The organism is Mesorhizobium sp. LEGMi-168a (assembly GCF_058312955.1).
Genome location: NZ_JBZEGV010000009.1, coordinates 111749 through 169419, shown reverse-complemented (window position 1 = coordinate 169419; position 57671 = coordinate 111749). Strand labels below are relative to the sequence as shown.

Annotated in this window: 49 protein-coding genes, 1 tRNA gene and 1 other RNA gene (2 of these 51 running past the window's edge); 24 read left to right on the top strand and 27 right to left on the bottom strand. The window is 64.4% G+C overall.

Going from position 1 to position 57671, the window contains the following annotated elements; all coding sequences use genetic code 11:
- The 7 genes from AC4FWB_RS15220 to AC4FWB_RS15190 form a co-directional block, all read right to left on the bottom strand.
- Nucleotides 1–236, bottom strand: the 5' end (the start) of a protein-coding gene (locus AC4FWB_RS15220) for a VOC family protein (RefSeq protein WP_491026965.1). Its footprint begins 364 nt before the window's first position; only the first 236 of its 600 coding nucleotides appear in the window; the start codon lies at nt 234–236; its stop codon lies off the left edge, out of view.
- A gap of 79 nt (nt 237–315) precedes the next feature.
- A complete protein-coding gene (locus AC4FWB_RS15215) occupies nt 316–1146 on the bottom strand; it encodes an ATP-binding cassette domain-containing protein (RefSeq protein ID WP_491026964.1) in 831 nt (276 codons plus the stop codon).
- Nucleotides 1139–2017 (bottom strand): ABC transporter ATP-binding protein, encoded by an 879-nt coding sequence (locus tag AC4FWB_RS15210; protein WP_491026963.1) that lies wholly within the window; start codon nt 2015–2017, stop codon nt 1139–1141. Before AC4FWB_RS15210 ends, AC4FWB_RS15215 begins: the two co-directional genes overlap by 8 nt.
- The gene (locus AC4FWB_RS15205; RefSeq protein ID WP_491026961.1) at nt 2014–2862 is read right to left on the bottom strand and encodes an ABC transporter permease; all 849 of its coding nucleotides are present in this window, start codon (nt 2860–2862) and stop codon (nt 2014–2016) included. Before AC4FWB_RS15205 ends, AC4FWB_RS15210 begins: the two co-directional genes overlap by 4 nt.
- The gene (locus AC4FWB_RS15200) at nt 2855–3862 is read right to left on the bottom strand and encodes an ABC transporter permease (RefSeq protein WP_491026960.1); all 1008 of its coding nucleotides are present in this window, start codon (nt 3860–3862) and stop codon (nt 2855–2857) included. Before AC4FWB_RS15200 ends, AC4FWB_RS15205 begins: the two co-directional genes overlap by 8 nt.
- A 70-nt stretch (nt 3863–3932) precedes the next feature.
- Nucleotides 3933–5462: an ABC transporter substrate-binding protein gene (locus AC4FWB_RS15195; protein WP_491026958.1), complete on the bottom strand. Its 1530-nt coding sequence runs from the start codon at nt 5460–5462 to the stop codon at nt 3933–3935.
- Between the two features lie 134 nt (nt 5463–5596).
- Nucleotides 5597–7171 (bottom strand): phytoene desaturase family protein, encoded by a 1575-nt coding sequence (locus tag AC4FWB_RS15190; RefSeq protein WP_491026957.1) that lies wholly within the window; start codon nt 7169–7171, stop codon nt 5597–5599.
- A 118-nt stretch (nt 7172–7289) separates the two neighbouring features.
- On the opposite strand from AC4FWB_RS15190, the gene AC4FWB_RS15185 reads away from it, so the two are divergent.
- From AC4FWB_RS15185 to AC4FWB_RS15165, 5 genes are all read left to right on the top strand, one after another.
- Nucleotides 7290–8081, top strand: coding sequence for a cyclase family protein (locus tag AC4FWB_RS15185; protein WP_491026956.1), 792 nt, complete (start codon nt 7290–7292; stop codon nt 8079–8081).
- Nucleotides 8082–8387: 306 nt separating this feature from the next.
- Nucleotides 8388–9959, top strand: coding sequence for a phytoene desaturase family protein (locus AC4FWB_RS15180; RefSeq protein ID WP_491026955.1), 1572 nt, complete (start codon nt 8388–8390; stop codon nt 9957–9959).
- The gene (locus AC4FWB_RS15175; RefSeq protein WP_491026954.1) at nt 9959–10441 is read left to right on the top strand and encodes a MarR family winged helix-turn-helix transcriptional regulator; all 483 of its coding nucleotides are present in this window, start codon (nt 9959–9961) and stop codon (nt 10439–10441) included. Before AC4FWB_RS15180 ends, AC4FWB_RS15175 begins: the two co-directional genes overlap by 1 nt.
- Before the next feature lie 46 nt (nt 10442–10487).
- Nucleotides 10488–12641, top strand: coding sequence for a thiamine pyrophosphate-dependent enzyme (locus tag AC4FWB_RS15170; RefSeq protein ID WP_491026953.1), 2154 nt, complete (start codon nt 10488–10490; stop codon nt 12639–12641).
- Entirely contained in the window at nt 12634–14217 is a 1584-nt protein-coding gene (locus AC4FWB_RS15165; protein WP_491026952.1) for an indolepyruvate oxidoreductase subunit beta family protein, read from the top strand. Before AC4FWB_RS15170 ends, AC4FWB_RS15165 begins: the two co-directional genes overlap by 8 nt.
- A 19-nt stretch (nt 14218–14236) precedes the next feature.
- Here the strand turns inward: AC4FWB_RS15165 and AC4FWB_RS15160 are convergent, their stop codons facing one another.
- The 4 genes from AC4FWB_RS15160 to AC4FWB_RS15145 form a co-directional block, all read right to left on the bottom strand.
- The gene (locus AC4FWB_RS15160) at nt 14237–14683 is read right to left on the bottom strand and encodes a pyridoxamine 5'-phosphate oxidase family protein (RefSeq protein ID WP_491026951.1); all 447 of its coding nucleotides are present in this window, start codon (nt 14681–14683) and stop codon (nt 14237–14239) included.
- A gap of 26 nt (nt 14684–14709) precedes the next feature.
- Complete coding sequence (locus AC4FWB_RS15155; protein WP_491026950.1) at nt 14710–15168, bottom strand: EF-hand domain-containing protein; 459 nt, start codon at nt 15166–15168, stop codon at nt 14710–14712.
- A 281-nt stretch (nt 15169–15449) separates the two neighbouring features.
- Complete coding sequence (locus tag AC4FWB_RS15150; protein ID WP_491026949.1) at nt 15450–15638, bottom strand: YodC family protein; 189 nt, start codon at nt 15636–15638, stop codon at nt 15450–15452.
- 211 nt (nt 15639–15849) lie between these two features.
- On the bottom strand, nt 15850–17595 hold the full coding sequence (locus tag AC4FWB_RS15145; protein ID WP_491026948.1) for an adenylate/guanylate cyclase domain-containing protein: 1746 nt from the start codon (nt 17593–17595) through the stop codon (nt 15850–15852).
- 1243 nt (nt 17596–18838) lie between these two features.
- Here AC4FWB_RS15145 and AC4FWB_RS15140 point away from each other — a divergent pair.
- Nucleotides 18839–19579 (top strand): RES family NAD+ phosphorylase, encoded by a 741-nt coding sequence (locus tag AC4FWB_RS15140; protein ID WP_491027003.1) that lies wholly within the window; start codon nt 18839–18841, stop codon nt 19577–19579.
- 161 nt (nt 19580–19740) lie between these two features.
- Here the strand turns inward: AC4FWB_RS15140 and AC4FWB_RS15135 are convergent.
- Nucleotides 19741–19816, bottom strand: a tRNA-Thr gene (locus AC4FWB_RS15135).
- 347 nt (nt 19817–20163) lie between these two features.
- Between AC4FWB_RS15135 and AC4FWB_RS15130 the strand changes: the two genes are divergently transcribed.
- A complete protein-coding gene (locus tag AC4FWB_RS15130) occupies nt 20164–21372 on the top strand; it encodes a hypothetical protein (protein WP_491026946.1) in 1209 nt (402 codons plus the stop codon).
- Nucleotides 21373–21375: 3 nt separating this feature from the next.
- On the opposite strand, the gene AC4FWB_RS15125 is transcribed toward AC4FWB_RS15130, so the two are convergent.
- Together AC4FWB_RS15125 and AC4FWB_RS15120 are read right to left on the bottom strand one after the other, a co-directional pair.
- Nucleotides 21376–22977, bottom strand: coding sequence for a cisplatin damage response ATP-dependent DNA ligase (locus AC4FWB_RS15125; RefSeq protein ID WP_491026944.1), 1602 nt, complete (start codon nt 22975–22977; stop codon nt 21376–21378).
- A 283-nt stretch (nt 22978–23260) separates the two neighbouring features.
- Nucleotides 23261–24271 (bottom strand): ligase-associated DNA damage response exonuclease, encoded by a 1011-nt coding sequence (locus AC4FWB_RS15120; protein ID WP_491027001.1) that lies wholly within the window; start codon nt 24269–24271, stop codon nt 23261–23263.
- A gap of 100 nt (nt 24272–24371) precedes the next feature.
- Here AC4FWB_RS15120 and AC4FWB_RS15115 point away from each other — a divergent pair, with 100 nt between their 5' ends.
- Both AC4FWB_RS15115 and AC4FWB_RS15110 read left to right on the top strand, forming a co-directional pair.
- Nucleotides 24372–25289 (top strand): methyltransferase, encoded by a 918-nt coding sequence (locus AC4FWB_RS15115; protein ID WP_491026943.1) that lies wholly within the window; start codon nt 24372–24374, stop codon nt 25287–25289.
- Between the two features lie 122 nt (nt 25290–25411).
- Nucleotides 25412–25798 (top strand): hypothetical protein, encoded by a 387-nt coding sequence (locus AC4FWB_RS15110; protein WP_491026942.1) that lies wholly within the window; start codon nt 25412–25414, stop codon nt 25796–25798.
- Here the strand turns inward: AC4FWB_RS15110 and AC4FWB_RS15105 are convergent.
- The 7 genes from AC4FWB_RS15105 to AC4FWB_RS15075 form a co-directional block, all read right to left on the bottom strand.
- Nucleotides 25792–26733, bottom strand: a complete 942-nt coding sequence (locus AC4FWB_RS15105; protein ID WP_491026941.1) for a 2-hydroxyacid dehydrogenase — start codon at nt 26731–26733, stop codon at nt 25792–25794. The genes AC4FWB_RS15110 and AC4FWB_RS15105 overlap by 7 nt on opposite strands.
- 37 nt (nt 26734–26770) lie before the next feature.
- Complete coding sequence (locus tag AC4FWB_RS15100; protein ID WP_491026940.1) at nt 26771–28399, bottom strand: ABC transporter ATP-binding protein; 1629 nt, start codon at nt 28397–28399, stop codon at nt 26771–26773.
- Nucleotides 28396–29535, bottom strand: a complete 1140-nt coding sequence (locus AC4FWB_RS15095; protein WP_491026939.1) for an ABC transporter permease — start codon at nt 29533–29535, stop codon at nt 28396–28398. Before AC4FWB_RS15095 ends, AC4FWB_RS15100 begins: the two co-directional genes overlap by 4 nt.
- Complete coding sequence (locus AC4FWB_RS15090; protein ID WP_059189787.1) at nt 29535–30629, bottom strand: microcin C ABC transporter permease YejB; 1095 nt, start codon at nt 30627–30629, stop codon at nt 29535–29537. The genes AC4FWB_RS15095 and AC4FWB_RS15090 overlap by 1 nt, the downstream gene beginning before the upstream one ends.
- Before the next feature lie 30 nt (nt 30630–30659).
- The gene (locus AC4FWB_RS15085) at nt 30660–32531 is read right to left on the bottom strand and encodes an extracellular solute-binding protein (RefSeq protein ID WP_491026999.1); all 1872 of its coding nucleotides are present in this window, start codon (nt 32529–32531) and stop codon (nt 30660–30662) included.
- Entirely contained in the window at nt 32531–34429 is a 1899-nt protein-coding gene (locus AC4FWB_RS15080) for an extracellular solute-binding protein (RefSeq protein ID WP_491026938.1), read from the bottom strand. Before AC4FWB_RS15080 ends, AC4FWB_RS15085 begins: the two co-directional genes overlap by 1 nt.
- A gap of 157 nt (nt 34430–34586) precedes the next feature.
- Nucleotides 34587–35252 (bottom strand): c-type cytochrome, encoded by a 666-nt coding sequence (locus AC4FWB_RS15075; RefSeq protein WP_491026937.1) that lies wholly within the window; start codon nt 35250–35252, stop codon nt 34587–34589.
- Between the two features lie 194 nt (nt 35253–35446).
- Between AC4FWB_RS15075 and AC4FWB_RS15070 the strand changes: the two genes are divergently transcribed.
- Together AC4FWB_RS15070 and AC4FWB_RS15065 are read left to right on the top strand one after the other, a co-directional pair.
- Nucleotides 35447–36175 (top strand): 3-deoxy-manno-octulosonate cytidylyltransferase, encoded by a 729-nt coding sequence (locus AC4FWB_RS15070; protein ID WP_491026936.1) that lies wholly within the window; start codon nt 35447–35449, stop codon nt 36173–36175.
- A 9-nt stretch (nt 36176–36184) separates the two neighbouring features.
- Complete coding sequence (locus AC4FWB_RS15065; RefSeq protein WP_491026935.1) at nt 36185–37048, top strand: prephenate dehydratase; 864 nt, start codon at nt 36185–36187, stop codon at nt 37046–37048.
- Between the two features lie 329 nt (nt 37049–37377).
- On the opposite strand, the gene AC4FWB_RS15060 is transcribed toward AC4FWB_RS15065, so the two are convergent.
- The 3 genes from AC4FWB_RS15060 to AC4FWB_RS15050 are packed head-to-tail and all read right to left on the bottom strand — an operon-like array spanning nt 37378 to nt 39088.
- Nucleotides 37378–37680, bottom strand: coding sequence for a Dabb family protein (locus AC4FWB_RS15060; protein ID WP_491026934.1), 303 nt, complete (start codon nt 37678–37680; stop codon nt 37378–37380).
- A 12-nt stretch (nt 37681–37692) separates the two neighbouring features.
- Complete coding sequence (gene nudC, locus AC4FWB_RS15055) at nt 37693–38634, bottom strand: NAD(+) diphosphatase (protein WP_491026933.1); 942 nt, start codon at nt 38632–38634, stop codon at nt 37693–37695.
- A gap of 34 nt (nt 38635–38668) precedes the next feature.
- Nucleotides 38669–39088, bottom strand: coding sequence for an HIT domain-containing protein (locus tag AC4FWB_RS15050; protein ID WP_491026932.1), 420 nt, complete (start codon nt 39086–39088; stop codon nt 38669–38671).
- Between the two features lie 180 nt (nt 39089–39268).
- Here AC4FWB_RS15050 and ffs point away from each other — a divergent pair.
- From ffs to AC4FWB_RS14995, 11 genes are all read left to right on the top strand, one after another.
- Nucleotides 39269–39365: signal recognition particle sRNA small type (gene ffs, locus AC4FWB_RS15045), an RNA gene on the top strand.
- Between the two features lie 100 nt (nt 39366–39465).
- Nucleotides 39466–41277 (top strand): DNA polymerase III subunit gamma/tau, encoded by a 1812-nt coding sequence (locus AC4FWB_RS15040; protein WP_491026931.1) that lies wholly within the window; start codon nt 39466–39468, stop codon nt 41275–41277.
- Nucleotides 41278–41298: 21 nt separating this feature from the next.
- Nucleotides 41299–41622 carry a YbaB/EbfC family nucleoid-associated protein gene (locus AC4FWB_RS15035; RefSeq protein ID WP_071101772.1) on the top strand — a complete coding sequence of 108 codons (324 nt, stop codon included), beginning with the start codon at nt 41299–41301 and terminating at the stop codon, nt 41620–41622.
- 217 nt (nt 41623–41839) lie between these two features.
- Entirely contained in the window at nt 41840–42805 is a 966-nt protein-coding gene (locus AC4FWB_RS15030; RefSeq protein ID WP_491026930.1) for a cell wall hydrolase, read from the top strand.
- Between the two features lie 204 nt (nt 42806–43009).
- Complete coding sequence (gene recR / locus AC4FWB_RS15025) at nt 43010–43615, top strand: recombination mediator RecR (RefSeq protein ID WP_491026929.1); 606 nt, start codon at nt 43010–43012, stop codon at nt 43613–43615.
- 176 nt (nt 43616–43791) lie between these two features.
- Complete coding sequence (locus AC4FWB_RS15020; protein ID WP_491026928.1) at nt 43792–45069, top strand: lytic murein transglycosylase; 1278 nt, start codon at nt 43792–43794, stop codon at nt 45067–45069.
- Nucleotides 45070–45336: 267 nt separating this feature from the next.
- Nucleotides 45337–46968, top strand: a complete 1632-nt coding sequence (locus AC4FWB_RS15015) for an ABC transporter substrate-binding protein (RefSeq protein WP_491026927.1) — start codon at nt 45337–45339, stop codon at nt 46966–46968.
- A gap of 18 nt (nt 46969–46986) precedes the next feature.
- Nucleotides 46987–48054, top strand: coding sequence for an ABC transporter permease (locus tag AC4FWB_RS15010; protein WP_491026926.1), 1068 nt, complete (start codon nt 46987–46989; stop codon nt 48052–48054).
- A gap of 196 nt (nt 48055–48250) precedes the next feature.
- Nucleotides 48251–49177: a nickel transporter permease gene (gene nikC / locus AC4FWB_RS15005; RefSeq protein ID WP_491026924.1), complete on the top strand. Its 927-nt coding sequence runs from the start codon at nt 48251–48253 to the stop codon at nt 49175–49177.
- Nucleotides 49174–50019: an ABC transporter ATP-binding protein gene (locus AC4FWB_RS15000; protein WP_491026923.1), complete on the top strand. Its 846-nt coding sequence runs from the start codon at nt 49174–49176 to the stop codon at nt 50017–50019. Before nikC ends, AC4FWB_RS15000 begins: the two co-directional genes overlap by 4 nt.
- Nucleotides 50016–50762, top strand: coding sequence for an ABC transporter ATP-binding protein (locus AC4FWB_RS14995; RefSeq protein WP_491026922.1), 747 nt, complete (start codon nt 50016–50018; stop codon nt 50760–50762). The genes AC4FWB_RS15000 and AC4FWB_RS14995 overlap by 4 nt, the downstream gene beginning before the upstream one ends.
- A gap of 205 nt (nt 50763–50967) precedes the next feature.
- Here the strand turns inward: AC4FWB_RS14995 and AC4FWB_RS14990 are convergent, their stop codons facing one another.
- Genes AC4FWB_RS14990 through AC4FWB_RS14980 form a run of 3 tightly spaced genes read right to left on the bottom strand, consistent with a single transcriptional unit; the run spans nt 50968 to nt 56185 of the window.
- Complete coding sequence (locus AC4FWB_RS14990; protein WP_491026921.1) at nt 50968–54060, bottom strand: efflux RND transporter permease subunit; 3093 nt, start codon at nt 54058–54060, stop codon at nt 50968–50970.
- Complete coding sequence (locus AC4FWB_RS14985) at nt 54060–55133, bottom strand: efflux RND transporter periplasmic adaptor subunit (RefSeq protein WP_491026920.1); 1074 nt, start codon at nt 55131–55133, stop codon at nt 54060–54062. The genes AC4FWB_RS14990 and AC4FWB_RS14985 overlap by 1 nt, the downstream gene beginning before the upstream one ends.
- The gene (locus tag AC4FWB_RS14980; protein WP_491026998.1) at nt 55130–56185 is read right to left on the bottom strand and encodes an efflux RND transporter periplasmic adaptor subunit; all 1056 of its coding nucleotides are present in this window, start codon (nt 56183–56185) and stop codon (nt 55130–55132) included. The genes AC4FWB_RS14985 and AC4FWB_RS14980 overlap by 4 nt, the downstream gene beginning before the upstream one ends.
- Between AC4FWB_RS14980 and AC4FWB_RS14975 the strand changes: the two genes are divergently transcribed.
- Both AC4FWB_RS14975 and AC4FWB_RS14970 read left to right on the top strand, forming a co-directional pair.
- Complete coding sequence (locus AC4FWB_RS14975) at nt 56106–56393, top strand: hypothetical protein (protein WP_491027007.1); 288 nt, start codon at nt 56106–56108, stop codon at nt 56391–56393. The genes AC4FWB_RS14980 and AC4FWB_RS14975 overlap by 80 nt on opposite strands.
- 95 nt (nt 56394–56488) lie before the next feature.
- Nucleotides 56489–57671, top strand: partial view of a 4-aminobutyrate--2-oxoglutarate transaminase gene (locus AC4FWB_RS14970; protein WP_491026919.1) — the 5' portion only. Its footprint extends 95 nt past the window's final position; the window shows 1183 of its 1278 coding nt (coding positions 1–1183); it begins with the start codon at nt 56489–56491; the stop codon falls past the right edge of the window.

The window sequence follows — 57671 nt, the reverse complement described above, 5'->3', positions numbered from 1 at the left end:
TCGACGCCCAGCAGGTCCTGCATAAAGGTGCCCTTGTCATCGGCGAACGGACCGAAGGACATCGCCTTCTTGCAGCCGACGACGTTGGTGAAGAAATCGACGGCCTGCTTCATGTCGGGCACGGTGATGCCGGTATGGTCGTGCCCGCGCATGCCGGGGATCGAGTCGGCTGAGGCCGCTCCCATCGAGCCGAACAAGATTGCGGCAAGCATCGTGCCGCACAGTGCGTATTTCATGTCACCCTCCATTGGCGGGCTGACTTGTCATCGCGCACGTCCGAGGCCCGCTGGTCGGCATGCGGATATCAAGCTCAATTCATGCCGGCGCCTTCGCCGGCGGCCGCAGCCAGTCCGCGTCGATCTCGGGCAGCGGAATGGCGGCGAGCAGGTCGCGCGTGTAGGCCTCTTTGGGGTTGTCGAACAGCGCGTCGGCGGCGCTGGATTCCACGATCCTGCCTTCGCGCATGACGATGACCTGTTGGCAGAGCCGCCTAATCACCGACAAATCGTGGCTGATGAAGGCGACCGTCAGCCCCATCTCGGTGGCCAGCTTCTCAAGCAGAGTGAGGATCTGCGCCTGCGTCGAGACGTCGAGGCCGGAGACGATCTCGTCGGCCAGCACGAATTTCGGCGACAAGGCCAAGGCCCTTGCGATGCCGACGCGCTGCCTTTGTCCGCCTGACAGCTCGTGCCGGTAGCGGCTGGCGAAATTCTGCGGCAGGCCGACGCGCTGCAAAGCCTCCGCCACGCGCTCCTTGAGCCTGTCGCCAAGCCCGTTTTGTCTCAAGGGTGCTGCGATGATGTTGAAGATCGTGTGCCGCGGATTGAGGGAGGACATCGGGTCCTGGAAGATCATCTGCAGGTCGCGGCGCAGCGGCCTGAGCTCGGCTTCCGAAAGGTGGCTGATGTCGCGCCCTTCGAAGCTGATCGCGCCCGCGCTCGGCTCGATCAGCCGCACCAGCGCGCGGCCGAGCGTCGACTTGCCCGAGCCTGATTCGCCGACGATGCCGGTCACCGACCCCTTCGGCAGGTCGAAGTCCAGTCCTTTGAGAATCTCGGCCAGCGGCGCGCGGCCGATCAGCGGCTTGCGCGTCATGTCGGGCAGCGCCACCTTCAGCCCGCGCACGGAAAACAGCGGCTCAGCCATGGCTGGGCCTCCAGTCCTTGTCGGCGACGGCGATCTCGGCGGTGAGCCCGGCGAGCACGGTCTCGTCCACCGGCTTCAGCGATGCGTATGGATCGGTGTAGCGCGGCGTCGCCGCGATCAGCGCCCGCGTGTAAGCGTGCTGCGGCGCCGCGAAGAGCTGAGCGGTTTCGGCTTCTTCGACCACCTTGCCGGCATAGAGCACCGACACTTTCTGGCTGATCTTGGCGACGACGCCGAGGTCGTGGGTGACGAACAGGATCGCCGTGCCGTGGTCGCGCTGCAGTTGCGCGATCAGCCGCAGGATCTGCTTCTGCACGGTGACGTCGAGCGCCGTTGTCGGCTCGTCGGCGACGATCAGCCTGGGTTCCGCCGCGAACGCCGCTGCGATCAGCACGCGCTGGCGCATCCCGCCGGAAAGCTCATGCGGATAGCATTTCAGCACGCGCTCAGGGTCGCGGATCTGCACCTCGTCGAGCAACTGGCGGATACGGCTGTCCGCCCTCTCGCCGCTCCAGCCGAGGATGCTGACCAATCGATCGGTCATCTGCGCGCCGAGGCGGCGCGACGGGTTGAGCGCGGTGAGCGGATCCTGCGGGATCAGCGCCGTGCGGGCGCCGATCAGATTGCGCCGCGCCTTTGCGTCGAGCCGGCCGAGATCCTCGCCTTCGATCAGCATCTCGCCTTCGACGATGCGCACGCTTTTCGGCAGGACGCCGAGCACCGCCTTGCCGATCATCGTCTTGCCGGCGCCGCTCTCGCCGACCAGCGCCCGCACTTCGCCCGGCCGGACGGCAAGCGAGACCGAGCGCAGCACGCGCTGACCGTTGGGCAGCACGGCGCTCAGCGAGCGGATTTCGAGGCACGCGCTCATCGCAGCACCGGGTCGAAGCGCGCCTTCAATCCCTCGCCGAACTGGCTGAAGGAGAGCACGGTGAGGATCAGCGTGACCAGAGGAAACACCAGCACCCACCAGGCCTGGTGGATCGACAGCCGTCCCTCGGCGATGATCCCGCCCCAGGTCGGATCGTCGGTCGAGATCGACAGATTGACGAAGGACAGGATCGCCTCGACGATGACGGCGATGCCCATTTCGAGCGACAGCAGCGCGACCACCGAAGGCAGCACATTGGGCAGCACCTCGCGCAGCATGATGCCGATGCGGCCGTAGCCGGCGATGCGCGCGCTCTCGACATAGTCCATGCGCGCCTGGCTCATCGCCTCGGCGCGGATCACGCGGCAGAAGCGCGTCCAGTCGATGACGGCGATGGCGATGATGACGGAGCTCAGGCCGGTGCCCAGCACCGCGACCAGAAGGATGGCGAACAGCACCGGCGGGAACGCCATCCAGACATCGACGACGCGCGAGATGATGCGGTCGGCCCAGCCGCCAAAATAGCCGGCGATCAGCCCGAGCGCCGAGCCGATGAGGCACGCTGAAGTCGCCGCGGCGAAGGCGACGATGAAGGCGATGCGGCCGCCGAAGATCAGGCGCGACAAGAGATCGCGGCCGAGACTGTCGGTGCCCAGCCAATAGCCGGGCTCGGCGCCGTCCAGCCAGAAGGGCGGCAGGCGCTCCAGCATCAGGTCCTGCGCCAGCGGGTCTTGCGGCGCGATCAGCGGCGCGAAGATCGCCGCAAGCAGCGCTAGCAGGAGCCAGCCGCCGGCCAGCCACAGCCGCGGGCTCAGGCCACGTCGCGAGGTGCGTGCTTCATCCATGGCGCAGCCTCGGATTGAGCAGCGTATACATCATGTCGACCGCAAGGTTGATCAGCACGAAAAGCAGCGCGAAGACCAGCACGATGCCCTGGATCAGCGGCAGGTCGCGGTTGATGACGGCGTCGATCGCCATGTTGCCGAGGCCCTCATAGGAGAACAGCCGTTCGACGATCACCGTGCCGCCGATGAGGAAGGTGAACTGCACGCCGACCAGTGTCAGCGTCGGCAGCGCCGCGTTCTTCAGCGCCTCGCGCAGGATGACTTGGGTCTCGGAGAAACCCTTCACCCTGGCCAGCACGACATAGTCGAGGTCGAGCACTTCCTTCAGCGACTGTTTCAAGAGCTGCGCGATGATCGCCGCCAGCGGCAGCGCCAGGGCGACGGCCGGCATCAGCATATGCTTGAGCAGGTCCCAGGTGAGGTCGAAGCGCAGCCGCAGAATGCTCTCGGCGAGATAGAACTGGGTAGCGAAGGGCAGGTCGAGTTGCGGCGACACCCGGCCGGAAATGTCGAACACCGGCACCAGCACGCCGAACAACAGGATGAGCACCAGTCCCCACAGGAAGTCGGGAATGGAAAGCGTCGCGCCGCTGGCGATGTCGATGCCGGCCTCGACCGCGGTGCCGCGTGAGCGCGCGCCGAAGATCGCGGTCGTACCGCCGATCGCCACTGCCATCAGCAGCGCCACCGTTGCCAGCTCCAGCGTCGCCGGCAGCCGGTTGAAGACCAGGCCAAGCACATCCTGGCGCAGCGAGATCGAGGTGCCGAAATCGCCATGCAGCACGCCGCCGAGCCAGATGAAGAACTGCTGCACGATGCTTTTGTCGAGCCCATAGAGCGCCCGCAACCGCTCGATGTCGTCATCGCTGGCGCCGGGCGGCAGCATCATCGCGATCGGGTCGCCGGGCGCGACGCGGATGACGACGAAGACGACGACGGCGACGCCGAACAGCGTCACCAGCATCGTCAGGAGACGAACGAGGAATCTTTGCAGCAGCATGCGCCCATATGTCCGGATGAAAATGCGCGCCGTCTTGCGGACGGCGCGCGTGGCAATCCAGGACCGACGATCAGGCGGCCGGGGTCATCAGCGCCGGCAGCAGTGCGCCGGACACGTGCTGCACGACATTGACCTTCTTCGAGTGCACGATCGGCTGCGCATACTGGATCAGCGGCAGCACATAGGCCTGCTCGGCGATGTATTTGTCGACCGCCTTCCAGCCGGCGATGCGTTTGGCCTCGTCCTTTTCGCCCCAGAGCGGGTTGATCATGTCGATCAGGTCCTGGCTGTCCCATACCGAATGCGGGCTCGGGCCGTACATGGCAAAGCCGGTCGAGGTGGTCGGGTCGCCGATCGAGTTGCCCCAATTGTAGAAGGCGGCCGGGGCCAGCTTGTCGGCGGCGCGCAGCTCGTAATGCTTGGCGATCTCGTAGACCTCGATATTGGCCTCGATGCCGACCTTGCGCCACATGCCGACGATCGCCTGGATCATCTCGTAGTCCTTGGGCTTGAAGCCCTTGGTCGTCTGTATCGTGAACTTCACCGGCTTCTCCGGCGAATAGCCGGAGGCGGCGAGCAACTCCTTTGCCTTTTCCGGATTGTGCTCGAGCTTGATTGATGGATCGAAGGCCGCGTATTCCGGCGTCTCCAGCGTCGCGATCGGCTGGCCGTAGCCGCGCAGCAGCCGCTTGACCAGCAGCTCCTTGTCCACCGCCATCACGGCCGCCTGGCGGACGTTCTTGTCCAGCATCGCCTCGATGTCGTTGAAGAAGATCATGCCGATGTCGGAAACGTTCTTGATCGAGCCGGCGAGCCCGTCCTTGGCGATCAGCCGGTCATATTCCTCATAGGGAATTTCGAGCGTCACCTGCGAGGAGCCGGATTCGATCTCCGCGACGCGGCTCGCCGCGTCGGTGACGAACTTGATGGTCACGTTCTCGAAGGCCGGCTTGGTGCCCCAGTAATTCGGATTGGCCTTCAGCCGCAGGAAGGCGTTGCGCTCGAATTTGTCGACCATATAGGGACCGGTGCCGATCGGCGCCTTCTCGAAGCCTTCGGCGCCGACCTTCTCGTAATAGGCCTTCGGCAGGATGTAGCCGGTCAGGAACGACATCCATTTGAAATAGACCGGGTCGAACTGGACGACGTCGCCGGTGATCTTGTTGCCGTCGATCTTGAAGTTGTTCACGTTCTTCCAGACGAACTGGATCGGATTGCCGGTCTTCTCGTCGCCTGCACGCTGCAGCGACCAAACCACGTCCTCGGCCGTGAAGGGCGAGCCGTCGTGCCATTTCACGCCGTCGCGCACCGTCATCATCACCTTGGTGCGGTCGTCGTTCCAGCCCCATTCGGTGAGCAGGCCGGGCGTGAAGGAGAGATCCGGCTTCTGGCCGATGATCTGGTCGAACACCGACTGGTAGAGGCCCTGAATGGTCGGGTTCACCGCCGAAGGTCCGGTCGTCGGGTCCCAGGAGGGCAGGTTGACGTTGTAGGCGATGGTGAGCTCATCCGCCGCCTTCGCTGCCCTCGGCAGGCCGAGTGTCGCCGCGCCGATCGCCGCCGCGCCGTACCCAAGCAAATCGCGTCTGTTGATGGTCATGGTCGTTCCCCTTTGTTGGTTGTCCCAATGCTGGTTGTCATTGTTCCGCGCGGCGTTCTTCGTTCGGTCGGTTCAGGTTGGTGGGCAACCGCGCCTTGCCCACTTTCAAACTGAGAGTCCCTGGAATTTTTAGCTCAGTGTCCTCCCAGCTGTTGCGCGAGCATGAAGCCCGATCCGGCACCCGTGCCGGCGCCGGGCCATGTCGCGGCGCCGGTGAGGTAGAGGTTTGCGACCGGCGTGTTCCAGCGCGCGAATGAGCGTGCCGGGCGGAAGAGAAAATTCTGCGCCAGATGATGGCTGCCGCAGATCTGGTCGCCGCCGACGAGGTTCGGATTCTCGCGCTCAAGGTCGATCGGCGAGAAGATCGCGCGGCCAAGAATCTTGCTGCGCAATCCCGGCGCGTAGCTCTCGATGATGTCGAGCACGCGCTCGGCATAGGCGTCCTTGACCGCGTCCCAGTGACCCGGCGCGATCTTGCCGGCGGCATCGCCGGTGATTTCGGCCGACAGCATGCGCACCTGTGCCCACAGCACATGCTTGCCTTCCGGCGCCCTAGATGGATCGACGGCCGTCGGCTGGCCGACGACGAGCACCGGCTGTTCAGGCAACATGCCTGCCATCGCTTGCTGGTAGGTGCGCGACATGGCGTCGAGCGACGGGGCCAGGTGCACATAGGCGAACTGGCGAAGCTCGGCGCCGGCATTCCAGTCCGGCAGGTCGTCCAGCGCCAGATGGATCATCATCGTCCCTGGCGCATGGCGGAACTTTTTCATCGCCGTATCGAAGGCGGCGTCACCGGAGCCATTGGGCAGAAGCTTGCCCGGAAGCGCTCCCGGCGCGACGCCGGCAATGACGGCCTTGCTGGCGACATGGAAATCGCCTGACGCCAGCCGCACGCCGCTCGCCCGGCCGCCGGCAACCGTGATCTCGGCCACGTCCGCGCCGGTGAAGATCTTGCCGCCGGCCGTTTTGACCATGCCGGCGAGCGCGCGGATGATGGTGTCGGCGCCGCCCTTGCCGAGCACCATGCCGAAGCTCTGGTTGGCCATCGATTCGAGGTACGGGAACACGGCGCCGCCGGCGATGTCGGGGGCGAAGTCGAGATGCATGCCCCAGGCGGCGAGCGTCGTTCGCACATGTGGCGTTTCGAAATTTTCCTCCAGCCACGCGCGCGGTGACGACAGCAACAACCGACCCGTATCGAGCGCGCCGGCAATGCCCTTCTTGCGCCAGAGATTCCAGGCCGTGCCGGCCAGCGCCCGTGCGCTCATCGGCGACCCCAGCAGACGAAACAGATGCTCGGCTTCGCCCGGAAAGGCGCCGACCAGCCGGCGCCATGTGGCGGCGTCGGCGGCGGAAAAGGCGGCCAGCCGCGACGCGGTCTTTTCGAGATCGTTGCTGACGCCAAACCATTTCCCGTCCGGAAAGGCGCTGGCGAAACAGTCGGCGACGGGCGCGAATTCCAACCCGTGGCTTTTCAATTCATTTGCATATTTCCGGTGGAAGGCCGAGCCGGCGAACAGGCTCAGATTCATCGCGCCGAAATCGTGCCGGAAGCCGGGAAGCGTGTATTCGGCGGTCCGGGCCGCGCCGCCGATTGCTGCGCTGCGTTCGAAAACCCCGATTTTCCAGCCTTTGAGCGCCAGATGCGCGGCGCAGGCCAGACTGTTGTGGCCCGCTCCGACAAAGATGGCGTCGAACTCGCTCACGCCCTGCCCCAAAATGCTTTATGCTTAAAGATAATTGCAGATGCATATGTTTTCGTCTAGTAGGATATTAAGGGCCGCAACGAGCCTTGATCGTCACGAACAAGAGGGAACAAAGACCATGGACACGCAAAAACTCCTCGGCGAGGTCGCCGGCCAGCTGCTTTCGGGCGCTATCAAGGTGGTCGACCTGTCGGCGCCACTTGGGCCGGACACGCCGCTGATCAAGCTGCCGCCGGAGCTCGCCGTCGACACGCCGAAGGTCGAGATCCATTCCATCTCCAAGTACGACAAGAACGGCCCGTGGTGGGCCTGGAACTGGCTGAAGCTCGGCGAGCATTCGGGCACGCATTTCGACGCGCCGCAGCACTGGATCACCGGCAAGGACTATCCGGACGGCGCCACCGACACCATTCCGGCGCAGAATTTCGTCGGCCCGGTCAACGTCATCGACTGCTCGAAGGAAGCCGCCGCCGATCACGACTTCCTGCTCACCGTCGACCACATCAAGGCCTGGGAAGCCAAGCATGGCGCCATCAATCCCGGCGAATGGGTGGTGATGCGCACCGACTGGTACAAGCGCAACGGCTCGGAAGCCGAGTTCCTCAACGCCAACGAGACCGGCCCGCACACGCCGGGCCCGACGGCGGAAGCCATTCAGTTCCTGATAGCCAAGGACATCAAGGGCTGGGGCAGCGAGACGATCGGCACCGATGCCGGCAAGGCCGGCGGCATGGAGCCGCCATTCCCGGCGCACACGCTGATGCACAAGGCCAACCGCTATGGGCTGGCCAGCCTCTGCAACCTCGACCAGCTGCCGCCGAAAGGCGCGATCCTGATCGCTGCTCCGCTCAAGATCGAGCACGGCACCGGCAGCCCGATCCGCGCGCTGGCGCTGGTGCCGGGCAAATAGGCGAGGCGGCGGTCTTCGGGAGAAGATCATGCTTGCGGGCAATGATGCAGTGAAGACGTGGGGGCGGCAGTTCTGCCGGGTCGCCGCTCTACGGCGCCCCCCTCTGTCCTACCGGACATCTCCCCCACAAGGGGGGAGATCGGATGTCGCGACGGCTTTCGCCAATCTACAGCGTCGCAGGAATGAGCGGGGCGCCGAAGCTGCTAATCTCCCCCCTTGTGGGGGAGATGTCCGGCAGGACAGAGGGGGGCGCGAAGGAACACGGCTTAGCCCGATTGGCCTCCCGTCATCCGGGAGCGCCCTCCAATGACCGCCCCCGATCACATCATCGTCGGCAGCGGCATCAACGCCCTGGTCTGCGCGGCGATGCTCGGCGCCAAGGGCGCCAAGGTGGTCGTGCTCGAGCGCAACGACCGCATCGGCGGCTGCATGCGCACCGAGGAGATCACCGCGCCCGGCTTCGTCCATGACGTGATGGCGACGACCTTCGTGCTGTTCATCACCTCCCCGGCCTTTGCTGCGCTGGGCACGGACCTTGCACGGCACGGGCTGGAGTTCTGCCATACCGCCACGCCCACCGGCGTGCTCAGGCCCGACGGCAGCCATGTGGTGCTCACCACCGACCGCGCCGCCAACGTCGCAGCGCTGAATAGAATAGCCTCCGGAGACGGCGACCGCCACGGCGGCGATGTCGGCGGCGTCGAACGCAATGCCGGGCTGCTGTTCGGCCTTCTCGGCGGGGCGCTCTGGTCCTATCCGACGACGAAGCTCATGGCGGGCGAGGCCTGGCGGCGCGGCCCGCGCAACCTTGCCGCTTTCCTCGGCGAGGCGCTGGTGCCCGCGCGGGGTTGGTTGGAAACCGCCTATAAGTCTGACACCGTCCGCGCGCTCTGGGCGCCCTGGGTGCTGCATGCAGGACTCGGGCCGGAGGACGCCTTTTCCGGCCAGATCGCCAAGGTCATCGCCTTCGCGCTGGAAGCCGCCGGCGCGCCGATCGTCAAGGGCGGCGCGAAAAACCTGCTCGCCGCCTTCGAGGCGCTGATCAAGGAGCGCGGCGGAGAAATCCGCGTCAATGCCGACGTCGCCTCGATCGCTCAGAAAGGTGGCCGCGCCATCGGCGTTCAGCTCGCCTCCGGCGAGACGCTGACGGCGGCAAGGAGCGTCATCTGCTCGGTCACGCCGACCCAGCTTTACGGTCGCCTGCTCGGCGATGGGGCCCCAAAGCGCGATGTCGACGCGACGCGCGATTATCGCTACGGCAAGGGCAATTTCCAGATCCACTACGCGCTCAACAGGCCACCGGCCTGGCGCGGCGAGGGCCTCGACAAGGTGGCGCTGCTGCATCTGACGCCGGGGCTCGACGGTGTGTCGAAAGCCTGCAACGAGGCGGTGCGCGGCCTGCTGCCGGAGGCGCCGACGATCTGCGTCGGCCAGCCGCACGCGCTCGACCCGTCGCGCTGCCCGGAGGGCAAGGCGATCCTGTGGCTGCAACTGCCCGAGGCGCCGCGCGTTATCAAGGGCGATGCGGCGGGCCGGTTGGAGACACCGGCCGACGGACGATGGAGCGACGCGTTGCGCGAAGCCTTTGCCGACAGGGTCGAGGCGATCCTTGCCCATCACATCGACGGCTTCCGCGAGAGCGTGATCGCGCGCCGCGCCTATTCGCCGGCCGATCTCGAAGCGATGAACATCAACCTCGTCGGCGGCGATCCCTATGGCGGCTCGTCCGCCATCGACCAGTCCTTCCTGTGGCGGCCGTTCAAGGCAAGCCGCAACCACGAGACCGGGATCAAGGGCCTCTACCACATCGGCGCCTCCACCCATCCGGGCGCCGGCCTTGGCGGCGGCTCCGGCTTCCTTTTGGCAGGGAGGCTGTGATGGAACAGAAGCTTCCCGAAAAGCGCCAGCGCATCTCGACCCTCGGCCAGATCGGCCTGCAGCAATTCGCGCCCTATCTGATGAACCGCATCATGGGCCGTTACAATGCGACCTTGCGCGAGGACTTCCGCAAGCAGGGCCTGACCATTCCGCAGGTGCGCGCGCTCGCCGTGCTCTCGGTCACCGACGGCGTCACCGTCAACGATCTCTCGGTCTACACAGTGATCGAGCAGTCGACCTTGAGCCGCACGCTCGACACGCTTGAGGGCCAAGGCTTGGTGCGGCGCGAGCAGGGCGTCACCGACAGCCGCATTCGCCATGTGTTCCTGACCGATGACGGGCGCGCTCTGTTCACCCGCGCCTGGCCCGCCATGCACGACGCCTTCGAGGCCATGTTCGACGGTGTCGACGATGCCGAATATGCCGCGCTGATCGCTATTCTGCAGAAGATGCTGAAGAACATCCGCAAGCACGACATTTGAGTTTGACGTACGCGCCGCCTGAGGGCGGCAACGGAAGGAGGCAGAGATGGCCGAACGGTCTTTTGCCAAGGAAGTCGAAAAGCTGAGGCTCGGCGCCGGCGAGGAGTTCGCCGGCGAGGGCATCCTCGCCATCACCAAGGCGCTGCTGCAATGCGGCGTCGGCTATGTCGGCGGCTACCAGGGCGCGCCGATCAGCCACCTGATGGATGTGCTGGCCGACGCGCAGGATATTCTCGGCGAGCTCGGCGTGCATTTCGAGGCGAGCGCCTCGGAAGCGACCGCCACCGCCATGCTCGCGGCGTCTGTCCATTATCCGATCCGCGGCGCCGCCACCTTCAAGTCGACGGTCGGCACCAATGTCGCTTCCGACGCGCTCGCCAACCTCGCCTCGGGCGGCGTCACCGGCGGCGCGCTGATCATCGTCGGCGAGGACTATGGAGAGGGCTCCTCCATCATGCAGGAGCGCAGCCATGCGTTTGCCATGAAGAGCCAGGTCTGGCTGCTCGATCCGCGCCCGAACCTGCCGTCGATCGTCAAGGCGGTCGAGGACGGCTTCGAGCTGTCGGAGGCGTCGAACACGCCGGTCATGCTGCAGGTGCGCATCCGCTGCTGCCACGTCCATGGCCACTTCATCGCCAAGGACAACAAGCGCCCGCCAATGTCGGTCGCCGATGCGCTGTCGGCGCCGCGCCGCGACACCGGCCGCATCGTGCTGCCGCCTGCTTCCTTCCTGCACGAGAAGGAAAAGGTCGCCAAGCGCTGGCCGGCGGCGGTCGATTTCATCAAGAGCCGCAAGATCAACGAGATCTTCGGCTCGGATCACGGCTCCGTCGGCATCGTCATGCAGGGCGGCATGTACAATTCCGTCATCCGCGCGCTGCAGCGGCTCGGCCTTGCCGACACCTATGGCGACACCGACGTGTCGCTCTATGTGCTCAACGCCGTCTACCCGCTGGTCGACGACGAGTTCCTCGCCTTCTGCGAGGGCAAGCAGGCGGTGCTGGTCGTCGAGGAAGGCCAGCCCAACTACATCGAGCAGGCTTTTGCCGCCATGCTGCACAAGGCCGGCCGTGGCACGAGGCTCGTCGGCAAGGAGCATCTGCCGATGGCCGGCGAATATACCGGACAGGTGATGCTCGATGGCATCGGCTCCTTCCTGCGAGCGAACGCTCCGCATCTCCTGCCGGGCGAGGTTCGCGCGCCGAACAAGCTGGGCGAGGGCGTCGACACCGCCGACCTCGTCAATGTCGTTCCCGGCCGTCCGCCGGGCTTCTGCGTCGGCTGCCCAGAGCGGCCGATCTTCGCCGCCACAAAACTGGTCGAGCAGGAGCTCGGCAAGCACCACATCGCCTCCGACATCGGCTGCCATCTGTTTTCGATCATGCCGCCCTTCGAGCTTGGGGCGACGACCATGGGCTACGGCCTTGGGCCGGCCTCGGCTTCCGCCTTCAACTCGCCGGAAGCAAAACGCCGCTCGATCTCCTTCGTCGGCGACGGCGGTTTCTGGCACAACGGCCTGACCTCCTCGATCGGCAATGCGGTCTTCAACAAGAATGACGGCGTCATCGTTATCGTCGACAATTTCTACTCGGCTGCCACCGGCGGCCAGGACATCCTGTCGTCGCGCGCCTCGAACCGCACCAAGTCGACCAAGCATCCGATCACCGAGGCGGTGAAGGGCATGGGCGTCAAATGGCTGCGCCATATCGACCGCACCTATGATGTCGGCAAGATGCAGGCCGCGCTGCGCGAGGCGCTGACCACCGAGGAGAAGGGTCCGAAGGTCATCGTCGCCTCGTCCGAATGCATGCTGAACCGGCAACGCCGCGAGAAGCCGTTGGTCGATAAGGCGATCAAGGGTGGCGAGCGGGTGGTGAAACCGAAATTCGGCGTCGACGAGGACGTCTGCACCGGCGACCATGCATGCATGCGGCTGTCCGGTTGCCCGTCGCTGTCGGTGAAGTCGCTCGACGATCCGCTGCGCGACGATCCTGTCGCCTCGATCGACCAGAATTGCGTCGGCTGCGGCAATTGCGGCGAGGTCGCGGATGCCGCGATCCTCTGTCCGTCCTTCTACCGCGCCGATGTCGTCCACAATCCCGGCCGCTGGGACCGTTTCCTGGAAAGCGCACGCCGCGCCGTGATCGGCCTTTTGCAGCGCCGTCGCGAAAGCCGCCGCCTGATGTTCGCCGATGCTTGACCAGGCTTCGCCCTTGCGCCCGAAGGCGGGCGCCTCTGATGACGAGCGGGTGATAAAACTCGCCGTGCTCGCGGTCGGCGGCCAGGGCGGCGGCGTGCTCGCCGACTGGATCACCGACGTTGCCGAGCGCAATGGCCACATCGCCCAGTCGACCTCGGTCGCAGGCGTCGCCCAGCGCACCGGCGCCACGATCTACTATATCGAGATGGCCCGCGACACCGGCCGGCTGCCGGTCTTCGCGCTGTCGCCCTCGCAAGGCGACGTCGACATACTGATCGCCGCCGAACTGATGGAAGCCGGCCGCGCCATCATTCGCGGCTTCGTCACGCCCGAGCGCACGACGCTGATCGCCTCCTCGCACCGCATCGCCGCCGTCTCGGAAAAGATCGAACCGGGCGACGGCCGCGCCTCGTCGGAGAAGGTGCATGCGACCGCGCAGGCCGCCGCAAAACGCTTCATTGCCTTCGACATGGAAAAGATCGCCGCCGAGAACGGCACCATGATCTCGGCAAGCCTGCTCGGCGCGCTGGCCGGTTCCGATGCGCTGCCGTTCACGCGTGAAAGCTACGAGCAGGCGATCGGTGCCGGCGGTCGCGGTGTCAAGGCAAGCCTCGCCGCCTTCGGCGCAGCCTATGACCGCGCGCGCGGCATCGCGGCGGCTCCGGTGGGCGAAAAGCCAGCGGCGAAATCTGTCGCTCCCGAAGCCCGCCCGGCGAAGGTCAGCGGTCCGGAAACGCTGCTGAAGGGCTGGCAGGATCTCGCCGCCCGCGTCGCAGCACTCCCGGAGCCGATGCGCGACATGGCTGAACGCGGCCTGAAAAAGGTCGTCGACTACCAGGACATCGCCTATGGCGGCGAGTATCTCGATCGGCTGGACCGGGCAGCCGCGCTGGACAATGCCGAACATGGCTACGCGCTATCGATCGCGGCGGCAAAACATCTCGCCAACGCCATGTGCTACGACGACATGATCCGTGTCGCCGACCTGAAGACGCGTTCGACCCGTGACCGGCGGGTGCGCAAGGAGGTCGGCGTCAAGGACGGCACGGTCCTCCAGGTCACCGAGTATTTCCATCCGCGCATAGAGGAATTCTGCGGCACGCTCCCCGTGGGGCTCGGCAGCTACATCGAGAGCAGGCCAAAGCTGGCCGCCTTCCTCGACCGCCGCATCAATCGCGGCCGCCACATCCGCACCGACAGTTTTACCGGCTTCGCCATGCTGTGGTTCATCGGCGGCCTGCGCCGCTGGCGCCGCCGCCTGCTGCGCCACAGGACAGAGGTCGAGCATCTGGAGCGCTGGTATGAGCTGGCGCTCGCCCATGCGCGGGAGAAGTATGCGCTCGGCGTGGAAATCCTGAACTGCCGCCGGCTGATCAAGGGCTACAGCGACACCCACGCCCGCGCCCAGTCCAAATTCGACCGCGTGCTGTCGGCGCTCGCCATGCTCGAGGGCCGCGACGACGCCGCCGACTGGATCAGGCGGCTGCGCGAGGCGGCGCTGAAGGACGAAAAAGGCGACATGCTCGACGGCGCGCTGAAGACCGTGGCGACGCTTGACGATAACCCGGCCTTATAAGCATTCGAAAGTCGCCAGCCTATTCAATCGCTTCCCGTCCAGATACCTCCTCGACATGGATTCGGAAGAAAACGTGCGGCAAGCTATCCGACACGGGAGGCATGACAGGCTTGAGCGCGCCGGGCTCCCACCAGTCCGCGTGCTTGCTCAACACCGACCATGCATGGTCGCGCTGAACCCGATGGCCGACTTTGTCCGGTAGTTCCTCATAGCGACCATCGACAATCACGCTTCTCCAGCCGCGCCCCTGGGTGTGTTCGTCGATCTGGGCGCACACCAGGGGATTGGCCCGCATCCAGTCGATCTTCTTGCCCGGCAAGGAGAATGCGTAAAGGTGATTGTCGGCATAGGCATAGTTGAAGCAGACGACGTAAGGTTGGCCATCCTTCGCACATGCCAGATGGCCGGCGCGATTGGCCGCCAGCAATTTCGTGCATTCCAAAGCGGAGAGCGTCCGGATGATCATCGTAATGATCTCCTATTTCTTATATTTCACACCTTGGCAGCTGTACTCGCGTTGACGTGGATCAAACTGCTGCGTCCGGATGACCAGGTTTTGTGGCCCGGCCTCTCGTCCGCGCCGAGCATGCCGTCGCCATTCTTGTCGAGCCTGGCGAAGCGTTTGGCGAGGAAGGCGTCGAGCTCGGACTTATCGACAAATCCGTCCTTGTTGGCATCCATCCGCGCGAAGGATTTGGCCGGATCGCTCTTGGCCTTGCGCTGGGTTTGGAATGCCGTCCATTCGGCGAGGCTGACCTTGCCGTCGCCGTCTGTGTCGGCGCCCATGAAGGCCTTCTCCCGGCGCGCTTCGAATTTTGCCAGCGTGATGCCAAGCTTGGCGGTGGCGGGAGCCGAAGTGCCTGGCGCCGGTTGGGCCGGCGCGGGGGCTGGCGTTGGCGTCGTTGTCTGGGCGGCTGCGGCGGCGGCCTGCAGGCCAAGGGCAACGGCCAAAGCAATTCCAGGAAAAGTGTGAAACGGTTTTCCGTCCGGAATTGCGTCAAAACAAAGAGGTAGAGCGGCTCGCCATTTCATTGAAACGGTGAAACGCTCTACTATGGTACGGCGGATCATGCTCTCATCTCCGGTTGGGCATGGCCGTTGGCGACCATGCTTCAGCCGTTAAACGCGGTGACGAGAAAAATCCGTCGGTCGTTTTCCGACGAGACAATGAGATCAAGGAGATCCGGCAAAAGCCGGACCGGAGCCCGACCCCCGAATGAAGGTGAGCGAAACTATTTCCGTTCGTCGACTACCACCAGCTGGTCCGGCTTGAAGCCGGCGTGTTGCGGGGTCCAGACATCGCCCTCGCGGTTGAACCAATGGCAGAGATAGGTGCCGGAAGCCGCGCCGTCGCTGACGGTCATGTCCGGGCCTCCGGATTTCAGCCTGACGATGTCACCGGTCTTGAAACTATTGGGCATTTTGACCTCCCATGCTGACATCGGGAGTTTCACACCAACAGCGATTCTCGACAATGGCCGAGATGCGCCGACAAAGTGGTGCAGGGCTGGAATGCAAGGAAAACTGGTGCTTGCGGCCCGGAAGCGCACGTTCCGTCTTCGGCCCCCGTCCAAAGGAGGTCGCCTGGCCGCACGTGGCGCACAGGAGAGGGCATCTTTGCAACCGCGATGATTACTCCGGCACGCCGGCGATGCCCAGCGCCTCGACGTAACGCTCGGCGAAGACCTTGTCCAACCACGGGTTGATCTGTCTCTGCAGGGTGAGCGTGAAGGTCGGGAACGCCTCCATCAGCCGCCGCGCCGCCGCCTGCGCCTCGTCCAGCCGGTTGAGTTTGACCAGCGCCATGATCACCACCCGGTGCGAGGAGCCGTAGTTCGGCATCTCGTGCAGCGCGCGTTCTCCCCATGCCAGCGCTTCCTCGTAGCGCTCGAGCATCAGGTAGCTCATCCCGATGCCGGAGAGCGCGATGCCTTTCTCGGGGTCGACCGGGCTCAGCCGCATTGCCCGGTGAAAATGCTCGATCGCGACAAGCGGGCGGCTGGAATGTGCGTTCACCCAGCCGCAGCCGGTATGGCCCTGCGCCGAATTGGGGTTGAGCAGCAGGGATCGCTCGATCGTGCGCAGCGCCATCTCGTATTCCTTCGCGCTGTAGGCGATCACCTGCGCCGCGAAGCGCAGGCTGGTGGGGTCGTCGCGCGCCTCCGCCAGGACCTCGCGCGCCATGCGTGACGCGACCCGTACATCGTCGGGCTCGTGCCAGCACTGGCTCACGGATAGGCTGCGGATATAGGCGCCGAGCGCCTTCGCCAGGGTGAAGCCGGGGTCGATGCTGAGCGCCTCGTTGGTGAGCCGCCGCACGTCGGCAAAGCCTTCGCGCGTCATGCTGTAGAAGCGCGGCAGTGCGCGAAGGTAGAGGTCGTAGGCGCTGATGTAGTCGGTCGGCTTCATGCGCGCCTGCTTGATCTCCTGCAGCCGGATGCTCGGCTCGACAGCGCCGACGACGCTCTCGGTCACCTTGTCCTGCAGGTCGAAGATGTCGCTTACGTCGCCCTCGAAGCGGTCGGTCCAGACATGGTGTCCGCTGATCGCGTCCACCAACTGCCCACTGATGCGCACCCGCGATCCGGCTCTGCGGATGCTGCCTTCGAGCACGTAGCGGACGCCCAGCTCGCGCCCGACCTGGCGCAGATCCACCGCCCGGCCCTTGTAGGTGAAGGATGAGTTGCGGGCGATCACGAAGAAGGAGTTCACCCGGCTCAATCCCGTGATGATGTCCTCCACCAGCCCGTCGGCGAAGTATTCCTGGTCGGGGTCGCCGCTCATGTTGGTGAAGGGCAGAACCGCGATCGAGGGTTTCTCGGGCAGGGGAGGCGGTGCAGCCACCGAGGCGCTGGCGTCGGTCTCGACGCGGTAGGCGCGCACAGGCCGCTCGATGTTCTTGAGGCGCAGGTTGCCGAGCGGCGTGAAGCCGCAGTCGAGCTTGCCCTGCAGGTGGTCGTAGGCGGTGCCCGAGACGACCACGGTGCCGGGATCGGCGATGCTTTCGAGGCGGGCTGCGATGTTGACCCCGTCGCCGTAGAGGTCGCCGTCGTCCTCGCAGACCACGTCGCCGAGATTGACGCCGATGCGCAAGCGAATCCGCTCTTCCTCTGGCGTCTCCGCCTCGTGTTCTGCCAGGGCCTGCTGGATCGCAATGGCCGAGGTCACCGCGTTGACGACGCTCGCGAACTCGCAGAGCATGCCGTCGCCGGTGAGCTTGACGATCCGCCCCTGGTTCTCGGCGACCAGCGGTTCAAGGAGCTCCTTGCGGTAGGTCTTCAGCCGCTCGAGCGTGCCGCGCTCGTCACGCTCCGTCAGGCGCGAATAGCCGACCACGTCGCAGGCCAGGATCGCTGCGAGGTGGCGCTGCGTGGTCATTGCACTGCTCAGCCAAGCGCCTGCACGCGGGCCGCCCCGCGTCCATGTCTTGCCAGCCTCCACACGCCCCATATGCATGGTATCCATCTTTCCCAGTCTCCGCCCGTCGCTGGAACGCTGAGACCTTGCCTTCCCGAGATTTCGCTATCCCGCTTGCGAGGCGTGGAGCGTTCCAGTCGCGCGCTAACAGCCAACCGACGACACGCCCCACGCAGCCTCTGGGGACGCTGACACGCCACTTCCAGAAGGCCGGGGATGTTGCCTGCCCTGTGTAACCGGTTGACGCCACCGTGGCCGTGCTTCTGTATCGGGCATCGCACCGAACATTCGCGCTTGGAGGTGCTGGGATAGGCAAGCGGCGCAATGCTGCCGTCCGATGTGCATTCCTTGGTTTTTGTGCCATTCCCCCGCCTGAAAACCCCGCAACGCAATGAAAACACCACGACGTTTCTGTACGGTTTCTGTGCGGTCGTACCGTAGGATCGAGCAATGAAAGAGCCCGCTCCTGCTGCGGCGGCGGGCTCTTTGTCGGGACCTCCTGAGGAAAGCCGGCGTCTCTCACCTTCGCGGTGACAGGCGACGATCCATCCCGACGCGGCGCGCTCTTAAGGTTTGAGAAAGATGCGCCGTCTAAGGAATCAACATGGCCTCCAACGAAAGGTTCCCGGCGCTAAATTAGAAGCATCTTGCCAAGGGCAGAGGCGGCTGGCTGACCTGTGGATAGTAACCGTCTGTTCACCCTGGCGCTCGCTTCGAATTGCTCAAGATTGAGTAACGGCCGCACGTATCAGCGTTGCCTGAAATGGCAACGCCCCCGCCGAGGGCCGGCGGCCGACGCGTTCAGTTGTTCCCCAACACATGATATGCATCGGTCGCCGGTTCTCTCCTGGCCCCGTACATGAGCTTCGTTCCGCTATACGTTGCTGCAGCAATGGGCGTCGTCACGCTCGCAAGCGCTATTTGGCGCTGCATTGCGGCAAGCGCGCTGCCGCATGGCGGCGCCGATGCACGCCGCGATCCTGTGGCTAGCGCCGCTGTTTTCACTTCCCCGATGCCATGGCGGCCGTTCTGGCGGGGGCCAGCGTCCAGCAGGCGGAATGGAACATGGCGCACGGTGCGTCTCGTCATCTGCCCTTCGGGGAACGGCACCGACGAGGCGCTAGTCGTCTTTAGATGGTTCCGCTGTGCCAAGAGGTATGTATCATGGCTTTCCACGGCGGGATCGGGGGAGTCCGAGTTGGACATGAACCTAAAACAACTGACTCGGTACAATCGCTTTTGTCGAGAAATAACAAATCCGGAATCCCGCGCGCTCTCACAGGAGGCGGAGGAATTCCTATCCGCGCTACATGAAGGCGTCGACCAAAGGGCAGTTTCATTGAACCCGGGGGAACGGTTTTGGCGCGCGCAGATCGGAAACGACGTGGTTGAGACGGAGGATGGCCACGTCTACGTTTATGCGTTTCGAGCTGAGCGGATGAAGCCCAATGCACAATTTGCGAAGGTCAATCGCGCTAGTGCCGCAGGCGTCCCTATCCTGTATCTTGCTAGTGATGCCGAAACTGCGATGTCGGAATTGAGACCGTGGTTTGGCGTTGAATTCTCAGTGGCTGAATTCAAGGTCACAAAGGCATTGCGCATCGCAAATTGTGTGAAAACCGGCAGCGGCTTTCCACTTTTCATGGGCGGAGACGACACCCCGGAATATCGATCAGAGGCAGCATGGGCGTTCGCCAGCGACGCCTTCTCCAGGCCGGTTCAGAGTGGTGAAGAACAACAATATAGAGTTACGCAATTTCTTGCCCAATCGCTTAAGAGCCAAGGGTTCGACGGGATCATGTACAAAAGCGTGTGCACCGCTGGCGGTCGCAATCTAGCCCTTTTTGACCTAAGCAGCGCAGATGTTTGTTCGCTCCATCTCTACCGGATCAAATCGTTGAGACATGAATTTGAGCGATCCGGTGAATCAGAAACCGTTGAGTAGAGCAAAACAGGCTATCGCTCTAGCCGCCCTTGAGGTGTCCAGTCTGAGCCGGTCGAGGTGCTACAAAGGGCGAACAAAATGACTCTCGGAAATGTTGGCAGGCTGTTGGCAGGGCGTTTTGCGCTCTACGCTTCGAAAACTCGCGAACCCTTGAGAAGTCTTGGTGCCGCTTGCGTGACTCGAACACGCGACCCCATCATTACGAATGATGTGCTCTACCAACTGAGCTAAAGCGGCCCGGGAAGCAGCTCAGCTTCCAAGATGCGCCGGTTGATAGACTCAACCGTCAGCTAATTCAAGATGGCTGGTGGCGAAATCCTGCGTCGATGCGCGGCAATTCCGGTCGGCTGCCGCCGCGCGACGGCCTCCGTCGTCCGCCGCGGCGGCTCGCCAGTTCACCGGCGACTGGCGTCCGGTCCGCTGGAGCCGATCCGGTGACGGCGACAAAAAATGTTGATTCTTCAACAAAAAACGCCGAAATGGGCTTTGGATGCGTCGGCAAGACTGCCGCTCGCCCGTTGATTGATTGGTCGCCTGCGGCTAACGATCGATGAACTGTGAGCGAACGCGCAGAGGGAGCTCGCTTGGACGCCATCGAGAAAGCGATCCGCAACGCCTTCGAAAAAGGCAATGCCGAGGACCGGGCGTTTCGCGAGAAGGTCTATCGCTCGGCTTTTGCCGCGCTGGATCGCGTCCTGCAGGCCAATCCGAATGTGACGGTGGAGGCCGCCATCAACCGCCGCAAGGCGGTGCAGGCCAAGATCGCCGAGATCGAATCCGAATTCCTGCCGGCCGTCCAGGCGATCCCGGACGTCATGCTCCCCTCGGAAAGCGGTGCGCCCGCCGGCGATGCCGCGCCGGCGCCGTCGGTGGACATGCCGGCCCAGTCGCCGGCGCCGTCCGTGGACGCGCCGCGGCAGGCGCCGAACCAGGCGTCGTCGTCGCCGTCGATCACTGTCGATGGTCCGGTGCAGCCCGACGCATCGGACGCGCCGCGTTCGCGCGTGCTGCCCCGCGTGCCCGACATCATGCCGGACGAGGCGCTTCCCAACGCGCCGTCGCTCGACGATTTTCCCGGAGCCTCCGTCGGCAACGGCGCCGAGGTGGCGCCGGACCGCGATGAGCGGCGGATCCGGGGCCGGCGCCTGCCGCTGACGGCGATCTTCGTCGTCGCGACGCTTGTCGCCGCCGCCGGCATCGGTCTTTATTTCGCGAAGCAGACCGGCGTCTTCAAGACGGCGGCTGAGCTCAACACAGGGCCGCCGGAACCGACTCCGACGCTGGAGGGCGAAGACTCTTCGCAGGCGGGCGGCGAAACCGCTTCGCCGGAAAAGCCTGGCGAGGCCGATCAGTCGAAGAACTGGATCAACGTCTTCCTGCCCAGCGATCCGACCCATGTCAGCACGCCGTCCGACGCCGGCGCCGACGTGATGAAGGACGACACCGGCCAGTTCCTGCGCATCCGCTCCGGCGCGTCCGGGTCGGCGATCGCCTTCGATGTCGGCCAGGGCGTCTTGGAAAAGCTCGCCGGCAAGCACGCCATGTTCGACATCATCGCCCGCTCGGAGGAGGGCAAGGAGACGCAGATCTCGGTCGACTGCAATTTCGGCGAATTCGGCGATTGCGGCCGCAAGCGCTATGCCGTCGGCCACGAGCGCAACGAATATCTGTTCGACGTGCAGTTCCCGGACAAGCATCCAGGCGCCGCCGGCACCATCGCCGTCAATTCCGACTTCGACAAGCAGGGCAAGTCGGTCGACATCTACGAGATACGCGTTTCGATCGCCGAGTAGGACTTAGCTGTCCAGCAACGCCTGCAGCGTCTCGATGCGGTCGGCCTCGGAGGCAGGCTTGTCCCAGCGCAGCCGCGAGATGCGCGGAAAGCGCATCGCGACGCCCGATTTGTGCCGGGTCGAGCGGTTGAGGCCTTCGAACGCCACTTCCAGCACCAGGCCGTTCTTGCGGTCGGCGCGCACCGAGCGCACCGGGCCGAACCGCTCGATCGTGTTGTCGCGGACATATTTGTCGATCTGCCTCAGCTCCTCGTCGGTGAAGCCGAAATAGGCCTTGCCGACCGGCACCAGTTCTTCCGATCCCTCCGGTCCGGCCCAGACGCCGAAAGTGTAGTCGGAATAGAAGCTCGAGCGCTTGCCGTGGCCGCGCTGCGCATACATCAGCACCGCGTCGACCGTGTGCGGATCGCGCTTCCACTTGAACCAGGGGCCTTTCGGCCGCCCGGCGAGATAGGGCGAGTCCCAGCGCTTCAGCATCACCCCTTCGATGATCGGATGCGGCGGCGCCTGGCGCAGCCGCTCCAGCGCCTCCCAATCCGCAAACGCGACCAGCGGCGACAGGTCGAAGCGGCTGGGGTCGAGCGTCTTGACGAAGGCTTCGAGCCGCTTGCGGCGGTCAGCGAAGGGCAGCGCGCGCAAATCCTCGCCGTTGATCTGCAAGGCATCGTAGCAGCGCATGAAGGCCGGATATTGCTGCTGGATCTTTGGCGACACGCTCTTGCGGTTCAGCCGCTGCTGCAGGTCGGAGAAGGTTCCGGTCGCCTCGCGCGGATCGCCGACCAGCAGCTCGCCGTCGAGCGCCGCCTCGAAATCCATCGCCGCTGCAAGGTCGGGGAAAGCGCTCGCGACATCGTCGCCAGTGCGCGAATAGAGCCGACGGATGCCGCCTTCGCACACCGCCTGCACCCGGATGCCGTCCCATTTCCACTCCGCCGCATAGTCGCGCGGATCGAGCTTTTCGAGATCGCCATCGTCGACGGCGTTGGAAAGCATGACCGGCCGGAACAGGGCGAGCGCGGCGCTCCTCGGCTTTTCCGCGCGGCCTTCCAGCCAGGCGAACAGCTCGGTGTAGGGCGGCGTCAGCCCGTGCCAGAGCTCCTCGATCTCGCCGACATCGACCTTGCCGAGGTCGGCCAGCGCCTGCTTGGCCAGCCGCGCCGACACGCCGATGCGCAGGCCGCCGGTGACCAGCTTGATGATGGCGAAGCGCGCCGAGATGCTGGCGCTGTCGAGCAGCCGCGCCAGCACCTGCGGTCCGTCGGAGCGGCTCGCCGCCTGCAGCTTGCCGACCACTTCGGCCAGCGTCGGCGCATGGTTCGGGATATGGCCGGCGGGCTGCGGCCAGACCAGCGAGACCGTCTCGGCGAGGTCGCCGACATAGTCGTAGGAATAGCCGAACAGCACCGGATCCATGCGCTCGACCACCAGCGCGCGCAGCATCGCCGGCTTCACCGCCGCGATCGACAGGTCGCCGGTGATCGCCGCCAGCGCCAGTCCGCGGTCGGGGTCCTCGACGCTACGGAAGTAATCGGTGAGCAGCGTCAGCTTGCCGTTGCGCGACGGCGTCAGCACCAGCCGGTCGAGCAGCTCGGCGAAGCGGTTCATGGGCGTATGGACCACGCCAACGAGAAAGGTTTGCGCTCTGTCGCGCCCCCCTCTGGCCTGCCGGCCATCTCCCCCACTTGGGGGGAGATCGGCAGTTTCCATGCCGGCTCATCTCCTGCAACGCTGGAGATTGGCGAAGGTCGCCGTGAAGTCCGATCTCCCCCCAAGTGGGGGAGATGTCCGGTCCACCCTCCGCAGCTGCAGCGCAGCTGCTGCGGAGGACGGGCAGGCCAGAGGGGGGCGCCGTGGAGCTCAGCGGTGGCGATTGGCGAACACTGCACCATCAATCGCCCTCGTCCTCATACCCCACCAGATGCAGCGGCCTCGCCGCAATGCCTTCCAGCTCGCACCAGCGCACCAGCGCCTCCTCGCGGCCATGCGTTACCCAGATCTCGCCGGCGCCGGTTTCCTTGATCGTGGCGATGAGCTCGTCCCAGTCGCCGTGGTCGGAAATGATCAGCGGCAGCTCGACACCGCCCTGCTTGGCGCGTTGGCGGATGCGCATCCAGCCCGAGGCGAAGCAGGAGATCGGATCGGGGAAGCGCCGCGCCCAGCGGTCGGCGAAGGCCGCCGGCGGGCCGACAACGATGGCGCCGGTGAAATCGGCCTTGCCGCCGCTCTCGACCGTCGCCGGCTCCAGCCTGCCGAGATCGATGCCCTGGCTCTGATAGTACTCGCTGAGCTTGGCCAGCGCGCCGTGGATATAGACCGGCCTGTCGTAGCCGGCATCGCGCAACAGGCGCATGACGCGTTGCGCCTTGCCGAGCGCATAGGCGCCGATCAGGTGTGAGCGCTCGGGAAATTGCGCTGCCGATTTGAGCACGCGCGCGATCTCCTCGTTGTCCGGCGGATGCCGGAACACCGGCAGGCCGAAGGTCGCCTCGGTGATGAAGACGTCGCACGCGACCGGCTCGAAGGGCAGGCATGTGGCGTCCTTCTGGCGCTTGTAGTCGCCGGAGGCGACAATGCGCATGCCCTGGTGCTCGACGGCGATCTGCGCCGAGCCCAGCACATGGCCGGCCGGATGGAAGGTGACGGCGACGCCATTGATATCGATCGTCTTGCCGAGGACAGCTGCCTGCGTCGTCCCGGCGAAATCCTCGCCGTAGCGCAGCCCCATGATGTCGAGGGTCTCTTGCGTGGCGAGCACCGAACGGTGGCCGGAGCGGGCATGGTCGGAATGGCCGTGCGTGATCAGCGCCCGGCCCACCGGCCGCACCGGGTCGATGAAGAAATCGCCGGGCGGGCAGTAAAGTCCTTCGGGCCGTGGCTTGAGCAGGTCGCTGGCGCGCATGGCTTGAAGATAATGGCTAAATTCGCCGCGGGAAGCCTGTTGCACGAGACTGCTGACTCATCCTACAGCCGGTTCGCTTTGCCGGTCGGATCCTTCAACCATGAAACCGCTTCAGGCCTCGTCCGGCGACTTCAACGCCGACCGCCGCGCCGACTTCGCCGAGATGCTGCTTGCCTCGGGCGAGCCCGCGCAGGCGGCGGAGCTTTTGCTCGGCGCGCTGGAACTGGCGCCGCAATGGGCGGCCGGATGGTTCCGCCTCGGCGAGATGCAGGCGGCGGCCGGCCTGCTCGACCAGGCGGCCCAGGCCTGGACGATGGCGCTGAAGCTCGATCCCTCGGACCGGCTGGGCGCCTCGCTCGAGCTGCAATTGATCGGCCATGCGCCGGCGGCCGCGGCTCCGCCCAGCGCCTTCGTCGAGACCCTGTTCGATCACTATGCCGACCGTTTCGAGAAGTCGCTGGTCGAAAAACTCGGCTACCGGATGCCGGATTTCCTCGACCGGGCCATTCGCACGGCAAGGCCCGGCCGTTTTCGGCTGGCCCTCGACCTCGGCTGCGGCACCGGCCTGATGGGCGAAAGGCTGCGCCCGATCGTCGATCGTCTCGATGGTTACGACATCTCGGCCGGCATGTTGCGGAAGGCGCGCGCCAAGGGCATCTACGACCGGCTTGCCAAGGCCGACCTTCAGCATTTTGCTCACACTGGCGCCAAAGCCGACCTCGTGGTCGCGGCCGACGTGTTCATCTATGTCGGCGCGCTTGAACGCGTTGTCGGGGCGGTTGCAGACAGCCTTGTCGATGGAGGCGTGTTTGCGTTCTCGGTCGAGACACTCGCCGGCGAGGGCGACTTCGCGCTGCGGCAGTCACGGCGCTACGCGCATTCCGAATCCTGTGTGCGGCGCGTTCTCGCCGCCAGCGGGCTTTCCATCCTGTCGCTGGAGAGCACGGTCATCAGGCATGAGCGTAGGGAGCCAGTCAGAGGGCTGGCTGTCGTGGCGGGGAAAGGTCATGCGGTTTGAAGGATCGTCAACGTGGCGATCCTTCACCTGTCCCGCCGGTGTTTGTATTGATCCTTTGCTGCGAAAAAGCCCGAATCGCGTGTCGGTTTAAGCGTGGGGCGGATACCGCACGGAGGGATACCATGCGCTGGACCATGGTGGTGTTGGCGTCTTGCCTGATGACGGCCGGCTGCGTCGGCGGCTCCTCGATGGCGGAGCGCCAGGACGAGAACGTCCAGTCCTCGCTCCAGTATGACAGCGTGCCTTGCGATCAACTCCTAGCGCAGCGCAATCAGGTGGCGCAGCAAAACAATCTGCCGATCACGGCTAAGCCGACCTTCTCGAACCCGGCTATGGGCTTCGGTCCGTTCACGCCGGACATGCGCTCCAAGGCGCAGCGCGACAGCGACAAGGCGAGCGGCGAGATCGACGCCATGAGCCGCTCGATCGAGCGGCGCGACTGCGGCAAGCCGAAGAAGAAGGACAAGTTTGCGCTGCCAGGCTCGAAGCCGTCTTCGCCGGCTCAATAGCCCGCTTCGCGGTCGACCAGGTTTTCGAGCTTTTCGCCGCGCTCGAACGCGTCCATCTGCCGGAGCATGATCGGCACCAGATGGGCCGGGTCCGAGGTCGCCGCCGCATGCGGCGTCACGAACACCTTCGGATGGCTCCACAGCGGGCTTGTCTTCGGCAGCGGCTCGACCTCGAACACGTCGAGGCTCGCTTCCTTCAGCGTGCCGTCGGTGAGCGCGCGCAGGATGTCGGCGTCCTTCTGCAGCCGGCCGCGCCCGGCATTGATCAGCACCGAGCCGCCGAGGCCGTTGCGCCTGCGCAATTCCTTCAGCACGCCGTAGTTGATGATGCCTTGCGTGTTGGGGGTGAGCGGCAACAACACCACCAGGATGTCGGTGGCGTTGAGGAACGGGATCAGTCCCGCCTCGCCGGAATAGGTCGAAACGCCCTGCATCGGCCGGTCGTTCCGCGACCAGCCATTGACCGCGAAGCCGAGCGAGAGCAGCACAGATGCCGCGGCGCGCCCGAGATTGCCGAGACCCATGATGCCGACGGAGATGTCTTCCGCCGGGCGCTGCGGCAGTTCGCGCCAGATCTTCTTCTGCTGCTGCGCGCGGTAGAGCATGCTCTGGCGATGGTGGTCGAGCACCCGCCAGACGACATATTCGGTCATGTGCTGGGTGAGATTGTCGGCGACGACCCTGACGATCGGCACGTCGGGCAGGCCGGGATCGGCGAATATATGGTCGACGCCGGCGCCGATCGAGAAGATGGCGCGCAAATTGGGCAGCCTCGACAAGAGATTGGGCTTCTGCTTCCAAACCACCGCATAGGCAATCGACGGATCGGTGGGGCCGTCCGGCTCCAGCACCACTTCGCGCTCTGCCGCGAGCAGTTCGCGCCAATGCTGCGGGTGAAAGCCGGTGAGGGCAAGCAGGACTTTGCCTTTTTCCATTCGCGGATGTTCTTCCCTGTTATTGAAACCGGCGAGACTACTGGCTGACCACGCCGGTCGGCGCCGTCTCTATCCGGAAGGCGGCCGAGATCAGCGCCCTTGTATAGTCGGTCTGCGGGCTGCCGAAAATCTGTTCGGACGGGCCGGCCTCGACGACCTGGCCATTGCGCATGACGATCACGTCATTGGCAAGGGCGCGGATGACTTTCAGATCGTGGCTGATGAAGAGATAGGCGAGGTTGTGCTTTGCCTGCAGGTTGCGCAAAAGGTCGACCACCTGCGCCTGCACGCTCATGTCGAGCGCCGAGGTCGGCTCATCGAGCATGACGAAGCGCGGATTGAGCACCATGGCGCGCGCGATGGCGACGCGCTGGCGCTGGCCGCCTGAGAATTCATGCGGATAGCGGTGGCGCGTTTCGGGATCGAGGCCGACTTCCTTCAGCACTTCGACGACCTTGTCGTCGCGCGCATCGGGCGAAAGTTTCGGCTCGTGGATCTTCAGCCCCTCCTCGATGATCTCCGCCACCGACATGCGCGGGCTCAAGGATCCGAACGGGTCCTGGAAGACGATCTGCAGCTCGCGCCGCAGCGGCCGCATGGCGCTGAAGGATAGCTCGTTGATGTCGCGCCCGTCGAAACTGATCGTGCCGGTCGAGGAGATCATCCTGGCCAGCGCCAGGCCAAGCGTCGTCTTGCCGGAACCGGACTCGCCGACGACGCCGAGCGTCTGGCCGGCCCGCACGGTGACATCGATGCCGTCCACCGCCTTCACGTGATCGACGGTGCGGCGGAAGAAGCCGCGCCTGATCGGGAACCAGACCTTGATCTCCTTGCCGGTCATCACCGCCTTGGCTCCGGCATTCGCCGCCGGCGGCTTGCCCTTCGGCTCGGCGGCCAAGAGGTGCTTGGTGTAGGCATGCTGCGGGTTGGCGAAGATCTCCTTGGTCGGTCCGGTCTCGACTATCTTGCCCTTGGTCATGACGCAGACGCGGTCGGCGATCTTCCTGACGATGCCGAGGTCGTGGGTGATGAAGAGCATCGACATGCCCTTGCGGCTCTTCAGGTTCGCGAGCAGTTCGAGGATCTGCGCCTGCACGGTCACGTCCAGCGCCGTGGTCGGCTCGTCGGCGATCAACAGCTCGGGCTCGTTGGCCAGGGCCATGGCGATCATGACACGCTGGCGCTGGCCGCCGGAGAGCTGGTGCGGATAGGCATCGAGCCGCTTCTGCGGATCGCGGATGCCGACCTCGGTGAGCAGCTCCAGCGTGCGGGCACGCGCCTGACGGTCGCCCAGTCCCTGGTGCAGCTTGAGCACCTCGACGATCTGCTGCTCGATCGTGTGCAGCGGGTTGAGCGAGGTCATCGGCTCCTGGAAGATCATGGTGATCTTGTTGCCGCGCACGCCGCGCAAGGTCTTCTCGTTGGCAGCGAGCAGATCGGCGCCGTGGAACAGGATCTTTCCGGACGGATGGCTGGCCGCGGGATAGGGCAGAAGCTTCAGCACCGACAGCGCCGAGACCGATTTGCCGGAACCGGATTCGCCGACCAGCGCCACGGTCTCGCCCCTGGCGATGTCGAAGGAGATGTGGTCGACGGCGACCGACTGGGTGCCGCCTTGCGCGAAGGCGACGCTCAGATCGCGGACGGAAAGCAGGGGCTCGCTCATTTGAACGTCTTGCGCGGATCGAAGGCGTCGCGCGTCGCCTCGCCGATGAAGACCAGCAGCGACAGCATCAGCGAAATCACGATGAAGCCGGAGATGCCGAGCCAGGGCGCGTTGAGATTGCGTTGCGCCTGCTTCAAAAGCTCGCCAAGCGAGGCGGAACCAGGTGGCAGGCCGAAGCCGAGATAGTCGAGCGAGGTCAGCGTCGAGATCGAGCCTGAGAGCAGGAAGGGCAGGAAGGTCAGCGTCGCCACCATGGCATTGGGCAGAAGATGGCGGAACATGATGGTGAGGTTCGGCACGCCGAGCGCCCGCGCCGCGTTGACATATTCGAAGTTGCGCGCGCGCAGGAACTCGGCGCGCACCACGCCGACCAGCGCCACCCAGGAGAACAACAGCATCAGGCCGAGCAGGATGAAGAAACCGGGCGGCAGGATCGCGGAGACGATGAGCAGCAGGTAGAGCACCGGGATCGCCGACCAGATCTCGATGAAGCGCTGGAACAGAAGGTCCGTCCAGCCGCCGAAATAGCCTTGCACCGCGCCGGCCGCGACGCCGATCAGCGAGGAGCCGAGCGTCAGGACCAGCCCGAACAGCACCGAGATGCGAAAGCCGTAAAGCACGCGCGCCAGCACGTCGCGCGCCTGGTCGTCGGTGCCCAGCCAGTTCCAGTTGCCGACGACGCAGTTGGGATCGGCCTCGCCTTGCGGATACTGGTTGCAGCGCGCCTTTCTGTCGTAGAGCCAGGACGGCTTGGCGGGTGCCGCCTCGGGGATGGCGTTGTTGACCGTTTGATAGGAGTAGCGCACCGGCGGCCAGATCATCCAGCCATTGGCATTGATCTCGTCCTGGATGACCGGATCGCGATAGTCGGTGACGGCATAGAAGCCGCCGAACTTCTCTTCCGGATAAGCGACCAGCACTGGAAACAGGATCTCACCCTTGTAGGAAGCGATGATCGGCTTGTCGTTGGCGATCAGCTCGGAAAACAGCGACAGCACAAACAGCAGAAGGAAGATCCACAGCGACCAGTAGCCGCGCCGGTTGGCCTTGAAGTTCTGCAGCCGCCGCTGGTTGAGCGGCGACAGCCACGGCCGGGCGGCGCGGGCCGGCTTGGTTTCGGCCGAAGCTGCCGTCATCAGATGTCTCTCCGCTCGAAATCGATGCGCGGATCGACCCAGGTGTAGATCAGGTCCGACAAGAGGCCGACGAACAGGCCGAGCAGCGAGAAGATGTAGAGATTGGCGAAGACCACCGGATAGTCGCGGTCGATCACCGACTTGAAGCCGAGCAGGCCGAGGCCGTCGAGCGAGAAGATGTTTTCGATCAGCAGCGAGCCGGTGAAGAAGGCCGAGATGAAGGCGCCCGGAAAGCCGGCGATGACGATCAGCATGGCGTTGCGGAAGACATGGCCGTAGAGCACCTTGCGCTCCGACAGGCCCTTGGCCCGCGCCGTCACCACATACTGCTTGCGGATCTCTTCGAGGAAGGAGTTCTTGGTCAAAAGCGTCGTCGTGGCGAAGGCCGACAGCACAAGTGCGGTCAGCGGCAGCGTCATGTGCCAGAAATAGTCGATGATCTTGTCCGGCCAGGAGAGCTGGTCCCAATTGTCGGAAACGATGCCGCGCAGCGGGAACCAGTCCCAGAACGAACCGCCGGCAAACAGCACCATCAAAAGGATGCCGAACAGGAAGCCGGGGATGGCGTAGCCGACAATGACGACGCCGCTGGTCCAGACGTCGAAGGTCGAGCCGTCCTGCACCGCCTTGCGGATGCCGAGCGGGATCGAGATCAGGTAGGACAACAGCGTGATCCACAGCCCGATCGAGATCGACACCGGCATCTTTTCCAGGATCAGGTCGAGCACCGAGATGTCGCGGAAATAGCTGTCGCCGAAATCGAAGCGGCTATAGTTCCACAGCATCATGCCGAAGCGCTCGAGCGGCGGCTTGTCGAAGCCGAACTGCTTTTCGAGCTTCTTGATGAATTCGGGGTCGAGCCCCTGCGCGCCGCGATATTTCGAGCTGACGTTGCCGGCGACGTCGAGATTGGTGGCGCCGGCATCGCCACCGCCGCCGCCGAGGCGATCGGTGCCGCCTTGGTTGGTCAGCCGGGCGATGACCTGCTCGACCGGACCGCCGGGAGCGAACTGGATGACGGCGAAGGAGATGGCCATGATGCCGAACAGCGTCGGGATCATCAGAAGGATGCGGCGCAGGATATAAGCGCCCATCAGGCAGCCGATCTCACGCGAACAGTCATGTCAGGCTTTGCCAATCTTTGCCGCCTTCCCCTTGTCGAACCACCACGTCGTTTCGACCGGAAAGCCGAAATCGGGTTTCTGTTCGGGAAAGCCGAACATGTCCCAATAGGCGACACGGTGATTCGCCAGATAATATGTTGGAATCCAGTCTAGCCGCGCGCGCAAGACCCGATCGAGCGCTCGGAGCGCCGTAACGAGCTCTGTCCGATTGCCCGCCTTGCCCGCCGCCACGATCAGCGCGTCGATGGCCGGGCTTTCGGTGCCTGGATAATTGCGCTGCCCGGGGATCTTCGCCATTCGCGAATCGTAGAGCATCTCCAGGCCGTCGGCAGTGGGCGTCGCCCCGATCGACCAATGGAGCATGTTGAAATCGAAGTCGAAATCGCTCTGCCGCTCTTCATATTGTGTGGAATCGACCTGCCGGATCGATGCGTCGATCCCAATCGCCTTCATATTCTCAAACCACTTGGTGAAGAGACGGACGATGCCATCGTCTTCGGCCAGCATTTCCACCCGCAGTCGCTCCCCCTTTTCGTTGACGACGAAATCGCCTGTCCGCTTCCAGCCGGCTTCGGCAAGCAGTCTTGAAGCCTTGCTCAGCAGTTTGCGGTCGCGGCCTGAGCCGTCGGATACGGGCTGCATCACGGGCTCGCCGAAGGTTTCTGGCGGCAACTCGGCTCGAAACGGTTCCAGCAAGGCCAGTTCCTGGGCCGAGGGCAAGCCCTCGGCCTTATAGTCCGAGCGTTCGAAATTCGATTGCGAACGCTCGTAGGAACCAAAAAACAGAACGCGCCTGGACCATTCGAAATCGAAGCAATTGGCGATGGCTTGCCTCACGCGCGCATCACGGAATTGCGGACGACGCTGGTTCAGGGCGACGGCCTGCATGTCGGGTGATTTCTCGCCGGGAAATTCCCGTTTGACGACCTTGCCTTCCTTAAGCGCCGGAAAGTCATAACCGGTTGCCCATACCCGCGAAGTGAATTCCTCGCGAAAATGCGTGTCGCCCTTCTTGAAGGCCTCAAATGCGGCCTGGCGATCGAGATAGAAGTCGATACGAATGCGGTCGAAATTGTTGAGGCCACGGTTCACGGCGAGATCGCGACCCCAATAGTCGGCGACGCGCTCATACTCGACAGTCTGTCCGGCCACCACGCGTCCTATCTTATATGGTCCGGAACTGAGCGGCGGCGTCATTGTCGAGGCATCGAATTCATTGGCCGTATAAAAGGCCTTGGAAACGATCGGCATTGCGACAATCGAAAGAATGTTCTGCGCGGATTGTTCGCCGTTGAAGGTGAGGCTGAGGGTGACGGCATCGACGGCAACCGCCTCCGTCATATAGCGCAACGCCTTGGACAGGTTCGGATGGCCCTGGTCCTTGTACAGCTTCAATGCGAAGGCGACGTCGTCGGCGGTCAGAGGCGTACCATCGTGGAATTTCGCTTGCGGCCGCAGGGTGAAGCGGAAGCCGTTGCGGTCTTGCGACAAGGTAACGGACTCGGCAAGCAGACCGTAGACGGCATCCGGCTCATCGAGCGCGTTTGTCATCAGCGAGTCGAAACTGAGTTCGGTGCGCGGCGGTGAATCGCCTTTCAGCACCAGGGAGTTCAACGTGTTGAAAGTCAGGAAACTCTGATTCAAGGTGCCGTTCGGCGGCGCGAAATTCATCTGGCCGCCCTTGGGCGCGTCCGGATTGACGTACTCGAAATGGGTGAAGTCGGGCTTGTATTTCAGATCGCCAAAAGCCGACAGGCCATGCAACTTGACGCCGGTCGGGGTCTCGGCAAAAGCCCGGCCTGGCAGCAGCGCAGTGGCCGCCGTTGCGGCGCCGAGCGCCAGGAAGTCGCGACGAGGAAGCAGCCGCCGCATCAATTGAGGCCTTTGTACTTGGCAGCCAGCGCCTTTTCCTTCCCAGTATCGATCCACCAGGAATCGACATCGGCGCCACGGTAGCTGGGCTGCTTTTCCGGCATGCCGAACTTGTTCCAATAGGCGAGCCAGACCACCGCCCTGTAGTATTGCGGCACGACGTAGTAGTTCCACAACAGCACCCGATCGAGCGCGTGGGTGGCGGCGACGAGATCGTCGCGGTCGGTGGCGAAAATGATGCGGTCGACCAGCGCGTCGACGACCGGGTCCTTGATGCCGGAGTAGTTGCGCGATCCGGGCGAATCGGCTGCCTTCGAGCTCCAGAAATCGCGCTGCTCGTTGCCCGGCGATTCCGACTGCTGCAGCACGTTGGTGATGACGTCGTAATCGAAATTGTTGACGCGGTTGACGTACTGGCTGGGATCGATGATCCGCAGCGTCGCGTCGACGCCGATCTTGCGCAGATTGGCGATATAGTTGCCGGAGAGGATCTGGTCGGTGTCGCTCGAGCCGATGATCTCGAACTTGAACAGCGCGCCGGTCTTGGCGTTCACCATCTTGCCGCCTTTGATCACCCAGCCCGCCTGGGCGAAGAGGTCCACTGCCTGCTTAAGATATTTCCGCTCCGCCTGAGGCGTGTCATAGACCGGCAGCTTGAATTCCTGGGCGAACAGTTCTGGCGGCAGCTTGTCGCGATACTTCTCCAGGATTTCGAGTTCCTTGCCTTGCGGCAGCCCGCTCGACGCGAGTTCCGTGCCTTGGAAATAGCTGTGGGTGCGGGTGTTGAAGCCGAAGAACAGCGTGCGGTTCATCGTCTCGAAATCGTAGGGATAGGTCAGCGCCGCGCGTACCCGGCGATCCTGGAACAGCGGCCGGCGCTGGTTCAGCATGAACGCCTGCATCGGCTCCGGCGAGGTGGTCTTGAATTCCTTTTTGATCACGTCGCCGGCCTTGATCGCTGCGAAATCGTAAAACGTCGCCCAGCGCTTCGAGCTGTTTTCCGGCTTGATGTCGTCGAGCCCACCCTTCTTGAAGGCTTCCCAAGCAGCGTTGTCGTCGAGGATATAGGTAAAGCGCTGCGTGTCGAAATTCTCGCGGCCGATCTTCACCGGCAGCTTGGCGCCCCAGTAATCGGGCACGCGCTGCCAGACGATCTCCGAGCCCGGCTTGAAGCTGGCGATCTTGTAGGCGGCCGAGCCCAGCGGCGGCTCCAGCGTCGGCCTGGTGATGTCGCGCTTCTTGCCATTGGCGTCGGTGCCCTCCCACCAATGCTTCGGCAGCACGACGAGGTCGCCTAGGATCTTCGGCAGTTCGCGGTTGCCCTTCTGGTTGAAATGGAATTCGACCTCGCGGTCGGATATCGCCACGGCATCGGTGACGTTCTCGAAATAGCGGCTGTATTGCGGGCTGTTGGCCTTGAGCACCTGGAAGGACCAGATCACGTCGTCGACGGTGATCGGCTGGCCGTCATGCCATTTCGCGCGCGGATCGAGCCGGTAGGTCGCGGACGAATAGTCGGCAGGATATTTATAGGCGTCGGCGACCAGCGGATGGCTGACGCTGCCCTCATCGGTCGCCTGGTCCATCAGCGTGTCGTAGAGCAGGCCGCCGCCGAACCCGACGAGCCCCGCGGCCGGCGATCCCGGCACGATATAGGGGTTGAAGCTGTCGAAGGTGCCGACAACGACGGAGTTGTGGGTGCCGCCCTTCGGCGCGTCCGGATTGACGTAGTCGTAGCGCTGGAAATTCTCGCCGTATTTGGAAGGGCCGATCAGCGAGGAGGTGGTGTGCCATTCGTCGGCCAGGCTGGCCCCAAGGCTCGCGGCGAAGGTGACCGCCAGCATTGATGCGAAAAGTGTCATCGATGCGAAAAGTGTCCGGGAACGGCCAACCGTCATGCGTTCTCCTTGTCGCGAACAGTACCCACCGGCAATCTAGATCATTTGACGCCGGTGAAAACCGCAGGCGACGGCTTTTGTCGCCGCATATGCGGCTTTCCTAACAGAAAAGCCGGGACGAACCCGGCTTTTCTGAGGTGTCTGAATGACGATTTGTTTATTGGGCGGGCGCAGCCGGCTTGGCCGGAGCGGCACCTTCGGCCGGCTTGGCCGGTGCTGCTGCTTCCGCGGGCTTGGCGCCTTCGGCGGGCTTGGCTTCGGCCGAAGCACCCGGCTGCGGCAGCGGCTTCGGATTGTCCGACAGCGTGCGCAGATAGGCGATCACATTGGCGCGGTCTTCATCCTTCGGCAGGCCGGCGAAACCCATCGCCGTGCCCTTCACGAACTTCTTCGGCGAGGTGATGAAGTGGTTGAGGTTGTCGTAGGTCCACTTCTCGGCGCCGCCCTTGGAAAAATCCTTCATACCGGCCGAATAGGCGAAGCCCTCGTGCTCGGCGACGGGGCGGTCGACGATGTCCCAGAGATCCGGACCGACCTTGTTCGGGCCGCCCTTCTCGCCGGAGTGGCAGGCCTGGCACTTCTTGAAGATGGCAGCACCTGCCTCGGCATTGGCGGTGGCGAGCAGGTCGGCGATCGGCTTGGCTTCGGCGGCCGGCGCGGCGGCGCCGCCGCCCTCCGCCGGCTCGGCCGCCTCGATGGCGAAGCCGGGCTTCTCGGGCGCGGGGGAGGCGAACAGCGCGTTCGAGACGATGCCGACCGAAAAGACCACGAAGACGGTTCCGAGGAATCCGGCGAGCAGCTTGTTGACTTCGTTGGAATCCATACGCCCCTTGCTCCCTTTTCCGGCGGACCGATCCGTCCACTCCGTCCGTCGGTATCGCGAACGACCCCCACGGGGCCAGTCAAATCGCGCGGAAACTAGGTCTTTTGCTTCGGCGTTGCAACACCTATAAGGGCGCTTCCAGTGAGACCTTTTGCCACTTTCCCATCCGCTTTTTTCGGGCGTCCCGCAGTCCAATGTCGACATTGATCCTGATCCCCGCCCGCATGGCCTCGACGCGCCTGCCGGGCAAGCCGCTGGCCGACATCGCCGGCGCGCCGATGATCGTCCATGTCGCCCGCCGCGGCGCCGAAGCAGGGCTTGGCCGCGTGGTCGTGGCGACCGATACGGAGGCCGTGGCGCAAGCGGTTCGCGAGCATGGTTTCGAGGCGGTGATGACGCGCGCGGATCACGAATCTGGCTCCGACCGCATCTTCGAGGCGCTCACCGCGCTTGACCCGGACAAAAAGGTCGAGACGATCGTCAACGTGCAGGGCGACCTGCCGACCATCGACCCTGAAATCATCGGCGCATCGCTGCGGCCCTTCGCCGACCCGTGGGTCGATATCGCCACGCTCGGCGTCGAGATCGTGCGCGACGAGGAGAAGACCAATCCGAACGTCGTCAAGATCGTCGGCTCGCCGCTCTCAGCGACAAGGCTGAGGGCGCTCTATTTCACCCGCGCCACCGCGCCGTGGGGAGAGGGGCCGCTCTATCACCACATCGGCCTCTACGCTTATCGCCGCGCCGCGCTCGAACGCTTCGTGGCGCTGAAGCCGTCGCCTTTGGAGCGCCGCGAGCGGCTGGAGCAGCTGCGGGCGCTCGAAGCCGGGATGCGCATCGATGCCGAGATTGTCCAGTCGCTGCCGCTCGGCGTCGACACGCCGGACGACCTCGATCGCGCCAGAAAGATCCTTTCAAACTGAGATATCGGCATGCCTGAAAAGACCAACAGGATTTCCTTCCAGGGCGAGCCCGGAGCCAATTCCGACACCGCCTGCCGCAACATGTTCCCGTCGATGGAGCCGTTGCCCTGTCCGACCTTCGAGGACGCCTTCAACGCGGTGGAGACCGGCAAGGCCGAGCTCGCCATGATCCCGATCGAGAACACGATCGCGGGCCGTGTCGCCGACATCCATCATCTGCTGCCGGAATCGCGGCTGCATATCGTCGGCGAGTATTTCTTGCCGATCCACTTCCAGCTGATGGTGCTGCCGGGCGTCAAGCGCGAAGAGATCAAAAGCGTGCACAGCCACATCCACGCGCTTGGCCAGTGCCGCAAATACATCCGCAAGAACGGTTGGAAGCCGATTGTAGCCGGCGATACCGCGGGTTCGGCCAAGATGATTTCCGAGGTCAAGGATCGCACCATGGCCTCGCTCGCGCCTGCGCTCGCTGCCGAGCTCTACGGCCTCGAGATCATCGAGAACAATGTCGAGGACACCGACTCGAACGTCACCCGCTTCGTCGTGCTGACCAAGAACAAGCAATGGGCCGAGCGTCCGTCGCCGGACGCCAAGATGATGACCACTTTCATCTTCCGCGTCCGCAACGTGCCGGCTGCGCTCTACAAGGCCATGGGCGGCTTCGCCACCAACGGCATCAACATGACCAAGCTCGAGAGCTACCAGCTCGGCGCCTTCACCGCGACGCTGTTTTATGCCGACATCGAGGGCCACCCCGACGATCCGCTGGTGAAGCTCGCGCTGGATGAATTGCGCTTCTTCTCGCGCGAGATGCGCATCCTCGGCGTCTATCCGGCAAGCGCCTCGCGCGAGCAGTGGAAGGTGGCGGATTAGCTTTTCCCGCACGTTGCAGGAAGGGAGCCGGCGCTGCGGCCAGCCCCTTCTCCCCGTCTCTATACGGGGAGAAGTGCCCGGCAGGGCGATGAGGGGCAGCGCTGACTTCGACTGTTAACGCGCCCAGGTTCGAGTCGAGGCCCGAAGTCCCGGCCTAGCCTATCCAGCGTCTGTGCCGCCCCTCACCTGCCTGCCGGCATCCTCTCCCCGTATAGTGACGGGGAGAGGGGCACGGTCATCGGCGCTTTCGCCAATCGTCAGTGCTGCAGAAAGTAGCGGCAGGGGGCGGCGCTATGTTCCACCATTGACATTGGCGCCGGAACCGCTCTTCAGCCAAAGCCAAGCGGCACGTAGTCGATCTCCATAAACGCCTCGACTTCCGGCACCCAGCGGTCGCGGACGAAGGCGACGTGGTCGGGGTGCTCGTTGTATCTCGTGTAGGCGGCCTGGTCGGCGAACTCCATCGAGAAGCCGAACTCATAGTCGTTCTTGGGGCTGACCTGGCGCAGCTGCTCGAAATGCGTCACGCCCTTGATCGCTGTCAGGATCTTCTTGGCATCATGGAGAAACCGCTTCGCCTCCAGCGAATGCGGCGGATGCTTCAGCGTGAACACGACGGTGTGACGGATCATATTTGCTCCCTCCTATTCGCTGTCGACCCAGGCGCGGATGAGGTGATGCGCGATCGCCCCCTTCGGCGGTGTGATCAAGCCTCCGGCATGCGTTCTGTCCAGCATCGAGCGGACCTCGTCGCGGAAAAACCAGCGGCAGTCCTCCAGCTCGTTCAGGTCGGCCTGGATGTCCTCGTTGAGCGGCTCGCCGAAGCAGCCGATCATCAGCGAGTAAGGAAACGGCCAGGGCTGGCTGGCGTGGTAGACGACGCGGCCGAGCCGGATGCCGGCCTCTTCCAGCGTCTCGCGGCGCACCGCCGCCTCGATCGTCTCGCCGGGTTCGATGAAGCCGGCAAGCGCCGAATACATGCCCGGGCCGAAATGCCGGCCGCGCCCGAGCAGGCATTTCTCGCGCGTCGCCGTCAGCATGATCGCCACGGGATCGGTGCGCGGGAAATGGTCGGTGCCGCAGGCCGGGCAATGCCGCCTGTAGCCGCCGGCGCGCATTTCCGAGCGGTTGCCGCATTTCGAGCAGAAGGCGTGGCTGGCGTGCCAGGCGAGCAGCGCCGCCCCTTGCGCCAGCGCGCCGGCGGCCGCCTCGTCGATCAACCCCTGCATATAGACAGAGCGATAATCGATCGCCTTCACCGCTTCCGGCAGATTTTCCGGCTCGATGCCGGCAGGTACGGCAAGCACCGGACCGCTGTCCGAAATGCCGAGCAGCACGCCGTGGTCAAGCGAAACCTCGAAGGCCTGGCCTTCCGCCGCCTTGAACCATGGGTCGAACTGGCCGTCTTTCAATTTGAGATAAAGCCTGCCGCCATGCATCAGCATCAGCCGCGCCGATTGCTCGGCGAGCGCTTTCTCGACGGCGTCGTCGGCGCGGTTTTCCGATTGCCGGTCGATCCGGTTTCCGGCGAAACCGACGAACTGGCTCGGCTCGCGCAATGGCGCGTCAAACAGGCGAAAGCTCATGGGGACTCAGGGCGCAGGGTGGACACTGATCGGCTTATAGCGCTGCCTTGATCGTTTCGGCAAACCGGCGGATCTCGGGGCGCTGATAGGGCTCGCGCATGCCGTGCCCCCAGACCGGCCCCGGCCAGCCGGGGTCGCCTTCGGTGCGGGCGATGACATGGACATGCAGCTGGCGCACGATGTTGCCCAAAGCGCCGGTGTTGATCTTGGTGCAGCCGGTTACCCTTTTCAGCGCTTGCGCCACCATGTTGGTCTCGAAGGTCAGCATCGCCTGGTCGAGCGGCGTCAGCTCGTGGATTTCCTCCACGCCCGGCCGCTGCGGCACCAGGACCAGCCACGGCCAGCGGCGATCGTTCATCAGCCTGAGCTCGCAGAGGCCAAGCCACATGAGCTGCTCACTGTCCGCCTCCAACCGGGCGTCCAGCGTGAAACCGGCCTTGAGGCCAGGCAGCATGGGCGTTTCCTTCGCTTTTGTCGTCTTTTTCAAACCGGGGAACGCTAGAGCGGCGGCAAGGTGGCTGCAAGCGAATCATTGGCCGCTATTGTGGATTTGAAGGCTTTCTCGCCTGCGCAGCCGGCCGGTCATTCACCTCGACCCTTGCATTTCGCCGCCGAATTGCCGATATGGAGCGCGGGAGGTTGGTGGTGGACGATCCACTCGCCAACCGGGTCAGGTCCGGAAGGAAGCAGCCCTAACGAGCCCGGAACGGGTCATTGTTCCAGCCTCCCGCCTCTTCGCCTTTCTCCCGCGACATTGACGGCGCCGAGCCGTGCGGGCGAGACTATGCGCAGGAATCGGCCGCCTGCAGTCCTTGGAGCTTTTGACGGCGAATGAGCGAAGCCGGAAATTTGGGGCCAAAAAATCCGGAGACGGAGAAGGCCGGCGCCTATCGCGTGCTGGCGCGCAAATATCGCCCCTCGAATTTCTCCGAGCTGATCGGCCAGGAGCCGATGGTCCGCACGCTGACCAACGCCTTTGCCACCGGCCGCATCGCCCAGGCGTGGATGCTGACCGGAGTGCGCGGTGTCGGCAAGACGACGACGGCGCGCATACTCGCGCGGGCCCTGAACTATAAAACCGCAACCGTCGACCAGCCCTCCGTCGACCTGTCCATTCCCGGCGAGCATTGCCAGGCGATCATGGAAGGTCGCCATGTCGATGTCATCGAGATGGACGCCGCCTCGCATACCGGCATCGACGACATCAGGGACATTATCGACCGCGTGCGCTACGCGCCGGTGTCGGCCCGTTACAAGGTCTACATCATCGACGAAGTGCACATGCTCTCCACCCAGGCCTTCAACGGCCTGCTGAAGACGCTGGAAGAGCCGCCGCCGCACGTCAAATTCATCTTCGCCACCACCGAGATCCGCAAGGTGCCGATCACGGTGCTGTCGCGCTGCCAGCGCTTCGATCTCAGGCGCATCGATGCCGGCGCGCTGGTCGCGCATCTTTCGTCGATCGCCGCCAAGGAAGGCATTTCCGTCGACGACGAAGCGCTGGCGATGATCGCCCGCGCCGCCGAAGGCTCGGCGCGCGATTCGCTTTCCATCCTCGACCAGGCGATTGCCCACGGCAGCGGCACGGTCAGCGCCGAGGCGGTGCGCGCCATGCTGGGCTTGGCCGACCGCGCCCGCATCATCGACCTGTTCGAATACGTCATGAAGGGTGACGTGGCTGCGGCTTTGGCCGAGTTTCGCGCGCAGTACGACACCGGCGCCGACCCGGCCGCCGTGCTCACCGATCTTGCCGAATTCAATCACCTCGTCACCCGGCTGCGCTTTGTGCCGGCCGCGGCCGACGACGCTTCGCTCTCGGAGGACGAACGCCGGCGCGGCGCCGAATTCGCGAGCACGCTGTCGGTGCGCGTGCTGTCGCGAACCTGGCAGATGCTGCTCAAGGGCATCCCGGAGGTGCAGTCTTCCAACCGCCCGGTCAGCGCCGCCGAGATGGTGCTGATCAGGCTGGCGCATGCCGCCGACCTGCCGACGCTCGATGAAGCTTTGAAATCGCTGGAAGGCGCCGCACCCGTGCCGAATGGCGCGCCGCGCGCCAACGGAGCGCCGGCCGGCAATGGCGGCGGCGCAAGTGCTGTGGCGCAGGCGCGTATGCCCAGCTCGAATGGCGGTGCGCAGACCATGCGGTTGGTCGAGGCTCAGCCGGCGCCCGCGGCTTTCGCTCCGGTGCCGGCGCCGGTCGTCGAAACTCCCGTCGTGCCGGTCAAATCGCTGGCCGACATTGTTGCGCTTGCCGACGCCAATCGCGACATGGCCTTCAAGGTGCTCGTGAAACGCTGCGTAAGGCCCGTGCGCATCGAGCCTGGCCGCATCGACGTCACCCTGACCGATGATGCGCCGAAGATGCTGCTCAACGACCTGACCGCGAAGCTGCGTGCCTGGACCGGGCGCAACTGGCTGGTCTCGCTGTCGAAGGAGAAAGGCGGCCAGACGCTGGCCGAGATGGAGACGACGAAGCGCGAGAACGCCTTCTCGGACGCCAGGAGCGACCCAACGGTTGCCGCCATTCTCGCCCGCTTTCCCGGCGCCAAGATCATCGACGTGCGCATTCCGGATGTGCCGGAAGTGGAAGAGAGCGAGGCCGACCTGCCGGTCGAGCCGGCCGCCGACGACGACGAGATTTGAAGAAATAAGAGGACGTTTGCGATGAAGGATCTTCTCGGCCTGATGGGCAAGGCGAAGGAAATGCAGGCCAAGTTCCAGGCCATGCAGGACGAGATCGCCACGCTGGAAGCCACCGGACAGGCGGGTGGCGGACTGGTCAGCGTGACGCTGACCGGCAAGTTCGAAATGAAGGCGCTGAAGATCGATCCGTCGCTGCTCAAGGACGACGAGGTCGAGATCCTCGAGGACCTGCTTTTGGCCGCCCACAATGACGCCAAAAATAAGGTCGAGCAGGTCATGCAGGAAAAGACCAAGGCATTGACGGCGGGTCTGCCTATCCCGCCCGGAATGAAATTGCCGTTCTGAGGCGGCTGCCGCCAGTTAATTGATTATGAACGAAAATCGAGCCCGGGCCGCTATATTAACCATTTTGCCGGCAATGCTCACGGGCTCATTTCGCGACATTCATAAAGTTTTACCCAAGTCCAGAGGTTGCTAACCATCTAGCCATCTTTTTGCCTGAAAGAGTCTCATTCTTGCCACATCTCGGGGCGGGCTGGCATCTGGAAATGAGGCTTTTTTGTTGATCGCGACGCGATGGAAGACGCCGCTGCTGCTTATCGGCATCGCCGCTTCCCCCTTGTTCCTGGCCGGCTGCAGCCAGACCGCTTCACATGGCATGTCGAGCCTGACCGACGCCGTCACGCCGAGCTTCTTGAGCTCGCGTTCCTACAAATACACGATGAAGGACAAGGAATGCCTGCAAAGGGCGATGTTCTTCGAGTCCAACCGGTCGAGCCGCGACGGCATGATCGCAGTCGGCACGGTCGTGATGAACCGGCTGCGCTCGGGTGAGCATGGCAGCACCATCTGCGAGGTCGTCGGCGAGAGGGGCCAGTTCGCTCCAGGCGTGCTGACGCGGCCGATGAATTCGAAGGCGCTGCCTGATGTCGAACTGGCCGCCGAGGCGGTGCTCAAGGGCGAGCGCAAGGCCAAGCTCAAGAACACGATGTATTTCCACACCGCCGGGCTGCGCTTCCCTTACAACAACATGCACTACACGATGGTGGCCGGCGGTAACGCCTTCTACGAGAAGCGCGGCCGCAACTGGCAGCCGCTGCCCGATGAGCCCATGGTCGCCATTTCCTCCGGCAAGTCGCAGAAGGTCGACCCTGCCGCTCCGGTGCTCGTTGCTTCCGCCGAGCCGGTGGTCAAGACCATCGTCCATGCCGATCCGGCCAAGCAGGCCGCAATGACCGCAGCCGCTGCCCCGGCCAGGACCGCGACTGTTCCGGACGAGCAGACCTATATGACGGCCTCCGTCGCGCCGGCGCAGAAATCCGGCCGCGTCACGGCGAAGCCGACGGTGGTGGCGATGCAGGAGCCGATGGAGGAGCCGGACGCCTCCCGTTTCGGCGGCACGCTTAAGGGCCGGTACGTCACCTCCGTTCCAAGCGCGCCGCAGGAAGCGGCGGTGGGATTCCAGTCGACGCCTGAGAACACCGATGCCATCGGCGCGCTGATCGTCAGCCAGAACCGGCCGCTCTAAGCCCGCTGAACCGCCCCTCTTCAACGACCCGCCATGGCCGCATGGCGGGTCGTGCGCCATTGCGGGCTGTTGCAAACCGCTCTGAAAAATCCTGGATCAGTTCACCGTTTCACGAAGCGGCGAACTGATCCCCTTTTCGTTCTGACGCAATTGCGGACGGAAAACCGCTTCGCACTTTTCCTGGAATTGCTCTAGATCAGAGCGATGTCGAAACGAATCGCCGGTCCAGAGATCGAACGCCTGATCCAGCTCCTGGCCAAGGTGCCGGGGCTCGGGCCGCGTTCGGCACGGCGCGCGGCCCTCCATCTCATCAAGAAGAAGGAGCAGCTGCTGCAGCCTTTAGCCGCTGCCATGGGCGAGGCGGTCGACAAGGTGCGCATCTGCTCGACCTGCGGCAATGTCGACACTTCCGACCCTTGCATGATCTGCACCGACCCGCGCCGCGACGCCGGCACGCTGATCGTCGTCGAGGACGTCTCCGACCTCTGGGCGCTGGAGCGCGCCGCCGCCATGAACGTGCGCTACCATGTGCTCGGCGGCGCGCTGTCGCCGCTCGACGGCATCGGCCCGGACCAGCTCAACATCCGCTCGCTGGTCGATCGCGTCGCCGGCGGCGAGGTGAAGGAGGTGATCCTCGCCGTCAACGCCACCGTCGAGGGCCAGACGACGGCGCATTACCTGACGGATCAGCTCTCGGGCTTCGAGGTCAAGGTGACCAGGCTCGCGCATGGCGTGCCGGTCGGTGGCGAGCTCGACTATCTCGACGAGGGCACGCTGGCCGCCGCGCTGCGATCCAGGACGGCGTTTTGAAGTTGGCGGGGAGGGGGACCTTGGAAGTGACAGCATTCCTTCGCGCCCCCCTCTGTCCTGCCGGACATCTCCCCCACAAGGGGGGAGATCAGATGTCACGCCGGCTTTCGCCAATCTCCAACGTCGCAGGAAGAGGCGGGGCGCCAAAACAGCCAATCTCCCCCCAAGTGGGGGAGATGTCCGGCAGGACAGCGGGGGGCGCGAAGGAACGCGGATTGTTCAAGTTGGCTGTCATTGCTTTCTTTGCAGCAATTGTTGGCTTCGTCCTCATTTCTCCCGCCTCCGCAGCCCCCATCGACGATCAATTCCAAGCCTGGCTGCAAAACGACCTCTGGCCCGAGGTCAAGGCCAAGGGCATCTCCAAAAAGACCTTCGACGCCGCCTTTATCGGCGTGAAGCCGAACCTGAAATTGCCGGACCTCGTCCTGCCCGGCGAGAAGCCGACGACGCCTGAGAAGCAGCATCAGGCCGAGTTCGGCCCGCCAGCCAACTATTTCGCCGAGAAGATCATCCGCGCCGTCACCACCGGCGGACGGACACGCGACAGCGCCAACGCCAGGGTGCTCGGGCTGATCGAGAAGCGCTACGGCGTGCCTGGCGAGATCGTGCTGGCGATCTGGGGGCGCGAGACCGGCTTTGGCGCGGCCAAGATGCCTTACGACGCCTTCGAGGTGCTGGGCACCAAGGCGTTCATGTCGACGAAGAAGGATTTCTTCCGCACCGAGGTGCTGGCGGCGCTCGAGATCGTCGAGCGCGGGCTCGCCCCGGTCAACGCGATGAAGTCGTCCTGGGCCGGCGCGCTTGGGCAACCGCAATTCATGCCGACCTCATTCCTCAAGCACGCCGTCGATTTCGACGGCGACGGCAGGCCCGACATCTGGAGTTCGACCCCTGACGTGCTCGCCTCGATCGCCAACTATCTCGTCCATTATGGCTGGGTGAGGGGTCGCGGCTGGGGCACCGAGGTGATCGCGCCGGCCAACGTCTCCTGCTCGCTCGAAGGACCCGATCAGGGCAAGAAGATTTCCGACTGGGTGGCGATGGGCATCAGGCGCGCAGACGGCAAAGCGTTCCAGGCCAGCGAGCTGAAAGCCGAGGGCTTCCTTCTGATGCCGGCCGGGCGCAGCGGCCCGGCCTTCATCGTCACGCCGAACTTCTATGTGCTGAAGGAATATAACACCAGCGACCTCTATGCGCTGTTCATCGGCCACGCCGCCGACCGCATCGCCAAGGGCGACGCCACCTTTGCCGGCAACTGGGGCCCGGTCGGCGATCTCCACCGGTCCGATATCGCTTCGCTCCAGCGGGCGCTGGAGGCGAAGGGCTACGACGTCGGCAGCGCCGACGGCCTGCCTGGCTTCAAGACGCGCCGCTCGATCGGCGTCTGGCAGGCGAAGAACGGCAAGGTCGCGACCTGCTTTCCCGACGCGAGCCTGGTTGCGCAGTTGAAGTAGCGGCGACGCCGGGTTCACAAAACCTGGCAAATTTTTCCGGATCGGTAGCTGCAATTAGCCGGCGCACGGGTCGACTCGTAACGGCCCGTTCTGGTCCAATACCTTATCTCGCAAAATGCGCGTTGCCTGCTCCAGCGCCGCCGAATAGGGTGTTGACCAACTGGACAAAAACCACGACGGTAAGTGGTCCAAGCCTCCGTCGGCTTCGCAAAGAATAATGCAGCCCTGAGCCGGGAACTCAGGTCAACAAAACAGGGAACGATCACCATGATGCTGGAAAAGTTTGCGCTCCGTAGCTTGCTTGCGGGTGCGGCGATGTCTGCGCTGCTGGCAGCGCCCGCCTTCGCGGTCACGCCTGCCGACACGCTGGTCGAAGGCTTCGCCATCGACGACATCATCTCGATGGATCCGGGCGAGGCGTTCGAGCTGTCGACCGCCGAGGTCACCGGCAACACTTATGATCTCCTGGTCCGTCTCGACCTCAGCGATACTTCCAAGGTCAAGGGCGACCTCGCCGAGAGCTGGAGCGTTTCCGACGACGGTCTGACCTACACCTTCAAGCTCAAGCCCGGCATGAAGTTCGCCTCCGGCAATCCGATCACCGCTGCCGACGTCGCCTATTCCTTCGAGCGCGCCATCAAGCTCGACAAGAGCCCGGCCTTCATCATCAACCAGTTCGGCATCAGCGGCGACAACGTCACCGAAAAGGCCAAGGCGGTCGACGACACCACCTTCCAGTTCGTCGTCGACAAGGCCTATGCGCCAAGCTTCGTATTGAACTGCCTGTCGGCCACCGTGGCATCGGTCGTCGACAGCAAGCTGGTCAAGGAACATATCGCGGCCGTCACCCCTAGCGCCGATTACAAATGGGACAACGACTTCGGCAATGCCTGGCTGAAGACCGGCTATGCCGGCTCCGGCCAATACAAGCTGCGCGAATGGCGCGCCAACGAAGCCGTCGTCCTGGAGCGCAACGACAATTACAACGGCGAGAAGGCCAAGCTCGCCCGCGTCATCTACCGCAACATGAAGGAAAGCTCGGCGCAGCGCCTGGCGCTCGAAGCCGGCGACATCGACGTCGCCCGCAACCTCGAGCCGAACGACCTCGACGCCATCGCCAAGAACGCCGACCTCACCACCACAAGCGCGCCGAAGGGCACGGTCTATTACATCAGCCTCAATCAGAAGAACGCGAACCTCGCTAAGCCGGAGGTTCGCCAGGCGTTCAAATATCTGATCGACTATGACGCGATGAGCTCGACGATCCTCAAGGGCATCGGCGAGATTCACCAGTCCTTCCTGCCCAAGGGCGATCTCGGCGCGGTCGACGAGAATCCCTTCAAGTTCGACGTCGCCAAGGCCAAGGAACTCCTGGCCAAGGCCGGCCTGCCGGACGGCTTCAGCGTGACCATGGACGTACGCACCGGCCAGCCGACGACCGGCATGGCGGAATCGATCCAGCAGACGCTCGGCCAGGCCGGCATCAAGCTGGAGATCATCCCGGGCGACGGCAAGCAGACGCTGACCAAGTACCGCGCCCGCAACCACGACATCTATATCGGCAACTGGGGCCAGGACTATTTCGATCCCAACTCCAACGCCCAGACCTTCGCCTCGAACCCGGACAATTCCGACGCGGCAAAGATCAAGACGCTCGCCTGGCGCAATGCCTGGGACATTCCGGACCTGACCAAGCAGACCGAGGCGGCGCTGCTGGAGAAGGATTCGGCCAAGCGCGCCGACATGTACAAGGACCTGCAGCAGAAGATCCTCGACACCAGCCCCTTCGTCATCATCCACCAGCAGCTGGAAGTGGCGGGCTTGCGCAAAAACCTCAAGGGCTTCGCGCTTGGCCCGAGCTTCGACACCAACTTCGTCGGCGCGGTCTCCAAGGAATAGCGTCTTCGGGCGCGCCGCGTGAGCGTAGCTGAAAACCAGGCGGCGGCAGGGCGCGGCAGCGCCCGTGCCGTCGCGATTTTATCATCGATTGGCCGCTTCCTGGTCATCGCGGTGACGACCTATCTCGGTCTCCTCGCGGTGACCTTTTTCATCGGCCGCGTCATTCCGATCGACCCGGTGCTGGCCGTGCTCGGCGACCGGGCACCGACCGCCGTCGTCGAGCGCACGCGCCGCGAGATGGGGCTCGACCTGCCGCTGATCCAGCAGTTCTACATCTATGTGAAAAGTGCGCTGAGCGGCGATTTCGGCACCTCGGTGCTGACCACCAATCCGGTGATGTCCGACATCCGCCGCGTCTTCCCGGCGACCATCGAGCTTGCAACGCTCGGCACCATCATCGGCGCCGTCATCGGCGTTCCGCTCGGCGTGCTGGCGGCGGTGCGGCGCGGCAGCCTCATCGACCAGATCGTGCGCATCATCGGCCTGATCGGCTATTCCGTACCGATCTTCTGGCTGGGGCTTCTCGGGCTCGTCCTGTTCTACGCCAAGCTGCAATGGGTCGCCTTTCCGGCTCGGCTCGATGTCGTCTACGAATACACTTTCACGCCGATCACCGGCTTTTATCTCCTCGATGCGGCGATGCAGGGCCAGTGGGATGTCTTCTACGACGCCTACCGCCACATCATCCTGCCGGCTTCGCTGCTCGGCTATTTCGCGCTCGCCTATATCAGCCGCATGACCCGGTCCTTCATGCTGAACGAGATGGCGCAGGAGTACATCGTCGCCGCGCGCGCCAAGGGCCTGTCGGAAACACGCATCATCTGGGGCCATGCGCTGCGCAACGCCGCGGTGCCGATGGTGACGGTGATCGCGCTCTCCTATGCCAGCCTGCTCGAAGGCTCGGTGCTGACAGAGACCGTCTTTTCCTGGCCGGGCATCGGCCTATACATCACCAATTCGCTGCAGAACGCCGACATGAACGCGGTGCTCGGCGGTACAATCATCATCGGCTCGGTGTTCATCGCCATCAACCTTCTGTCCGATTTGCTCTACCGGCTGCTCGATCCGAGGACCAAGGCCGGATGAGCAGAGGTATCGCACTTTCGGGCTTGGCTGCGGCCAATCACCCCCACTCCGGCCCTTCGGGCCACCTCTGTCCCTGCCCGGGAGAGAGGAAAAGCCGGTCGCACGCTTGGCGCCTTTCCTCTCCCCCGTCGAACGGGGGAGAGGTGGTCTGCGAAGCAGACCGGAGTGGGGGTCGACCGCTTCAAGAGGCATCGTCATGACCGCCTCCGACGCCGGCCCCCTCTCCCGTCGCGAATGGTTGCTCAGCGAGCGGCCGGCCTCGCGCATGCAGGCAAGGCTCGGCCGCGCCTATGTCGCGTGGCGGCGTTTTTCGGCCAACCGGCTGGCCCTTGTCGGCCTGCTGATCATCCTCGCGCTGGTGGCGGTTGCCGCCTTTGCCGATGTGCTGGCGCCCTATTCGCCGACCGTGGGTGACCTCAAGAATGCCCGCTTGCTGCCGCCGGGCGCCGCGCACTGGTTCGGCACCGACGACCTTGGCCGCGACATCTATTCGCGCATCGTCTACGGCTCGCGCTGGACGCTCTACGTCGTCATCCTGGTCGCCATCATTGCGGCGCCGATTGGTTTGCTCGTCGGCACCGTCGCTGGCTATTCCGGCGGCTGGACCGACGCAATCCTGATGCGCATCACCGACATTTTTCTCGCGTTTCCGAAGCTCGTGCTGGCGCTGGCCTTCGTCGCGGCCCTCGGCCCCGGCATTGAGAACGCGGTGCTGGCGATCGCCATCACCTCCTGGCCGCCATATGCGCGCATCGCGCGCGCCGAGACGCTGACGGTGCGCAACTCCGACTACATCAAGGCGGTGCAATTGATGGGCGCTTCGCCCTTCCGCATCGTGCTGCGCCACATCATGCCGCTCTGCATCTCCTCGCTGATCATCCGGGTGACGCTCGACATGGCCGGCATCATCCTCACCGCAGCCGGCCTCGGCTTCCTCGGCCTCGGCGCGCAGCCGCCGCTGCCGGAATGGGGCGCGATGATCGCGTCGGGCCGCCGCTTCATCCTCGACCAGTGGTGGGTGGCGGCAGCACCAGGTGCTGCCATCCTCATCGTCAGCCTCGGCTTCAACCTGCTCGGCGACGGACTGCGCGACGCGCTTGACCCAAGGAGCGGCGACCAATGAGCGCCGACAAGAGCACGCTTCTCGAAGTCGACGACCTGCGCGTCACCTTCCCGACCCGCACCGGCGTCGTGCAAGCGGTGCGCGGCGTCTCCTTCTCGCTCCGCCGCGAGCGGCTGGGCATTGTCGGCGAAAGCGGCTCCGGCAAGTCGCAGACCGGCCGCGCCATCATGGGCCTGACGCCGCCACAGGCGCGGGTTTCGGCGAACAAGCTCAGCTTCGACGGCATCGACCTGCTCTCGATTTCGCCCGGCCAGCGCCGGGCGCTGCGGGGCAACCGCATCGCCATGATCTTGCAGGATCCGAAATACTCGCTCGATCCGGTGATGACCATCGGCCGCCAGATCGTCGAGACGCTGCGCACGCACGAAAAAGTCTCCAAGGCCGAGGCGCGCGACCGGGCGCTGGAGATGCTGCGGGCAGTGCAGATCCGCGACCCGGCCCGTGTCTTCGATCTCCATCCGCACGAAGTCTCGGGCGGCATGGGCCAGCGCGCCATGATCGCCATGATGCTGATCGCCGGACCGGAGCTGATGATCGCCGACGAGCCGACTTCGGCGCTGGATGTCACCGTGCAGCTCGATGTGCTCAACATCCTCGACAGGCTGGTCGCCGAACGCGGCATGGGGCTGATCTTCATCTCGCACGATCTGCGCCTGGTCTCCTCATTCTGCGACCGCGTCGTCGTCATGTATGCCGGCAAGGTGGTCGAGCAGCTCAAGGCGTCCGAGTTGCGCGACGCCCGGCACCCCTACACGCGCGGCCTGCTCAACTGCATGCCCAGGATCGGCTTTGAACGTCATCCGCTGCCGGTGCTCGACCGCAAGCCGGAGTGGGCGGCATGACGGCAGCGCTTTCCGTCGAAGGTCTGGAAGTTGTCTTCGACCGCTTTCGCGCGCTGAAGGGCGTGAACCTCGAAGTCAGGGAAGGCGAATCCTACGGGCTGGTCGGCGAAAGCGGCTCCGGCAAATCGACGCTGCTCAAGGCCATTACAGGCCTTGCGCCGGTCGCGTCGGGCACGATCACCGTCAACGGCAAGACGCTGGGCAAAACCCGCGACAAGGCCTTTTACCGCGACGTGCAGATGGTCTTCCAGGACCCCTACGGCTCGCTGCATCCGCGCCAGACGGTCGACCGGCTGCTGCAGGAGCCTTTAGCCATCCACGGTATCGCCGATGGCGAGAAGCGCATCGAGCGCGCGCTGGAAGAAGTCGGCCTCGGCAACGGTTTTCGCTTCCGCTACGCGCATCAGCTCTCCGGCGGCCAGCGCCAGCGCGTCGCGATTGCCCGCGCGCTAATTCTCGAACCCTCGATCCTTTTGCTCGACGAGCCGACTTCGGCACTCGATGCTTCCGTGCAGGCGGAGGTGCTGAACCTGCTCGAAGAGGTACGCCGGCGACGCAAGCTCACCTTCCTGATGGTCAGCCACGACCTCGCCATCATCACCCATATGTGCGAGCGGCTGATGGTGATGCAGAACGGCGAGGCGGTGGAGACGCTGACTGCGAGCCAGCTGATCGGCCATCGCGTCAGCGAGGACTATACGCGCAATCTGCTGAGGGCGAGCGAGGGGTTTGTGAGGGTGTAACTCGCAATTGTCGAAGTCGAGTTCCTTCGCGCTCCCCTCTGTCCTGCCGGACATCTCCCCCACGGGTGGGGAGATTGGCTGTCATCACGGCTTTCGCCAATCTCCAGCGTTGGCGAGAGGGCGCGGCGCCGAGGCCGCTGATCTCCCCCCTTGTGGGGGAGATGTCCGGCAGGACAGAGGGGGCGCGAAGGAACTCGACCTTGCCTTAGGTCTCCGCAGCAACAACGGCGTCTTCCTGCGCGCCACCCCCCTCCCGCTTCGGCTCCTTGATCCTGAACCACGTCACATAGAGAGCCGGCAGGAACAGCAGCGTGATCGCGGTGCCCGCGATGATGCCGCCCATCATGGCATAGGCCATCGGGCCCCAGAACACTTCGCGCGCGATCGGGATCAGCGCCAGACTCGCCGCCGCGGCCGTCAGCGCGATCGGACGCATGCGGTGCTCGGTCGCCTCGATGACGGCCGCCCAGCGGTCTTTGCCCTCGGCGACGAGATCCTCGATCTGGACGATCAGGATGACCGAGTTGCGGATCAGGATGCCGATCAGCGCGAGCACGCCGAGGATGGCGACGAAGCCGAGCGGCGCGCCGCTGGGCACCAGAGCCGCCACCACGCCGATCAAACCGAGCGGCGCCACTGCCACCACCAGGAACAGGCGCTGGAAGCTCTGCAATTGCACCATGAGGATGGTCGCCATGATGAACAGCATCAGCGGCACCACGGCCGCGATCGGTCCCTGGCTGTTGGCGCTTTCCTCGACCGAGCCGGCCGTCTGCACCGAATAGCCCGGCGGCAGCTTGGCGATAAAGGTATCGACCGACGGCTTCAGCTCGTTGACGACGGTCGCCGGCAGCACGTCGCCGACCAGGCCGGCGCGCACGGTGATCGTCGGCGTGCGGTTGCGCCGCCACACCGTCGGCTGCTCGAGGTCATAGCGGAAGTTGGCGATTGCCGCCAACGGGATCGACTCCCCGGTGCCTGTCGGCAATTGCATGTTCTGCAGCGTCGAGATCGAGCTGCGGTCCGCCTCGCGCGAGCGCGCCACGACGTTGATCAGATAGGTCGCGTCGCGCACCTGCGTGATCGTCGAGCCGCCGACCGTGCTGTTCAGCGCGCTGGCTATATCGGAGGAGGTGATGCCGAGCTGGCGCGCCTTGTCCTGCAGCACGTCGACCCTCAGCACGCGCTGCGGCTCGTTCCAGTCGAAGGTTGGCGCGCCGAGCTTTGGATTGGCCGAGATGATGCCGGCAAACTCCTGCGCCAGCTCGCGCACGGTCTGGATGTCGGGTCCGCCGACGCGGTATTGCACCGGACGCCCCACCGGCGGCCCGAGCTCGAGCGGCTTGACGAAGGCGTCGGTGCCGACGAATTCCTCGCGCAGCAGCTTCTCCAGCGCCGGCTTGACCCGGTTGCGCGCCTCGATGCTCTTGGTGACGATGACGGTCTGGCCGAAATAGGGATTGGCCGGCTGTACGTCATAGGCAAGCAGGAAGCGCACCGCGCCCTGGCCGATATAGGACGAGAAGTGGTCGATGTCGGGATTGCCGACCAGCGCCCGCTGCTCGAAGCGCTCCATCTGGTCGCGCGTCTCGGCGATCGATGAATTCTGCGGCAGGTTCCAGTCGACGATCAGCTCCGGCCGGTCTGAGGGCGGGAAGAACTGTTGCTGCACAAGACCGAAGCCGGCGATCGATGCGGCGAACAGAAGCACGGTCGCGATGATGGTCAGCCAGTGGCGGCGCACCGACAGGACGAGCACGCGCCGGAACATCGAAGTGAAGCGTCCCGGCTGGTCGTGGTGCTTGGCCTTCATCGTCGCCGGCAGGATGGTGACACCGAGCAGTGGCGCGAACAGCACGGCGACAATCCACGACACCAGCAGCGACACCGCGATGACGACAAACAGCGTGAAGGTGTATTCGCCGGCAGCGCTCGAGTTGAGGCCGATCGGGATGAAGCCTGCCACCGTCACCAGCGTGCCGGTCAGCATCGGGAAGGCGGTCGAGGTATAGACATAGGTCGCCGCCTTGCGGAGGTTATCGCCGACCTCCAGCCGCGCCACCATCATCTCCACCGCGATCATGGCATCGTCGACCAAAAGGCCGAGCGCGATGATCAAGGCACCCAGCGAAATGCGCTGCAGCGAGATGCCGAGATAAGCCATGACCGTGAAGGTGATGGCCAGCACCAGCGGGATCGACAGCGCCACGACGAAGCCGGCGCGCAGGCCGAGGCTGATGAAGGAAACCGCGAGCACGATCGCCACCGCCTCGAACAATGCCCGTGTGAATCCCGACACCGCTTCCTCGACGATCACCGGCTGGTCGGCCACCAGATGCACGCCGACGCCCACCGGCAGGTCGGCCAGCACCTTGTTCATCTCCTCGTGCAGCGCCTCGCCGAACTGCAGTAGATTGGCGTTCGGCTTCATGCCGATGGCGAGTCCGATCGCGTCCTGGCCGTTGAAGCGGAACAAGGCCGTCGGCGGATCGACATAGCCGCGCGTGATCGTCGCCACGTCGCTCAGCCGGAAGAAGCGGTCGTTGACGCGCAGGTTGATGGCGCGCAGGCTCTCTTCCGAGGTGAACTGGCCGCCGACGCGCACGCTGACCCGCTCCGGGCCTGACTGGATGACGCCCGACGGCGTGATCGCGTTCTGCGCCTGCAGGCTGGCGACGATCTGTTGCTGGTTGAGGCCGAGCGCGGCGATCTGGCGGGAAGAGAATTCGAGATAGATCGCTTCGTCCTGGGCGCCGACAAGATCGACCTTGCCGGCGTTCGGCACCGTCAGAATCTTGGTTCGCACATCCTCGACATAGTCGCGCAGCTGGCGCGGCGTAAGCCCGTCGGCGGTGAAGGCATAGATATTGCCGTAGACGTCGCCGAAGCGGTCGTTAAAAAACGGCCCCTGCACGCCCTGCGGGAACTGCGACGCGATATCGTTGACCATGTTGCGCACCTGAAGCCAGGTCGGCACGACGTCGCGCGCCTTGGTGTTCTGCTTCAGGTTGACGAAGATCACGGTCTTGCCCGCTGTGGTGACGGATTTCGTGTAGTCGAGGCTGTCGAGCTCCTCGAGCTTCTTCTCGATGCGGTCGGTCACCTGGCGCACCGTCTCGTTGACCGAGGCGCCCGGCCAGTTGGCCTGGATCAGCATCGTCTTGATGGTGAAGGCGGGGTCTTCCTCGCGGCCGAGGTTGAGGTAGGAGGAGATGCCGGCCACGACGAAGACCAGCATGAAATACCAGACCAGCGAGCGGTGGCTGAGCGCCCAGTCGGAGAGATTGAAGCCTTTCATCAGACCCCTCCCTCCGGCACCTTGACTTTCTGGCCCTCGCTCAGGCTGTGCACGCCGGCGGTGACGATGCGCATGCCGGCCTCTAGCCCCGATGCCACCGTGAAGGTGCCGCCGCTCTTCGAGCCGACCTTGATCTCGCGCGCGCTCACGCTCGAGGACTGCGGATCGACGATCCAGACTTTCTCGGCGCCATCCTTTTCGAGCAGCGCCGATATCGGCAGCGTGATGGTCGGCGCAACCTTGGTCAAACGGGTCGCCGTGATCGTCGAGCCCAGCCGGAACGCCGGCGGCGGGTCGGTCAGCGTCAACCGCACGCGGCGGGTGCGGGTCGAACCTTCGGCCTGCGGCGCGATCTCGCGCAGCTTGGCTTCCGTCGTGATGGTGGGCAGCGACTGCAGGATGATCTGGAACGGCATGCCGACGGTGAGCTCGCCGGTCAACTGGTCGGGAATGTCGACCACCGCCTCGCGCGGATCGGTGCGCGCCACGGTGACGACGGTCTGCCCGGCCGACACCGTCTGGCCGACCTCGGCGCCGACCGCGGTGACGACGCCGTCGAAATCGGAAAACAGCCGGGCATAGCCGAGCTGCTCCTGCGACTTGGCCAAAGCGGCATTCGCCCGCTCGACCCCGGCCGCGGCCGCTTGCCTCGCCTGCTGCGCGGCATCGAAGACGGCTTGCGAGGTGTTGGCGGAGGCAAGCAACTGGCGCTGGCGGTCCTCGCTGGCGGCGGCATTGGCGAACTGCGCCTGGGCGTTCGACAAATCCGCTTTCGATGCCTGGACGGCGAGCTCGAGCGCCGTCGCATCGAGCGCCGCGATCGTCGTCCCCTTGGTGACGATGTCGCCGACCTTGACGTCGCGCGACACGACGCGGCCAAGCAGGCGGAAAGCAAGGTCGGCGCTGTATTGCGGTTCGACCGAGCCGGCGAAGCCGAAGGTCTCGACGGTCTTCGGTTCGACGACCATCGACAGCACCGGCCGGATGATCTCGGGTGGCTTCTCTTCCGAGCGCGAGCAGGCGGCAAGCGATGCGACGAACAGGAGCGCGGCAGTAAGCGGCAGCCGGTTCATTGGCTCACTCCTGCGATCTCGATCGTCTGGCCGGGACTGAGCAACTGCCCGCCCGCGGTGACCACGCTCTGGCCTTCTTGCAGCCCCTTCTCGACGACGACCACACCGGAATCGAAGGCGAGCACCTCGATCGGAGTCGTCGTCACCGCCTTGCTTGACGGATCGACGACCCAGACAGCCGGCTTGCCGGCGGTGGACGTCAGCGCCTGCCAGGGCAGCAGCACGGCCCTGACCGCCTTGGCGCTGACGGTGCCGATGACGGCGGCGCCCAGCGGCATGCCGGTGGGCGTGTCGGGGATGCCGACCTTGACCCTGATCGATCCCGACGCGGTGTCGACCGCCGGCGAGACTTCCCGCACCTTTCCCACTGCCCTGATCTGAGGGTCCGACAGCAGCGTGATCGTCACCGCCGGCGAAGAAGGTGTGCGGGCAACCAATGTTTCGTGCACGTTGAATACCGCATCGCGGTCGCCGTCCTCGGCGATGGTGAAGACGGTCTGCGCCGCCTGCACCACCTGTCCGGCCTCGACCTGACGCGCGGTGATCACGCCGGCGGCACCCGCCTTGAGTTCGGTGTAGGAAAGGTTCTCCCTGGCGTTGGCCAGAGCGCTTTGCGCGGCGTCGACGCTGCCTTGCGCCACTTTCAGCGTCTGGTCGGCGCTGTCGAAGTCGCGTCGGGTCGTGAAGCCTTGAGAAAGCAGCGTTTTTTGCCGTTGATAGGTGGCCGCGGCCTGGGTCAGCTGCGCCTGCGCGGCATCGAGGTCCGCCTGAGCCGAGCGCAGGTCGGATTCCTGTTCCTGTGGGTCGATGCGGGCAAGCACGGCGCCCTTGTCGACATGCTGGCCGACATCGACCAGCCGTTCGGCGACGCGGCCGCCGACACGGAACGACAGATTGTTGAGCGTGCGGGCCGCGATCACGCCGGTCAGCGAGGTCCTTGGCGCATAGTCTGCAAGCGCGACCGTCTGCGTAGTGACCTTCACCGGCAGCCTCTTTTCCGCAGCCTGCTGTTTCTGGCAACCGGCGACCGAAAGGGCGGCGGCGCAGGCCAACAACAAAAAGACGTTTGGACGAACTAAGGGCTGGAGCAGCGAAGACGGCAAGGTGGACGATGTCGCGTTCCTGCTCATGGTTCCCCTCGGCGGCACGTCGCGGATCAAAATGAGGATAGTCGATCGGCGGGAAAAGGAAATCATCTCTGCACGTTCATCGTCGGGCTGGTTAAGATCGGCCGGCGTTCGGGCAGGCCCAATCGACTGAGCCAATGTGCCGACTTGAGGAAAACCTGAAATAAGGTCAGAAGAGGCTTTGACGGCATCAAAAACAGAACGGGCGCCTGCCCGATGAGGGATGAGATGAAGAATTCAGCCATTTCCGAACGCAAGAACCAGTCGATCTCGCGCGGCGTCGGCATGACCACGCAGATCTACGCCGATCGCGCCGAGAATTCGGAAATCTGGGATGTCGAGGGCCGCCGCTACATCGACTTCTCCTCGGGCATCGCTGTGGTCAACACCGGCCATCGCCATCCGAAGGTGATCGAGGCGGTCAAGGCGCAGCTCGACCGCTTCACCCACACCTGCCACCAGGTCGTGCCCTATGAGAGCTATGTGCGGCTGGCCGAGCGGCTGAACGGCATGCTGCCCGGCAAGTTCGACAAGAAGACGGTCTTCGTCACCACCGGCGCCGAGGCGGTCGAGAACGCCATAAAAATCGCCCGCAACGCCACGGGCCGCCAGGCGGTCATCGCCTTTTCCGGCGGTTTCCATGGCCGCACCTTCATGGGCATGGCGCTGACCGGCAAGGTCGTGCCTTACAAGGTCGGCTTCGGCGCCATGCCGGCCGACGTCTTCCATGCGCCGTTCCCAGTCGCGCTGCACGGCGTTTCTGTCGCGGATTCGCTCGCCGCGCTCGACAAGCTGTTCAAAGCCGATGTCGATCCGGCCCGCGTAGCCGCCATCATCGTCGAGCCGGTGCAGGGCGAAGGCGGCTTCTACGAGGCGCCGCGCGATTTCATGACGGCGCTGCGCAAGATCTGCGACCAGCACGGCATCCTGCTGATCGCCGATGAGGTGCAGACCGGCTTTGCCCGTACCGGCAAGATGTTCGCCATGGAGCATCACGATGTCGCGCCCGATCTCACCACCATGGCCAAAAGCCTTGCCGGCGGCTTCCCGCTGTCGGCTGTCACCGGCCGCGCCGAGATCATGGACGCGCCCGGCCCCGGCGGGCTGGGCGGCACCTATGGCGGCAGCCCGATCGGCGTCGCCGCGGCCCATGCCGTGCTCGACGTCATCGAGGAGGAAAAGCTATGCGACCGCGCCAATGCGCTGGGCGCCAGGCTGAAGCAGAGGTTGGAATCGATCCGCGACGACGTGCCGGAGATCGTCGACATCCGCGGCCCGGGCTTCATGAACGCCGTCGAATTCAACGACGTCAAGAAAGGCCTGCCGTCGGCCGAATTCGCCAATGCGGTGAGGCTGAAGGCGCTCGACAAGGGCCTCATCCTGCTCACCTGCGGCGTCTACGGCAATGTCA

Bases quoted from the DNA above. Each gene is read 5' to 3' on its own strand.
- AC4FWB_RS14995 (WP_491026922.1), top strand. From the start codon at position 50,016: ATGACGGCAGCGCTTTCCGTCGAAGGTCTGGAAGTTGTCTTCGACCGC.
- AC4FWB_RS15040 (WP_491026931.1), top strand. From the start codon at position 39,466: ATGAGCGAAGCCGGAAATTTGGGGCCAAAAAATCCGGAGACGGAGAAG.
- AC4FWB_RS15195 (WP_491026958.1), bottom strand. From the start codon at position 5,462: ATGACCATCAACAGACGCGATTTGCTTGGGTACGGCGCGGCGGCGATC.
- AC4FWB_RS14990 (WP_491026921.1), bottom strand. From the start codon at position 54,060: ATGAAAGGCTTCAATCTCTCCGACTGGGCGCTCAGCCACCGCTCGCTG.
- AC4FWB_RS15145 (WP_491026948.1), bottom strand. From the start codon at position 17,595: ATGACCACGCAGCGCCACCTCGCAGCGATCCTGGCCTGCGACGTGGTC.
- AC4FWB_RS15000 (WP_491026923.1), top strand. From the start codon at position 49,174: ATGAGCGCCGACAAGAGCACGCTTCTCGAAGTCGACGACCTGCGCGTC.
- AC4FWB_RS15215 (WP_491026964.1), bottom strand. From the start codon at position 1,146: ATGGCTGAGCCGCTGTTTTCCGTGCGCGGGCTGAAGGTGGCGCTGCCC.
- AC4FWB_RS15065 (WP_491026935.1), top strand. From the start codon at position 36,185: ATGCCTGAAAAGACCAACAGGATTTCCTTCCAGGGCGAGCCCGGAGCC.
- AC4FWB_RS15050 (WP_491026932.1), bottom strand. From the start codon at position 39,088: ATGCTGCCTGGCCTCAAGGCCGGTTTCACGCTGGACGCCCGGTTGGAG.
- AC4FWB_RS15120 (WP_491027001.1), bottom strand. From the start codon at position 24,271: ATGCGCGCCAGCGACCTGCTCAAGCCACGGCCCGAAGGACTTTACTGC.
- AC4FWB_RS15140 (WP_491027003.1), top strand. From the start codon at position 18,839: ATGAACCTAAAACAACTGACTCGGTACAATCGCTTTTGTCGAGAAATA.
- AC4FWB_RS15165 (WP_491026952.1), top strand. From the start codon at position 12,634: ATGCTTGACCAGGCTTCGCCCTTGCGCCCGAAGGCGGGCGCCTCTGAT.
- AC4FWB_RS15115 (WP_491026943.1), top strand. From the start codon at position 24,372: ATGAAACCGCTTCAGGCCTCGTCCGGCGACTTCAACGCCGACCGCCGC.
- AC4FWB_RS15090 (WP_059189787.1), bottom strand. From the start codon at position 30,629: ATGGGCGCTTATATCCTGCGCCGCATCCTTCTGATGATCCCGACGCTG.
- AC4FWB_RS15110 (WP_491026942.1), top strand. From the start codon at position 25,412: ATGCGCTGGACCATGGTGGTGTTGGCGTCTTGCCTGATGACGGCCGGC.
- AC4FWB_RS15125 (WP_491026944.1), bottom strand. From the start codon at position 22,977: ATGAACCGCTTCGCCGAGCTGCTCGACCGGCTGGTGCTGACGCCGTCG.
- nudC (WP_491026933.1), bottom strand. From the start codon at position 38,634: ATGAGCTTTCGCCTGTTTGACGCGCCATTGCGCGAGCCGAGCCAGTTC.
- nikC (WP_491026924.1), top strand. From the start codon at position 48,251: ATGACCGCCTCCGACGCCGGCCCCCTCTCCCGTCGCGAATGGTTGCTC.
- AC4FWB_RS15175 (WP_491026954.1), top strand. From the start codon at position 9,959: ATGGAACAGAAGCTTCCCGAAAAGCGCCAGCGCATCTCGACCCTCGGC.
- AC4FWB_RS15070 (WP_491026936.1), top strand. From the start codon at position 35,447: ATGTCGACATTGATCCTGATCCCCGCCCGCATGGCCTCGACGCGCCTG.
- AC4FWB_RS14985 (WP_491026920.1), bottom strand. From the start codon at position 55,133: ATGAACCGGCTGCCGCTTACTGCCGCGCTCCTGTTCGTCGCATCGCTT.
- AC4FWB_RS15015 (WP_491026927.1), top strand. From the start codon at position 45,337: ATGATGCTGGAAAAGTTTGCGCTCCGTAGCTTGCTTGCGGGTGCGGCG.
- recR (WP_491026929.1), top strand. From the start codon at position 43,010: ATGTCGAAACGAATCGCCGGTCCAGAGATCGAACGCCTGATCCAGCTC.
- AC4FWB_RS15095 (WP_491026939.1), bottom strand. From the start codon at position 29,535: ATGACGGCAGCTTCGGCCGAAACCAAGCCGGCCCGCGCCGCCCGGCCG.
- AC4FWB_RS15020 (WP_491026928.1), top strand. From the start codon at position 43,792: ATGTCCGGCAGGACAGCGGGGGGCGCGAAGGAACGCGGATTGTTCAAG.
- AC4FWB_RS15160 (WP_491026951.1), bottom strand. From the start codon at position 14,683: ATGATCATCCGGACGCTCTCCGCTTTGGAATGCACGAAATTGCTGGCG.
- AC4FWB_RS15105 (WP_491026941.1), bottom strand. From the start codon at position 26,733: ATGGAAAAAGGCAAAGTCCTGCTTGCCCTCACCGGCTTTCACCCGCAG.
- AC4FWB_RS15150 (WP_491026949.1), bottom strand. From the start codon at position 15,638: ATGCCCAATAGTTTCAAGACCGGTGACATCGTCAGGCTGAAATCCGGA.
- AC4FWB_RS15100 (WP_491026940.1), bottom strand. From the start codon at position 28,399: ATGAGCGAGCCCCTGCTTTCCGTCCGCGATCTGAGCGTCGCCTTCGCG.
- AC4FWB_RS15170 (WP_491026953.1), top strand. From the start codon at position 10,488: ATGGCCGAACGGTCTTTTGCCAAGGAAGTCGAAAAGCTGAGGCTCGGC.
- AC4FWB_RS15210 (WP_491026963.1), bottom strand. From the start codon at position 2,017: ATGAGCGCGTGCCTCGAAATCCGCTCGCTGAGCGCCGTGCTGCCCAAC.
- AC4FWB_RS15205 (WP_491026961.1), bottom strand. From the start codon at position 2,862: ATGGATGAAGCACGCACCTCGCGACGTGGCCTGAGCCCGCGGCTGTGG.
- AC4FWB_RS15185 (WP_491026956.1), top strand. From the start codon at position 7,290: ATGGACACGCAAAAACTCCTCGGCGAGGTCGCCGGCCAGCTGCTTTCG.
- AC4FWB_RS15080 (WP_491026938.1), bottom strand. From the start codon at position 34,429: ATGACGGTTGGCCGTTCCCGGACACTTTTCGCATCGATGACACTTTTC.
- AC4FWB_RS15060 (WP_491026934.1), bottom strand. From the start codon at position 37,680: ATGATCCGTCACACCGTCGTGTTCACGCTGAAGCATCCGCCGCATTCG.
- AC4FWB_RS15200 (WP_491026960.1), bottom strand. From the start codon at position 3,862: ATGCTGCTGCAAAGATTCCTCGTTCGTCTCCTGACGATGCTGGTGACG.
- AC4FWB_RS15085 (WP_491026999.1), bottom strand. From the start codon at position 32,531: ATGCGGCGGCTGCTTCCTCGTCGCGACTTCCTGGCGCTCGGCGCCGCA.
- AC4FWB_RS15035 (WP_071101772.1), top strand. From the start codon at position 41,299: ATGAAGGATCTTCTCGGCCTGATGGGCAAGGCGAAGGAAATGCAGGCC.
- AC4FWB_RS15180 (WP_491026955.1), top strand. From the start codon at position 8,388: ATGACCGCCCCCGATCACATCATCGTCGGCAGCGGCATCAACGCCCTG.
- AC4FWB_RS15075 (WP_491026937.1), bottom strand. From the start codon at position 35,252: ATGGATTCCAACGAAGTCAACAAGCTGCTCGCCGGATTCCTCGGAACC.